73 protein-coding genes and 2 pseudogenes (1 of these 75 running past the window's edge) are annotated in these 52,796 nt (G+C 70.7%); 49 read left to right on the top strand and 26 right to left on the bottom strand.

Annotated features, from left to right (window positions below; translation table 11 throughout):
* The 25 genes from ABZ404_RS37160 to ABZ404_RS37040 all read left to right on the top strand — a co-directional run.
* Positions 1-284, top strand: the 3' portion of a protein-coding gene (locus ABZ404_RS37160) for a hypothetical protein (protein WP_358991537.1). It extends 58 nt beyond the left edge of the window; the window shows 284 of its 342 coding nt (coding positions 59-342); its start codon lies off the left edge, out of view; it ends in the stop codon at positions 282-284.
* A gap of 118 nt (positions 285-402) precedes the next feature.
* Positions 403-831 (top strand): hypothetical protein, encoded by a 429-nt coding sequence (locus ABZ404_RS37155; RefSeq protein WP_358991534.1) that lies wholly within the window; start codon positions 403-405, stop codon positions 829-831.
* A gap of 22 nt (positions 832-853) precedes the next feature.
* The gene (locus ABZ404_RS37150; protein ID WP_358991531.1) at positions 854-1,087 is read left to right on the top strand and encodes a hypothetical protein; all 234 of its coding nucleotides are present in this window, start codon (positions 854-856) and stop codon (positions 1,085-1,087) included.
* Complete coding sequence (locus ABZ404_RS37145; RefSeq protein WP_358991528.1) at positions 1,084-1,281, top strand: hypothetical protein; 198 nt, start codon at positions 1,084-1,086, stop codon at positions 1,279-1,281. The genes ABZ404_RS37150 and ABZ404_RS37145 overlap by 4 nt, the downstream gene beginning before the upstream one ends.
* 52 nt (positions 1,282-1,333) lie before the next feature.
* Complete coding sequence (locus ABZ404_RS37140; protein ID WP_358991525.1) at positions 1,334-1,834, top strand: hypothetical protein; 501 nt, start codon at positions 1,334-1,336, stop codon at positions 1,832-1,834.
* A complete protein-coding gene (locus tag ABZ404_RS37135; RefSeq protein WP_358991522.1) occupies positions 1,831-2,235 on the top strand; it encodes a hypothetical protein in 405 nt (134 codons plus the stop codon). Before ABZ404_RS37140 ends, ABZ404_RS37135 begins: the two co-directional genes overlap by 4 nt.
* Positions 2,236-2,314: 79 nt before the next feature.
* Entirely contained in the window at positions 2,315-2,731 is a 417-nt protein-coding gene (locus ABZ404_RS37130) for a hypothetical protein (protein ID WP_358991519.1), read from the top strand.
* On the top strand, positions 2,721-3,221 hold the full coding sequence (locus tag ABZ404_RS37125) for a hypothetical protein (protein WP_358991516.1): 501 nt from the start codon (positions 2,721-2,723) through the stop codon (positions 3,219-3,221). The genes ABZ404_RS37130 and ABZ404_RS37125 overlap by 11 nt, the downstream gene beginning before the upstream one ends.
* Entirely contained in the window at positions 3,218-3,466 is a 249-nt protein-coding gene (locus ABZ404_RS37120) for a hypothetical protein (RefSeq protein ID WP_358991513.1), read from the top strand. The genes ABZ404_RS37125 and ABZ404_RS37120 overlap by 4 nt, the downstream gene beginning before the upstream one ends.
* The gene (locus ABZ404_RS37115; RefSeq protein ID WP_358837927.1) at positions 3,463-3,921 is read left to right on the top strand and encodes a hypothetical protein; all 459 of its coding nucleotides are present in this window, start codon (positions 3,463-3,465) and stop codon (positions 3,919-3,921) included. Before ABZ404_RS37120 ends, ABZ404_RS37115 begins: the two co-directional genes overlap by 4 nt.
* A complete protein-coding gene (locus tag ABZ404_RS37110; protein ID WP_358837928.1) occupies positions 3,918-4,139 on the top strand; it encodes a hypothetical protein in 222 nt (73 codons plus the stop codon). The genes ABZ404_RS37115 and ABZ404_RS37110 overlap by 4 nt, the downstream gene beginning before the upstream one ends.
* Positions 4,136-4,840: a WhiB family transcriptional regulator gene (locus ABZ404_RS37105; protein ID WP_358991510.1), complete on the top strand. Its 705-nt coding sequence runs from the start codon at positions 4,136-4,138 to the stop codon at positions 4,838-4,840. The genes ABZ404_RS37110 and ABZ404_RS37105 overlap by 4 nt, the downstream gene beginning before the upstream one ends.
* Complete coding sequence (locus ABZ404_RS37100; protein ID WP_358991507.1) at positions 4,840-5,829, top strand: hypothetical protein; 990 nt, start codon at positions 4,840-4,842, stop codon at positions 5,827-5,829. Before ABZ404_RS37105 ends, ABZ404_RS37100 begins: the two co-directional genes overlap by 1 nt.
* A gap of 104 nt (positions 5,830-5,933) precedes the next feature.
* A complete protein-coding gene (locus ABZ404_RS37095) occupies positions 5,934-6,341 on the top strand; it encodes a hypothetical protein (RefSeq protein ID WP_358991504.1) in 408 nt (135 codons plus the stop codon).
* 260 nt (positions 6,342-6,601) lie between these two features.
* The gene (locus ABZ404_RS37090) at positions 6,602-6,919 is read left to right on the top strand and encodes a hypothetical protein (protein ID WP_358991501.1); all 318 of its coding nucleotides are present in this window, start codon (positions 6,602-6,604) and stop codon (positions 6,917-6,919) included.
* Positions 6,919-7,290, top strand: a complete 372-nt coding sequence (locus ABZ404_RS37085) for a hypothetical protein (protein WP_358991498.1) — start codon at positions 6,919-6,921, stop codon at positions 7,288-7,290. Before ABZ404_RS37090 ends, ABZ404_RS37085 begins: the two co-directional genes overlap by 1 nt.
* Positions 7,291-7,350: 60 nt before the next feature.
* Positions 7,351-8,235 carry a hypothetical protein gene (locus tag ABZ404_RS37080; RefSeq protein WP_358991495.1) on the top strand — a complete coding sequence of 295 codons (885 nt, stop codon included), beginning with the start codon at positions 7,351-7,353 and terminating at the stop codon, positions 8,233-8,235.
* A gap of 39 nt (positions 8,236-8,274) precedes the next feature.
* Complete coding sequence (locus tag ABZ404_RS37075) at positions 8,275-8,724, top strand: hypothetical protein (protein WP_358991493.1); 450 nt, start codon at positions 8,275-8,277, stop codon at positions 8,722-8,724.
* Positions 8,721-9,329 carry a hypothetical protein gene (locus tag ABZ404_RS37070; protein ID WP_358991490.1) on the top strand — a complete coding sequence of 203 codons (609 nt, stop codon included), beginning with the start codon at positions 8,721-8,723 and terminating at the stop codon, positions 9,327-9,329. Before ABZ404_RS37075 ends, ABZ404_RS37070 begins: the two co-directional genes overlap by 4 nt.
* Positions 9,330-9,337: 8 nt before the next feature.
* A complete protein-coding gene (locus ABZ404_RS37065) occupies positions 9,338-9,901 on the top strand; it encodes a DUF1643 domain-containing protein (RefSeq protein ID WP_358991487.1) in 564 nt (187 codons plus the stop codon).
* 64 nt (positions 9,902-9,965) lie between these two features.
* Positions 9,966-10,442 carry a LuxR C-terminal-related transcriptional regulator gene (locus ABZ404_RS37060; protein WP_358991484.1) on the top strand — a complete coding sequence of 159 codons (477 nt, stop codon included), beginning with the start codon at positions 9,966-9,968 and terminating at the stop codon, positions 10,440-10,442.
* Positions 10,443-10,784: 342 nt separating this feature from the next.
* A complete protein-coding gene (locus tag ABZ404_RS37055; RefSeq protein WP_358991482.1) occupies positions 10,785-11,678 on the top strand; it encodes a hypothetical protein in 894 nt (297 codons plus the stop codon).
* Positions 11,675-12,145 (top strand): hypothetical protein, encoded by a 471-nt coding sequence (locus tag ABZ404_RS37050; protein WP_358991479.1) that lies wholly within the window; start codon positions 11,675-11,677, stop codon positions 12,143-12,145. The genes ABZ404_RS37055 and ABZ404_RS37050 overlap by 4 nt, the downstream gene beginning before the upstream one ends.
* On the top strand, positions 12,142-12,804 hold the full coding sequence (locus tag ABZ404_RS37045; protein WP_358991476.1) for an NERD domain-containing protein: 663 nt from the start codon (positions 12,142-12,144) through the stop codon (positions 12,802-12,804). Before ABZ404_RS37050 ends, ABZ404_RS37045 begins: the two co-directional genes overlap by 4 nt.
* Positions 12,801-13,082, top strand: a complete 282-nt coding sequence (locus ABZ404_RS37040) for a hypothetical protein (protein ID WP_358991473.1) — start codon at positions 12,801-12,803, stop codon at positions 13,080-13,082. The genes ABZ404_RS37045 and ABZ404_RS37040 overlap by 4 nt, the downstream gene beginning before the upstream one ends.
* 94 nt (positions 13,083-13,176) lie before the next feature.
* Here ABZ404_RS37040 and ABZ404_RS37035 read toward each other — a convergent pair whose 3' ends face one another.
* Positions 13,177-13,617: a hypothetical protein gene (locus tag ABZ404_RS37035; protein WP_358991470.1), complete on the bottom strand. Its 441-nt coding sequence runs from the start codon at positions 13,615-13,617 to the stop codon at positions 13,177-13,179.
* A 237-nt stretch (positions 13,618-13,854) separates the two neighbouring features.
* Here ABZ404_RS37035 and ABZ404_RS37030 point away from each other — a divergent pair, with 237 nt between their 5' ends.
* Positions 13,855-14,235: a DUF6233 domain-containing protein gene (locus tag ABZ404_RS37030; protein ID WP_358991467.1), complete on the top strand. Its 381-nt coding sequence runs from the start codon at positions 13,855-13,857 to the stop codon at positions 14,233-14,235.
* 85 nt (positions 14,236-14,320) lie between these two features.
* Here ABZ404_RS37030 and ABZ404_RS37025 read toward each other — a convergent pair whose 3' ends face one another.
* The 5 genes from ABZ404_RS37025 to ABZ404_RS37005 form a co-directional block, all read right to left on the bottom strand.
* Entirely contained in the window at positions 14,321-14,578 is a 258-nt protein-coding gene (locus ABZ404_RS37025) for a hypothetical protein (protein WP_358991465.1), read from the bottom strand.
* A gap of 494 nt (positions 14,579-15,072) precedes the next feature.
* Positions 15,073-15,648, bottom strand: a complete 576-nt coding sequence (locus tag ABZ404_RS37020) for a hypothetical protein (RefSeq protein WP_358837727.1) — start codon at positions 15,646-15,648, stop codon at positions 15,073-15,075.
* On the bottom strand, positions 15,648-16,445 hold the full coding sequence (locus ABZ404_RS37015; protein WP_358837728.1) for a hypothetical protein: 798 nt from the start codon (positions 16,443-16,445) through the stop codon (positions 15,648-15,650). Before ABZ404_RS37015 ends, ABZ404_RS37020 begins: the two co-directional genes overlap by 1 nt.
* A 125-nt stretch (positions 16,446-16,570) precedes the next feature.
* On the bottom strand, positions 16,571-17,296 hold the full coding sequence (locus ABZ404_RS37010; protein ID WP_358991462.1) for a hypothetical protein: 726 nt from the start codon (positions 17,294-17,296) through the stop codon (positions 16,571-16,573).
* Positions 17,297-17,463: 167 nt separating this feature from the next.
* Positions 17,464-17,655: a hypothetical protein gene (locus ABZ404_RS37005; RefSeq protein WP_358991459.1), complete on the bottom strand. Its 192-nt coding sequence runs from the start codon at positions 17,653-17,655 to the stop codon at positions 17,464-17,466.
* A 247-nt stretch (positions 17,656-17,902) separates the two neighbouring features.
* On the opposite strand from ABZ404_RS37005, the gene ABZ404_RS37000 reads away from it, so the two are divergent.
* On the top strand, positions 17,903-18,913 hold the full coding sequence (locus ABZ404_RS37000) for a hypothetical protein (RefSeq protein WP_358991456.1): 1,011 nt from the start codon (positions 17,903-17,905) through the stop codon (positions 18,911-18,913).
* Between the two features lie 109 nt (positions 18,914-19,022).
* Here ABZ404_RS37000 and ABZ404_RS36995 read toward each other — a convergent pair whose 3' ends face one another.
* The 9 genes and pseudogenes from ABZ404_RS36995 to ABZ404_RS36955 all read right to left on the bottom strand — a co-directional run bounded on the left by ABZ404_RS36995 (position 19,023) and on the right by ABZ404_RS36955 (position 24,031).
* On the bottom strand, positions 19,023-19,847 hold the full coding sequence (locus tag ABZ404_RS36995) for a hypothetical protein (protein ID WP_358991453.1): 825 nt from the start codon (positions 19,845-19,847) through the stop codon (positions 19,023-19,025).
* The gene (locus ABZ404_RS36990) at positions 19,847-20,242 is read right to left on the bottom strand and encodes a hypothetical protein (protein WP_358991450.1); all 396 of its coding nucleotides are present in this window, start codon (positions 20,240-20,242) and stop codon (positions 19,847-19,849) included. The genes ABZ404_RS36995 and ABZ404_RS36990 overlap by 1 nt, the downstream gene beginning before the upstream one ends.
* A 748-nt stretch (positions 20,243-20,990) precedes the next feature.
* A pseudogene (locus ABZ404_RS36985) lies at positions 20,991-21,341 on the bottom strand (hypothetical protein); the annotation flags it as partial.
* Positions 21,338-21,550, bottom strand: a complete 213-nt coding sequence (locus tag ABZ404_RS36980; RefSeq protein ID WP_358991447.1) for a DUF6011 domain-containing protein — start codon at positions 21,548-21,550, stop codon at positions 21,338-21,340. The pseudogene ABZ404_RS36985 and the gene ABZ404_RS36980, both read right to left, overlap by 4 nt.
* Positions 21,547-21,981 (bottom strand): hypothetical protein, encoded by a 435-nt coding sequence (locus ABZ404_RS36975; protein WP_358991444.1) that lies wholly within the window; start codon positions 21,979-21,981, stop codon positions 21,547-21,549. Before ABZ404_RS36975 ends, ABZ404_RS36980 begins: the two co-directional genes overlap by 4 nt.
* 26 nt (positions 21,982-22,007) lie before the next feature.
* Positions 22,008-22,496: a hypothetical protein gene (locus tag ABZ404_RS36970; protein WP_358837923.1), complete on the bottom strand. Its 489-nt coding sequence runs from the start codon at positions 22,494-22,496 to the stop codon at positions 22,008-22,010.
* A gap of 55 nt (positions 22,497-22,551) precedes the next feature.
* A complete protein-coding gene (locus ABZ404_RS36965; protein WP_358991442.1) occupies positions 22,552-23,268 on the bottom strand; it encodes a hypothetical protein in 717 nt (238 codons plus the stop codon).
* Positions 23,269-23,330: 62 nt separating this feature from the next.
* The gene (locus ABZ404_RS36960; RefSeq protein ID WP_358991440.1) at positions 23,331-23,744 is read right to left on the bottom strand and encodes a hypothetical protein; all 414 of its coding nucleotides are present in this window, start codon (positions 23,742-23,744) and stop codon (positions 23,331-23,333) included.
* Positions 23,741-24,031: a hypothetical protein gene (locus ABZ404_RS36955; protein WP_358991438.1), complete on the bottom strand. Its 291-nt coding sequence runs from the start codon at positions 24,029-24,031 to the stop codon at positions 23,741-23,743. The genes ABZ404_RS36960 and ABZ404_RS36955 overlap by 4 nt, the downstream gene beginning before the upstream one ends.
* Before the next feature lie 302 nt (positions 24,032-24,333).
* Between ABZ404_RS36955 and ABZ404_RS36950 the strand changes: the two genes are divergently transcribed.
* Entirely contained in the window at positions 24,334-24,945 is a 612-nt protein-coding gene (locus tag ABZ404_RS36950) for a hypothetical protein (protein WP_358991435.1), read from the top strand.
* Positions 24,946-24,997: 52 nt separating this feature from the next.
* Here the strand turns inward: ABZ404_RS36950 and ABZ404_RS36945 are convergent, their stop codons facing one another.
* The 10 genes and pseudogenes from ABZ404_RS36945 to ABZ404_RS36900 form a co-directional block, all read right to left on the bottom strand.
* Complete coding sequence (locus tag ABZ404_RS36945) at positions 24,998-25,480, bottom strand: hypothetical protein (protein ID WP_358991432.1); 483 nt, start codon at positions 25,478-25,480, stop codon at positions 24,998-25,000.
* Complete coding sequence (locus ABZ404_RS36940; RefSeq protein ID WP_358991429.1) at positions 25,477-25,686, bottom strand: hypothetical protein; 210 nt, start codon at positions 25,684-25,686, stop codon at positions 25,477-25,479. The genes ABZ404_RS36945 and ABZ404_RS36940 overlap by 4 nt, the downstream gene beginning before the upstream one ends.
* A 32-nt stretch (positions 25,687-25,718) precedes the next feature.
* Positions 25,719-26,939 (bottom strand): hypothetical protein, encoded by a 1,221-nt coding sequence (locus ABZ404_RS36935; protein WP_358991426.1) that lies wholly within the window; start codon positions 26,937-26,939, stop codon positions 25,719-25,721.
* Complete coding sequence (locus tag ABZ404_RS36930) at positions 26,936-27,331, bottom strand: hypothetical protein (protein WP_358991423.1); 396 nt, start codon at positions 27,329-27,331, stop codon at positions 26,936-26,938. Before ABZ404_RS36930 ends, ABZ404_RS36935 begins: the two co-directional genes overlap by 4 nt.
* A gap of 484 nt (positions 27,332-27,815) precedes the next feature.
* The gene (locus ABZ404_RS36925; RefSeq protein ID WP_358991420.1) at positions 27,816-28,337 is read right to left on the bottom strand and encodes an ImmA/IrrE family metallo-endopeptidase; all 522 of its coding nucleotides are present in this window, start codon (positions 28,335-28,337) and stop codon (positions 27,816-27,818) included.
* Positions 28,324-28,962: a hypothetical protein gene (locus ABZ404_RS36920; RefSeq protein WP_358837658.1), complete on the bottom strand. Its 639-nt coding sequence runs from the start codon at positions 28,960-28,962 to the stop codon at positions 28,324-28,326. Before ABZ404_RS36920 ends, ABZ404_RS36925 begins: the two co-directional genes overlap by 14 nt.
* Positions 28,963-29,066: 104 nt before the next feature.
* Positions 29,067-29,318 (bottom strand): annotated as a pseudogene (locus ABZ404_RS36915) (hypothetical protein); the annotation flags it as partial.
* On the bottom strand, positions 29,315-30,637 hold the full coding sequence (locus ABZ404_RS36910) for a hypothetical protein (protein ID WP_358991417.1): 1,323 nt from the start codon (positions 30,635-30,637) through the stop codon (positions 29,315-29,317). The gene ABZ404_RS36910 and the pseudogene ABZ404_RS36915, both read right to left, overlap by 4 nt.
* Before the next feature lie 234 nt (positions 30,638-30,871).
* Positions 30,872-31,126 carry a hypothetical protein gene (locus tag ABZ404_RS36905; RefSeq protein ID WP_358837486.1) on the bottom strand — a complete coding sequence of 85 codons (255 nt, stop codon included), beginning with the start codon at positions 31,124-31,126 and terminating at the stop codon, positions 30,872-30,874.
* A gap of 255 nt (positions 31,127-31,381) precedes the next feature.
* Positions 31,382-32,128, bottom strand: a complete 747-nt coding sequence (locus ABZ404_RS36900) for a GntR family transcriptional regulator (protein WP_358991415.1) — start codon at positions 32,126-32,128, stop codon at positions 31,382-31,384.
* Positions 32,129-32,381: 253 nt separating this feature from the next.
* On the opposite strand from ABZ404_RS36900, the gene ABZ404_RS36895 reads away from it, so the two are divergent.
* The 12 genes from ABZ404_RS36895 (at position 32,382) to ABZ404_RS36840 (ending at position 42,174) form a co-directional block, all read left to right on the top strand.
* Positions 32,382-32,690 (top strand): hypothetical protein, encoded by a 309-nt coding sequence (locus ABZ404_RS36895; RefSeq protein ID WP_358837484.1) that lies wholly within the window; start codon positions 32,382-32,384, stop codon positions 32,688-32,690.
* Positions 32,690-33,250: a hypothetical protein gene (locus ABZ404_RS36890; RefSeq protein WP_358837483.1), complete on the top strand. Its 561-nt coding sequence runs from the start codon at positions 32,690-32,692 to the stop codon at positions 33,248-33,250. Before ABZ404_RS36895 ends, ABZ404_RS36890 begins: the two co-directional genes overlap by 1 nt.
* Positions 33,247-33,669, top strand: a complete 423-nt coding sequence (locus ABZ404_RS36885; RefSeq protein ID WP_358991412.1) for a hypothetical protein — start codon at positions 33,247-33,249, stop codon at positions 33,667-33,669. Before ABZ404_RS36890 ends, ABZ404_RS36885 begins: the two co-directional genes overlap by 4 nt.
* 51 nt (positions 33,670-33,720) lie before the next feature.
* Positions 33,721-34,038, top strand: a complete 318-nt coding sequence (locus tag ABZ404_RS36880) for a hypothetical protein (RefSeq protein WP_358991409.1) — start codon at positions 33,721-33,723, stop codon at positions 34,036-34,038.
* Positions 34,039-34,109: 71 nt separating this feature from the next.
* Positions 34,110-34,478, top strand: coding sequence for a hypothetical protein (locus tag ABZ404_RS36875; RefSeq protein ID WP_358991406.1), 369 nt, complete (start codon positions 34,110-34,112; stop codon positions 34,476-34,478).
* Complete coding sequence (locus ABZ404_RS36870; RefSeq protein ID WP_358991403.1) at positions 34,475-34,690, top strand: hypothetical protein; 216 nt, start codon at positions 34,475-34,477, stop codon at positions 34,688-34,690. Before ABZ404_RS36875 ends, ABZ404_RS36870 begins: the two co-directional genes overlap by 4 nt.
* 233 nt (positions 34,691-34,923) lie before the next feature.
* Positions 34,924-36,345 carry a DUF2637 domain-containing protein gene (locus ABZ404_RS36865; RefSeq protein ID WP_358991576.1) on the top strand — a complete coding sequence of 474 codons (1,422 nt, stop codon included), beginning with the start codon at positions 34,924-34,926 and terminating at the stop codon, positions 36,343-36,345.
* A complete protein-coding gene (locus tag ABZ404_RS36860) occupies positions 36,345-36,836 on the top strand; it encodes a hypothetical protein (protein ID WP_358991400.1) in 492 nt (163 codons plus the stop codon). The genes ABZ404_RS36865 and ABZ404_RS36860 overlap by 1 nt, the downstream gene beginning before the upstream one ends.
* Position 36,837: 1 nt before the next feature.
* Complete coding sequence (locus ABZ404_RS36855) at positions 36,838-37,443, top strand: hypothetical protein (RefSeq protein WP_358837885.1); 606 nt, start codon at positions 36,838-36,840, stop codon at positions 37,441-37,443.
* A 140-nt stretch (positions 37,444-37,583) separates the two neighbouring features.
* The gene (locus ABZ404_RS36850; protein WP_358991397.1) at positions 37,584-39,389 is read left to right on the top strand and encodes a hypothetical protein; all 1,806 of its coding nucleotides are present in this window, start codon (positions 37,584-37,586) and stop codon (positions 39,387-39,389) included.
* 13 nt (positions 39,390-39,402) lie between these two features.
* The gene (locus ABZ404_RS36845; RefSeq protein ID WP_358837459.1) at positions 39,403-39,783 is read left to right on the top strand and encodes a hypothetical protein; all 381 of its coding nucleotides are present in this window, start codon (positions 39,403-39,405) and stop codon (positions 39,781-39,783) included.
* Between the two features lie 48 nt (positions 39,784-39,831).
* Entirely contained in the window at positions 39,832-42,174 is a 2,343-nt protein-coding gene (locus ABZ404_RS36840) for a hypothetical protein (protein WP_358837458.1), read from the top strand.
* A gap of 265 nt (positions 42,175-42,439) precedes the next feature.
* Here ABZ404_RS36840 and ABZ404_RS36835 read toward each other — a convergent pair whose 3' ends face one another.
* Positions 42,440-42,904, bottom strand: coding sequence for a hypothetical protein (locus tag ABZ404_RS36835; protein ID WP_358991394.1), 465 nt, complete (start codon positions 42,902-42,904; stop codon positions 42,440-42,442).
* Between the two features lie 95 nt (positions 42,905-42,999).
* On the opposite strand from ABZ404_RS36835, the gene ABZ404_RS36830 reads away from it, so the two are divergent.
* The 9 genes from ABZ404_RS36830 to ABZ404_RS36790 all read left to right on the top strand — a co-directional run bounded on the left by ABZ404_RS36830 (position 43,000) and on the right by ABZ404_RS36790 (position 52,731).
* A complete protein-coding gene (locus ABZ404_RS36830; protein ID WP_358991391.1) occupies positions 43,000-43,566 on the top strand; it encodes a hypothetical protein in 567 nt (188 codons plus the stop codon).
* Positions 43,544-46,264, top strand: coding sequence for an LAGLIDADG family homing endonuclease (locus ABZ404_RS36825; protein WP_358991388.1), 2,721 nt, complete (start codon positions 43,544-43,546; stop codon positions 46,262-46,264). The genes ABZ404_RS36830 and ABZ404_RS36825 overlap by 23 nt, the downstream gene beginning before the upstream one ends.
* Positions 46,265-46,323: 59 nt before the next feature.
* The gene (locus ABZ404_RS36820) at positions 46,324-48,255 is read left to right on the top strand and encodes a hypothetical protein (RefSeq protein WP_358837753.1); all 1,932 of its coding nucleotides are present in this window, start codon (positions 46,324-46,326) and stop codon (positions 48,253-48,255) included.
* A gap of 62 nt (positions 48,256-48,317) precedes the next feature.
* Positions 48,318-49,136 (top strand): hypothetical protein, encoded by an 819-nt coding sequence (locus ABZ404_RS36815; protein WP_358991385.1) that lies wholly within the window; start codon positions 48,318-48,320, stop codon positions 49,134-49,136.
* Positions 49,137-49,247: 111 nt separating this feature from the next.
* On the top strand, positions 49,248-49,982 hold the full coding sequence (locus tag ABZ404_RS36810) for a hypothetical protein (RefSeq protein WP_358837841.1): 735 nt from the start codon (positions 49,248-49,250) through the stop codon (positions 49,980-49,982).
* 13 nt (positions 49,983-49,995) lie between these two features.
* Positions 49,996-51,057, top strand: a complete 1,062-nt coding sequence (locus tag ABZ404_RS36805) for a major capsid protein (RefSeq protein WP_358991382.1) — start codon at positions 49,996-49,998, stop codon at positions 51,055-51,057.
* A gap of 3 nt (positions 51,058-51,060) precedes the next feature.
* Complete coding sequence (locus ABZ404_RS36800) at positions 51,061-51,465, top strand: hypothetical protein (protein WP_358991380.1); 405 nt, start codon at positions 51,061-51,063, stop codon at positions 51,463-51,465.
* A gap of 94 nt (positions 51,466-51,559) precedes the next feature.
* Positions 51,560-51,895, top strand: coding sequence for a hypothetical protein (locus ABZ404_RS36795; protein ID WP_358991377.1), 336 nt, complete (start codon positions 51,560-51,562; stop codon positions 51,893-51,895).
* Positions 51,892-52,731: a hypothetical protein gene (locus tag ABZ404_RS36790; protein ID WP_358991374.1), complete on the top strand. Its 840-nt coding sequence runs from the start codon at positions 51,892-51,894 to the stop codon at positions 52,729-52,731. Before ABZ404_RS36795 ends, ABZ404_RS36790 begins: the two co-directional genes overlap by 4 nt.
* Positions 52,732-52,796: the final 65 nt, after the last annotated feature.

Below are 52,796 nucleotides of genomic sequence, written 5' to 3'. Positions count from 1 at the left end.
TCACCGAGCCCGTACGTGACGCCTTCGACGCCCTCATGCAGCGCGCCGACATGGCCGCCGTGGGCTTCGCCCTCTCCCTGTACAAGGCCCTCCACCGCGAGGCCGCCGCCCTCGTCGGTATCCAGCTCCCCGCCTGCGGCGAACTCGCCGTCTGCACCTGCCAGGACTGCATCTGCGGCCGGATCTTCGACGCCTGCGACGCCCGCTTCTACATGGACGGCACCGTCGAATTCGTCCAGTGCCCGGGCTGCTCCGACGACCACCGCATCTACGGCGACGACTGACACACCCCCTCAAACCCCGGCCCGGCCCCCCGGTCGAGCACCCCCACCCCACACAGGGACGCCTCCCTCGGGGCTGGGCCGGACCCAACACCCCACCCGCACCGCCCCGGAGACCGCCATGTCCCAGACCGGCACCGACCTGCGCACCGCCAAGACCCTCGCCAACTTCTTCGGCGTCCTCGACCACGGCCAGCACTACGCCCACCCCGACGGCCGCCTCCACCCCGCCGCCGTCATCTACCGCGCCACCACCGGCACCACCCCCACCGAGTTCTACGACAACCCCGACACCGCCCGCGCCCTCATCCAGTCCAACGCCACCGTCATGACCGCACTGCGCTGGGTCTCCGCCGTGCTGCCCACCCAGCCGCCCGGCGACGACATCACCGGCGACGACCACCTCGAACACCTCGACACCTGGTGGTCGGAGAACGACTTCTTCCTCCACCGCCGCCCCAACACGTGCGAGTTCATCGGGATCCTCGACCGCGCCGCCCAGGCCGCCGACACCCTCACCGACCTCCCCGCCCCCCGTACCGCCGCCTGACCCGCACGCCAAGGAGAGGCATATGGAACGCGCGACGACCACGGCACCCGAGGAAACCGCCGACCGGGCCTGGGATCACGGATACGCCGACGGCTCCAAGGCCGCAACCGACGGCGTCACCGAAGACGTTGCCCGGGACCGAGCCGAGAGCGCGGAGCACTTCCGACCGCTGTACGCCGCCGGGTTCTGGGAGGGCTACCTCTCTACCGTCGCCTCCCAGGCCGCCCTCCACGAGAACACAAGGGACACCGCATGAAGGACACCCCCGCCGCCCCCACCGTCCTGCGCTGGACCGGGCTGGTCACCACTCCCCACGACCGGACCCAGGACACCGTCGTCCAGTGCGCAGATGCAGCGGGCCGGACCTTCGAACTGCGCCTGACCGAGGACCTCAGCGAAGCCCTCGGCGGCATGCTCATCGACCCCCCGGGCCCCGACGACCTCGTATGACCCGGCAGTACGCACCCCGCCACACGACAACCAGCCGGACGGAGAACCCCTCATGCGCACCCGAACCCGCCGCCACCGCACCACCCACAAGCCCACCCCCGCACCGATACCCGCACCCGCAGCGAAGGGCCTGGACATCCGCGCCCGGGCGCCGTTCATCACCGACACCCAGATCCGCGCCGCCTACGCCGCCGCCATGGCCGGCGTCTCCTACACGCGCATAACCGGCTGGCTCCGCCAGAGCGACGGCAGCGTCCGCTACGCCATGCCGACCGGTGGCGCCCTCACCTACGACCCCGCCGCCAAGCAGCCGCTGACCGCGTGGACACCGTGCGCTGCAGCCGTCCGCCACCCCCACCCCCTCACCATCCCCGGCGACCTCCTGGACGCCCAGCACGAAGCCCTCACCTGCACCGAACACGGCACCCCCACCGTGATCACCCTCCACGAAGCCCTGATCTCCGACCCCGCCGCCGACGACACCGTCCAGATGGACCTCACCGCCCTGCGCCGCGACCACGACGACCAGCCGAAGGGACACCCCCAGCCGTGAGCGACAACACCCCGCCCGCCTGGGTCCTGGCCGCCGCCAAGCGCGCCCGGGACGAAGCGCCCAACGCCCCCGAGGCCACCGTCCGTGCGGTCGAGTACGCGGTGAACTGCGTCCCCGAGGACTACATCGACTCCAACGTCTTCCAGGTGCGCGTCCAGTACCGCGGCGGCGACCGGTACGCCGTCATTTCCGGAGGCGAGATGTGCCTCGGCGCCGACGGCACCTGGGACTACGGCCTCAACGAGTCCGGCCGCGGCGACGCCTGGCTGAACGCCCACCGCTTCGACCTCGACACCGCACTCCGCCTCGCCAAAGAGCAGGCCCCGCTGATCACCGTCAACGGCAACACCGTGACGGACGCAATCGCCATGCAGGCCAAGCGGGCGGCACGCGATGCCTGAGAACACACCCGGCTACGAAGCCGCCCACGCCGCAGCCAGCATGCGCGCCCACACCCGCCCCCTCACCCAGGAGACGCCCATGACACCGACACCCCTGCACGGCGTACGCGTCGACCCCGACGGCACCATCACCGACATCACCATCCCCGACGCCCTCCACATGCGCGAACACCTCATGACCCTCCTCGGCGGCTACATCGAGTACGGCCACTACGGGTCCCGCGAATCCGCCGTCACCGCCGTCGTCCACGAGACCAGCGCCATCGACGGACACCCCCGCAACGACCCCGCCACCCGCTACATCGCAGCCCTCCGCGACGCCATGCCCGGCTACTGGCTCCACGGCCCCGTCGTCTTCCTCGGCTACCAGGTCCGCGCCGACATCGTCACCGACCTGACCCCCGAGCAGCACGCCCAGCTCCACGCCCAGCTCCACGCCCTCGACCCGCACCAGCCAGCCACCAGCGCGAAGGGTGGTGCGTTCGATGGCCACTGACACCAGCCCGGAGGCGCTCACCCTTGCGTACCTGGCGGGAGTGATCGACAGCGACGGATTCATCAGCATCAACCGATCGACTCGTAAGGGCCGGCTCTACTTCGGCGCGGTGATCGGCATCTCGGGTACGCGCCCTCAACCGCACGAGTTGGCCGCGTCTCTATGGGGCGGACAGATCTACTGCTACCAGCCGAAGAATCCCCGCCACCGAGCCCAATACCAGTGGTCCCGGCAGGGTGAAGGCGCTGTTGCTGCCATCCTCGCTATACAGCCCTACCTGCGCATCAAGCAGGAACAGGCACGGATCGCCCTGGAAGCACAGGAGCACATCTCCGAAGGCCGCTGTGAAGATCCGTACCCGTGGTTCGGCCCGGACTACGACCCGAACGTCCTCCTGAACGAGCTGCGGGACGAGATGGTCTTCGTACTCAATCAGGGACGCCGAATCACCAGCCGCACCTGGGACCAGTTCCCGGCGGTGCCGTCATGACGAGCCGCAAGAACCAGCGGACCCACCGCACCAGCCAGCGTCCCGCACCCGGCTACCGACTCGTCATCACCATCCCCGGCGACACCCGGCGCCGCGAGTACGCCACCCACGACTTCCGCCGCGCCCGCTCCGTCGCCCTCCGCAGCGCCGACCGCGGAGCCTACGTCGCCCTCCAACGGCTCAAAGCCACCACCGGCCTCTACACCACGTTCCGCACCTACCAGCCCCCGCGAGCCACCCCATGAACATCCAGGCACCCCAGCCCGCCATCACCCGCCCCAACACCTGGCGGCTCGCCCTGCCGCCCGGAACGCTCCTGATCAACGCGAACGCCAACATGCACTGGAACGACCGCCGCAAGCTCGTCAAGGCGCTCCGCCAGACGGCCTGGGCCATGGCCCGGCAAGCCAAACTCCCCGCGCTCCAGCGCGCCCACGTCATCTACGTGTTCCACCCCGACGCCAAGAGGCCCAACACCCGCCGCGACTCGGGGAACTGGTCCCCGTCCGCCAAGGCCGCCATCGACGGCCTGGTCGACGCCGGGATCCTCCCCGACGACAACCACCACCGGCTCCTCGGACCCGACCCCCGCATCGGCCCGCCCGTCCCGCGCGGCCAGTTCGTCCTGTGGATCACCGACCTCGACCAGATGAGCGACCAGCACATCGCGCTCCTCAACCCGCCAGGGGCCCCGGCGTGAGCACGTGGATCCAGGCCACCGCGTTCCTGCTGTACCTCGCCGGGGTCGGCCTGTACGCCCACGTCTGGCCCGCCAAGGCCCGACGGAGGCCACAGCTACAACTCGCCGTCGACCAGCACCCGATTGCCGTCTGCCTCGTGCTGGCCATAGCGACCGTCGCGTGGCCCGCCTTGGTCCTCCTCCAGATCGTCAGCCACCTCGTACGGAGAGCCCGATGACCGTCATGACCGGCCGTTCCATAGCACCGGCCGTATCCCCCCGCGCGAGGCGCTCGCCGACGGCGGATCTGGCCGAGTGGAGGCCGCGGAGCCTGTGCCGCTGGGTCGAGGACCCGGATCTGTTCTTCGACCCGCGCCCCGAGAGGCAGCGGGCTGCCGCTGCGGTGTGCCGCGGCTGCCCGGTCCGGACGCAATGCCTGTCCGCTGAGGTCCCGCACGACGACGCGTCGTACGTGTCCGGGGTGTTCGGCGGTCTCACGGAGACACAGCGGCTCGCGCTGCGTGGCGAACGCCAGCTCGGGCACGTTCCCCACCTGGGTGTGGCGCAGCGGCTGGCTGGCCCGGGGTGGGGGACGTGGGTGATGGCCCGGGAACGGGCGGGGCTGACGCTGTCCGAGATGTGTGCCGCCGTTGCCGAGTACGGCCTGGTGGTCGATGAGGTGACGGTGCTGGTCGCGGTGTGGTGGCTGGGCGGGGAGCTTTGCCGCGTTCCTGCGCCGTGCGAGGGCGACAAGCGGCGGCTGCGGAGGCGGCTGGCCGAGGACTACGGCCTGCTGTTGCGGGAGCTGACGGCGGCGGGGCTTCGGCAGCAGGACGTTGCGGCGTATCTCGGGGTCCCGCTGGCCGAAGTGACGGCGGCCTTCAAGATCTTGTCGCGTGGGGATGTTGAGGCCCGGTGCGGTGAGCGGGTGGCGGCGTGATGCTGACTGATCAGGAGCGCGGGGACATGGCGGAGGAGCTGCTGCCCGTGGCGTGCCAGGTCGCGGTGTGGGTGTGGGGGGAGGGCGGCCCTGAGGATGTGCGGCGTGTGCTGGCCGGGCTGGAGCCGGTCCGGCGCCAGGCGCTGCTGGTGGTGCTGGCAGGTCTGGCGGATCCGGACGAGCCGCTGCGCCGTGTGCCGGGCTGGCCCGTCCGGGAGGCGGCGTGGCCGTCGGGCGGGGGGCCGGCGCCGGTCGCGGCCGAGCTGGTCGCCCTCGTGCATGGGGAAGGCGCCCCTCGTGACGTGGCCGCTCTTCTGGAGGGTGTGGGGGAGGAGCAGTACGAGGACCTGGCGGTGACGCTCGGGGGTCTGGTCCGTCCGGCCCGGCCGCTGCGGAAGGCTTTGGGGTGGCTCGACTTCGACGAGGGGGGCGAGCTGGTCGTGCCGTCGGCGTGGTCGACGGACACAACGGTCGCGGAGCTCGCGGAGACGGTTCCCGGTGTGGACGGCGAGTACGTGGACGACATCGCGGTGCGCCTGTACCTGCGGGGCAAGCCGGTGCTGCTGACGCGGGAGGAGCGCCTGGAGGCCGTACGGCTCGCGCTCCGCAACGGCTGGACGTACATCGACCTTGATGTTCTTCACCACCGGCCGCGGAACGACACGGCCACGTTCATCAGTCGGCTGCGCAGGCGGTACCGGGCCGATGGCCGGGAGTTCCCGGTGCTGGAGCACCGGGTGGACCTGGTGCAGAAGCTGACGGATGCGGATGCGCGGGTGATCCGGGAGCGGTATGCCGCGGGCGGTACGTCGGAGCTGGAGTTGTCGATGGCGTACGGCGTGGGCACGCAGACCATTTCGAAGGTGCTGCTGGGGAAGACGTTCACGTCTGCTGGTGGGCCGTTGAAGGCTCGTCGTGGGGGCCGTCCTGCGCAGGTGTCGCGTGTGGTGTGGGCGGGTGGTGACGGGCGGTTCGCTGAGGCTGCGTGAGTGGGTGTGGCTCCCCCCGTAATTCATCTTGCATATGTGTGATGAATTTCGGTACGATGGCAGAGCCAGAACGGCACAGCCACACAAGGCACTTGGGGGCAACCATGCAGATCACCACCGCGAAGGCAACCGGGGAGAGCATCCCGTTCGGAACCCTGGTGGAGACGTCGTCCGGACGCCGCGCCCGCACCGTCTCCGACACCCGCACCACCACCAGCCCCGACGGCACCCACACCCTCCGCACCAACCGCATCCAGTTCGCGGCCGACGACCCCCACGCCCCGGACACCCTGTGGACCTGGGACACCGACCAGCTCACCGTCATCGCCGAGACCCACAAGACGCTGCACCTGAACGACGCCAACGGCTACCAGGTCACCAAGGTGAGCGTCCCCCTGGAGCAGGTCGAGGCCACCACACGCCGCCTCCTCGCCGAGGACGCCGTCAAGGACGCCGCGATGTGGACCGAAATGGGCTTCCCCGCCGACCCCCGCGACTACCGCGTCATCTGACGCCTCCGACCGGTCTCCCCGAACCCCCCTTCCGGGGAGACCCCTCGGGGCCGCACCCTCCACTCCCCTCCCCGGGGGTGCGGCCCCACCAGGGCGGCGCGGGGGCAGGCGACCCGCACGGTGCCCCCACCGTGCAGCGACTCGCTTCCCCGCGCCGCCCACCCCCAAGACGGGGCCGTCCGCCCAGCACCACGGTGTCGCAGCCACGGCGGGCGGCCCCTCCCTCACTCCCGCGACCCACGACCGACGGCAGGAGACCCATGACCACCAAGCAGGCCGCCCCCGCACCCAAGAAGAAGGGCGCCACCCGGACCCAGCAGGTATGGAACAAGGGCGCCGTCGGGAAGCCCACCGCCCCGAGGGAGCGGCCCATCGGCCGCCAGTGCCCCAACGACCTGTGCGGGAAGCCCGCCGAGCCGGACAGCAAGCGCCCGAGCGGCATGCAGGCCGTTGTGGTCGACGGGCCCGGAGCCCCGGCCCGCTGGTACTGCCAGGGCCGCTGCGCCACCTACGGGCAGGCCCTCGCCGACATCCGCTCCATCCCCGACCACCTCCCCACCCAGCGAGGAGTCGCCTGATGCCCACCTCCGGACTGCCCACCGCCCGCCACCTGTTCCCGCCCGGCACCTCGGGGCCGACGTGCATCGCCTACAACCGGTCGTGCAAGGTCGCCCGGATCGTCGCCAAGGCCCTGGAGCTCGGCTACGACAACACCCTGACCGACGAGCAGATCGACGCGTGCGCCGACTCCGCCGACGTGCGCCGGCCCGGAGACGACGGCCAGACCTACGCGGCCGTCCGCAAGGGCCTCCTGGAGCCCCTCACCGACGACGACGCGGCGCAGTCCTTCGCGGAGGCCGCCATGGACGCCGCCGCTGGCATCCCGTTCCGCTACACCGACCACCAGGGCCGCACCGTGCTCCTCGTGCCCCTCCCCGTGGGGGAGTGAGCGCACCGCCCGCTCCTCGCCCGGCCCGCGCCCCTGCTTCCACCTCTGAAAGGCCCTCCCGTGACCGTGTACGCGCTGCACCACCCCGACGGCCGCTGGCTGTACTGCCTCCCCGACCCCAAGCAGGAGCAATCCTCCCCTCTCCGTGGAGCCACGCACCTCGCGACCCTCGCGGACGGGCAGCCCATGACACACCTGCGCCGCGACTGGTGGGCCACCGACCACCAGGCCGAGCAGATCACGGCCAGGTACCAGCCCGCCCCCAAGACAACCTGCTGGCGGCTGACGGACATGACCGCGGTCTCCACGCGCTTCCCCGCGACTCTCACGGTGGAGGAGTTCAACAACCGGGAGGGGTCCTACGGGGACCAGTACTACGAGCTGTATGAGCGGGTCTGCGAGGAGCAGCGCCCGATCGAGTACGTCTACGACGGCCCGTACATGGTCCTGGAGGGCCGCGAGCCGCCTGCCCCGGACGAGCCAATGTGGGTCGCGGAGCTCCCCTTCGTGCTCGCTGAGCGCCCTGAGTACCTGCACCTCTTCCCCGGCCACATCCCCGGCCTGCGCGCCCTGCTGATGGCCAGGTTCAAGACCCTGCCGCACGTTCAGCACGTCTTCGACAACTTCCAGAACGAGCCCGGCGTGTACGTCAGCCTCCGCGTGCCCTACGACCCGCCCCGCACCCGCTGGCAGGCCGCCACCGGCGCGCGCGGCCAGAAACTCAAGCGCGGTCACACCGTTCCCGTCCTCGCCTCCCGCTCGCTGAACCTGCCCATCCCCTACCGCGTCACCGGCCCCGACTACGAGACGGCACTGGCCGACTGGAAGCAGTCGATCGAGTTCTGGACCGGCATCGTCCGCGAGGCCTCCGTCAAGGCCTGCGGCGCCTGCGACGGCACCGGCTACGTCGCCGACGGATCCGAGACGTACGACCGCGCGAAGTAGACCAGCTCCACCGTCCCTCCGACCGCCTGGAGAGCCTGCATGTCCACAACCGCAGCCGACCCGATCATCGCCAAGCACCGTGCCGCACAGGCGTGGAAGCTCCACTGCTCCAGCCACCCCCGCATCCGCTCCACGCTCGGCACGTGGACGAACAGCACGGCCGCCGACGGCACGCCCATGCTGTCGTGCCGCGTCACCGGGCCCGACGCCCGTGACGCCCTCCAGTCCTGGATGAGGGACCACACGCTGGTCCTGGGCTCCGACGGCGACCAGCGGCCCACGTTCGACTACAGCGTCCCCGGCCGCGTCACCTGCGTGTGGCGGACCGGCGGCGTCTGGATCGAGATGTGGCACCCCGACACCCCGAAGCCCACCCCCGCGATCGTCGCCGCCCTCGTGGCCTCCCGCACCAGCCCAGGCATCCTCCGCCGCTTCAGCCCGTCCGGCCGCCTCCCGATCACCCGAACCCGCAAGGAGCGCACCAAGTGACCATCCGCAACGTCTACCTCGACTGCGAGTTCCTCCCCTCCGACATGGCCACCACGGGCCTAATCTCGATCGGCCTCACCGACGACCAGGGCGTCGACTTCTACGCCGTGAACCGCGACATGGACATGCTGGCCGTGGAGTCCGTGCCGTGGATGGTGGACAACGTCCTGCCCTACCTGCCCGTGGAGCAGAGCCGGCCCGGCGAGTTCGAGCTGCTCCACTATCACGAGGACGTTCACCCGATCGACCGGATCCGTGACCGCGTCGCTGCCTACTTCGCGGACACCGACGCGGCCGTGACCCACCTGTACGCCTACTACGGCGGGCAGGACATCTGCCGCCTGCACTCCCTGTGGGAGAACAACTGGGGCGATATGCCCGAGGCGATCCCGCGCTGGTTCTTCGACCTGAAGGCCTTCGCCGTGCAGCTCGGCAGCCCCGAGCTGCCCGCGCAGGACGACGGGGAGCACCACGCCCTCGCCGACGCCCGCCACAACCGGCGCGTCCACCAGTTCCTCCGCCAGCGGCTCACGGCCCTTCGCGAGCTCAACGGGGGCCTGCCGCCCGTGATGACGGCCGCGCAGACCCGAGAGGCCGACCGGTGAGCCCGGCGGTGGCCCTTCCGTTGATTCCGCCCGGCCAGTACGACCTGCGGGTCGACAGGGTCCGCGACCCGGACACCGGGCAGTGCGGGACGGCGGTGTTCGACCGGCACCGCGTCTACCGGTACCTGCTCACCCGCGTGTGGACGCCGGACGCGCCGCTCGCGGTGTACGTGATGCTGAACCCATCCACCGCGAGCGCCCTCGAAGACGACCCCACGATCCGCCGGTGCATCGGATTCGCCCGACGTGAGGGCACCGGTGGGCTCGTGGTGGTGAACCTGTTCGCGTTGCGCGCCACGAACCCGCAGGCGCTGCGGGACCACAAGGAGCCTGTGGGCCGCTGCAACGACGCGTTCATACGCCAGGCCGTCCGTACGGCGGGCGGTCCGGTCATCGCCGCGTGGGGCGCCGGCGGGGTCCTCCACGACCGCAGCGAGCACGTCATGCGGATGCTCCGCAAGGGCCCGCGCCCGCTCCAGTGCCTCGGGGTGACCGCGACCGGCCAGCCCCGGCACCCGCTGTACCTGGCGGGCAACACCGCACTCCGCTCGTACGACGGGCCGGGAGCATGACCGCCACCGTTCAGGGCCCGCCACCGACCGGTGGCGGGCCTAGCACGTGCTCAGCGAGGTCCTGATGCGTGCCACCCGATACGGGCTGCCCTTGGTTGCGCGTGAGCTCCAGGTGCTGGACGCGATTGCGCACGGCGCGAGCTATGCACAGGCGGCAGCCGACCTCTTCCTGGCTCGCGCGTCGGTGAAGAACTACGCGTACAGCGCCATCAAGAAGCTGGGCGCGGCCAACGCCACGGACGCCGTACGCATCGCCTACGAGCGGAACCTGCTGATGCCTCCGTCGATGGTCGATCTACCGGAGCCGCTCCTGGCGGTACTGGAGCTGGTGGCGGACGGCCGTACCAACGCGGAGATCGCTGCCCTGCTCTCGCGGTCCGAGCACACGGTGGCCGACCAGATCAAGGAAACCCGGCGCAGGCTCCACGCCCGGGACCGGGCGCACGCCGCAGCCATCGCGGTTCACATCCGCCTGGTCCGCGTCAACCTCCCGCCTGCCCTCCACCACCAACCCGCCAATGCGGGCCGTGAATACGACTGAGCGTAGCCGGATGGGTCCCATTGCCATCACGGGAAACGGACATCTTGGACACCGCCATCGGCCGAATAGACCACGACGCCGACTGACAACTACCCACTGTCACATCCTGGTTGGGAGCCCCATGACTGCCTCTAGGCGTCCTCGCCGCATCTGCCGCCGCTGTAACCGCAGCATCGCCACCACCAGCGCCTTCGTCCTGTGGCCGCACGGGCGGCCTCGATGCCCCGGTTCCCGCACCAGCCAGCACCGGGCCCGGCACCACTGGCCGACGTGGTTTCGCGGCCGTCGCGTGAAGACCCTCTCCGACCTGGAGACCTGGAACCCCACCCCTGAAGGAGAAGCATGACCGAGCAGACCGCCATCACGATCAGCGACAAGGGCCGCCGCACGGCCCCGCCCTCGCCGCCGATGACCACCGCCCAGTTGCTGGAGGCGCTGCACGGGCACTTCATCAAGCCCCAGGACCGCCTCGACCCGGCGGGGGCCGGCGCGGTGTTCCTCACTGAGGTGACTGCCCCGGACGGCTCCGGGCGGCGTGCGGACGCCGTGCACATCGGGCTGTGGCAGTCCCGTGGGGCTGGGCGTATCGACGTCTGCGAGCTGAAGACGTCCCGCGCGGACTTTCGGCGGGAGCTGGAGCAGCCCGCGAAGGCCGAGGCGTGGTGGCCGTACTCCACGACGTTCAGCATTGTGTCCCCGGGTGTCGACATCACCCCGCCCGAGGACCTCCCGCCCGGCTGGGGCCTCCTCGTCCCCAACCCGCGGGCAGGCGCGCGCCGCTTCCGGCAGGTCGTCGTCCCCGAGGAACGCGCCCCGAAGCTGACCGTGGGGCTGCTCGGCACCCTGCTGAAGTGCACCGAGACGGTCCGTACGAACGCGCTGGCGGCGTTGCGGCGACAGATGCGGGCCGAGCACGCCAAGGAGGTGGAGGAGCTGCGCAGCAGGCGCGCGGTGGCCGAGGCCCCGAATCTGGAGAAGCGCCTCAAGCGGCTGGACGCGCTGGAGGAGGCCATGGGCCTGGAGCTCGACCGGTTCTCCTGGGACGGCCACATCGCCCCTGAGGAGGCCGCTGACGCCCTCAAGGAGTTCATGCGGGGCTACCAGGCCCGCCGGCACGCGCGGGACGACGCCCTGCTGCACGCGCAGCGCCTCGAGGTGGTGGGCGCGCAGATCCGTGCGGAGGCCGCCAAGCTCCGCGCCGCCCACCAGTCCACGCCTGAGAAGGGAACGCCGTGACCACACCGACCGGTGAGACGAGGGCCGCACGGTACGCCGCGGTGTACGCCCTCCTGACGGCCGCGCACGAGGTCGGCGACTACTGGGTCCAGCGGGACGCCGAAGCTGTCGCCAAGGGACGTCCCGGGTGGGAGGGCAGGGCCGCGTGCGCACGGCATGTCGCCTCCTACACCGCCACCCAGGGCCTCGCCCTCGCGGCCGGAAACCGCGTCCTTGGCCTGCGTCTGGGGTGGAGGCGCACGGCTGTCGCGTTGGCGGTGTCCGCAGCCACGCACTACGCCATCGACCGCTCAGGCGGACGCTGGCGGGAGGACGGCCCGTCGACCCGCCTGGTGCGCTTCGCCCGCGAGACCGGGCACTCCGGGTGGCTGGAGCGGGACCCGGGCGCCGGCCCTCTCATGGACCAGGCGTGGCACCGTGGATGGATCGCCGTCGCCGCCCTGGTCGCCGCGGGAGGAAGCCGGTGAGTGCCGCCGGATCATCCGGGTACGGCCGTGCCGCCCGGCTCCGCGCGCGCCGACCGTGGTGGCAGCGCCTCCTGGCGCTGATCGGCATCCAGACGGTGTCCGCGCGGCAGGCGGAGGCGTTGGCGACGCGGGCGGAGATAGGCGCGGCGGCCGAGCAGGCCACCGCCGTGTTACTGGCGCCGCTCACGGGGCGCGGCTGGTGGATCGGGCACGACCGGGCGTTGCCCCGCTCCCGCGCGAACCTCGACCACATTCTCGTATCGCCTTGCGGGACGGCCGTGGTGGTCCTGGACACGAAGCGCTGGCACCGCGGGTGGCCGACGCGCCTGGTCAACGGGCGGGTGCACTGCGGGAACCGGGACCGCCAGGACGACGTCGACAAGGTCGCCGCCTACACCGCCCGCGTCGGCCGGGCACTCGGCCTTCCGGGAGTGGCGGTGTGGCCGCTGCTGGTGGTGCACGGCTCCCCCCTCGCCGGGGGCTCCCTCGAGGCCCGCGCGAAGGGCTGGCCCGGCCCCGTCTACCTGGTGTCTGCCGAACGCCTGGTGGCCACGCTGGCCTCCGCCCCCAAGACGCTCGCCGACCCGGCACGCGCCGCCGCTCTCGCCGCGATCGTGAACGACCTGTTCCCGCCGTACATCGAGGGGAGTCGGCCGTGAAGGGCCAGATGGAACTGCCCGGGATGCCCCCGGCCCCCGAGGTAGAGCAGGAGCCGGAGCTGGAGGCGCGGACGTACTGGGAGCACCGGGGCCCGGGGGTGTGGGAGGAGGTGACCGTCCGGGTCCGCTACGTCCGCCAGGTGTTCCAGAGGCCCGACCCGTTCCTCTTGGACGTCCACACGGCCCGCCACGCCCCCAGGAACGTCCTGGTCGAGCGGAAGGACGGCACCCGCGACGTCCGGCCCGTACGGCTCCTGCGGGTACGACGCCCCTCGTAGAGGCTTCCCGACGTGACTGTGCCCCGGCCGCATTGCGCAGCCGGGGCACAGTCACGTCAGGGGCAGATGCTCAACTCGCCGCGAGGTGGGCGGGTCAGGCGGCGATCAGGTCGGCGCTGGGGATGGCCTGCATCAGCGGCAGGTCCCGGCCGCCGCTCTCCTCGTCCCAGTCGGTGGAGACCGTGACCGGCCCGACTCCGGGGACCTGGATGGTCAGGGTGATCTCGGTGGCCTGCCAGGCCGACCCGTCGGAGGCGGAGCGCTCGACGGTGCGGGTGGTGACGGTCCCGCCAACGCGCTCGTACACGGTGTTCAGCTCGTACTGGGACCAGACGGTGCGGTGGGTGTCGGTCTCGCCGAGGTGGGTCTGCGGTGCCGTGGGGGTGGTGAAGCCGAGGGCCGTCCCGATCGCGGCGAGGCGCTCGGCCTTGGCGCGGGCGCGGTTGGCCTGCTCGATGTTGTGCAGGTCGCGGGCGCAGCCGGAGCAGGTGGCCGTGAAGGGGCTGGCTTCGGGGTGGCGCGTGCAGGTCTGCATCGTTACTCCTCCGTGTTGCGCTTCTCGGTGCGGACCAGTCTCCCTCATTCGTATTGCATAAGCAATATGAATGAGTCGATGTCTCGATTCCCGCCGCGCCGCGGAGACCGCGACATCGGGCCTGCGGGGGTCCCTGGCCTAAGCGCGCCGACGAACGCGCCAACGTCGCGCCTTCCGCTTGGCGGTCGATGCTCCATGCCAGGTCAGACGGTCGCGAGGACGCGTAGACTCGAACGCGTGATCGAAACATCTGCGGCTCTGCACGAGCTCATCCTCCAGCTCGGACAGCTGCAGTTCCTGGAGCGCTACCAGGAGCGGGAGCTCGCGAAGACGAGGGCCTGGATCACGAAGAAACAGGCCGAGATCGAAGAGCAGAAGGCGCGGGACGCCCGGGCTGCTCAGCCGCCGCCGGACTGGCTGATCCAGCACGGCATCGGCGCCGGCCCGCTCACCGTCCACACGAACCTGAGCGAGGACTCCGACCGGTGCTGGGCACGGGCGGGGGCTGAGCGGTGCCGGCCATCGAGCCGGGAGCAGGCCTTTCAGGCCCTGAATGACGGGGCACGGGCCTGCGAGATCTGCCGACCGGACACCATCCTCGGAGTCCTCGATGCATGACCGCGCCAGGGCGGGAGCTCATGCGTGTGGCCTGCGGAAACGCGATCGGCTGACGGTGAGCTGACGGGGGAGGTGTTGCGCCCCATCACTGCTGCCAGGCCGCAACCCTCTTCGCCAGAGCGCGGCGGTACTCCTCTAGGCGCTCACGGTTGAACCCGGTGCCCTCACAGGCCGGACAGGGCTCGCCGTACTTTCGTCCGTCGCCCCGGCACGGCTCGCAGTACACATCCATCACGCCTTCGGGAGCGTCTCCCGCTCCTTGGCAGGACTGGCAGGTCTTGCAGTCGATGTGGCCCTGGCCATCGCAGTCCAGGCAGTCGAGGGGCCCTTTCGGTTGTTCCATGACCCCAGGGTGCCGTCGCGGGGCAGGAGTGCGGCGGTGCCTCGCCGGGCTAGAAGGCGGGGGGCTCAGTGGCGTGGTACGGCCCGGCATTCCGGGCAGCGGCACTTCCCGTACCGCCAGGCCGCCGCGGTTCCGTGAGCCAGTTGGCGTCGTTTACGGCAGCGGGCGCAGCGGGAGTGGTTGTCGCTCTTCATGGGGGTACCGCAGTTGTGGCAGCGGGTGTGCTGCTTCAGTGTGGGCATGGGGCACCGTCCTGTCGTCGCAATACGGTCACCCCCGCCCGCGCGGGGAGCAGCCTGGTGGTCCGGGCTGGGGTGTGCACTGGGCGCCCCGCGTCTGCGGGGACGAGGCAGCAAGGCCGATGGAGGCCTGGTGCATGGGTGGTTCACCCCCGTGGGTACGGGGAGGCTCGCCTGTGGCGATGGTAGGGGTTCGGGGCGGGTGCCTTCCAGAGGACCGCTGAGGTTGCCCGCCCCCGTGCTGGGAGTTGAGGCTTACGCCCCGTTGAGGAGAGTGTCGATCTCCGTGATCCGGGCGGTCAGGCGCTCTCGCTCGGCTTTCAGGGCTTCCCGGTCGGGCTTGTCCTCGCCGACGATCTTCAGGTTGTGATCGATGGCGACGGAGCGGGGCATGTCCCGGACTTCGACGATCGTCACTTCGTCGTCCACGGGCCCGAGATGGATGTACCTGTGGCTGCCCGCGGACTGCTTGAAGCCTCCGCTGATGAGGACGACACCTTCCCCGAGGCGGGGTTCCTCGTCGCGGCCGAACCGGGTCGCGATCGTACGGCCGTACTGCCAGAGCGTTGCCGGCTGGCCCACGCTGGCCTGTACGTCAAGAACGGGGATCTGCACGGAGACCGTGCCGGCCGGGTCCGGGGTGCCGTCGGTGCCGTAGGTGTCGCGGGCGAGCTGGCGCACCCGCTCCTCGTCACGGGCGTCGAAGACCCACGCCTTCTCGGCTGCATTCCACTTCCCGCCCAGGGCGCGGGCCTCGGAAGGCCATCCGGGGTGGTAGGGGGAGCGGACGGTGGTCTTGCCGTTCTCGGTGGTGACGGATACGGCCTCCATCAGAACCACTCCTTCAGGTCGTCCGCGTGGGTGTGCTTCGGGTAGGTTCCGCCGTCCTCGTTGGGGACTTCTCCCTCGCAGCAGCCGCCGTCCGACAGCCAGGCGTCCGCCGTCGGGCGCGACACCCCGGCGTACGACGCAAGGTCGGTCTTGAAGCCGCGGCGGGGCCGCTCGCCCTGCTCGCGGGCGGCGTTGCGCATCAGCCGTCCGAGGCTGACCTTCGTCGTGGCGATCTCGGCCTCCAGCTCGGCCAGGCGGACGCCCTGCACCATGACCCGCTGCTCGGAGGTGAGCTTCGGGGGCCGGTGGTCGTCGATGAACGCGGCGAGCTCCCGGGCGGTGACGTCCCAGTCCCGCACGATCGGGTCGAAGCAGACGTCGGACGGGTTCCTCTTGATGTGGCCGATGTAGGCGTCGCCCAGGTAGTGCCTGCGCAGTTGGTCGCGGTGCAGTTCCTCGGTGCTCTTGCCGAACATGCGGGCCTGGTGCTCGGCCTGCTCGCCGGTGGGAACCGGGTACTTGGCCAGGAGGGCCGGCCAGATCTCCTCCTCAGACCGCAGCGGGGGCCAGCCGAGTTCCCCGGCTTCGGCGATGACGTGCCAGGTGGACCGGGCCGGGTAGTCCTCGCGGAGTTCGGCGGGGGCCAGGACGCGGCAGGCCCACGACATCGTGAGGTTCTGGGTGATCAGGAGGGTCGCGCCCCAGGTGGGCGCGGTAGAGGTGTGGCCGAGGCGCTGGTAGGCGCGGCGCAGTTCGGCTTGGGTCACATAGTTCGCACTGTAGGCGATCTCCGTCATGTAAAGCACCTTACAGAACCGTAAGGTGCTTTACAAGTCCCTGGGTGGGGCGAACCGAAAAGGGCCTGCTCCTCTCCGGGAACAGGCCCTGCCGAGCCGCCACTTTGCGGTGCTCACGGCCCCGTTCAGCGTCCGTAGTTCGCGGCGAGCTGGCGCAGCCCGTTGAGGTCGGCGTCGGTGTACTTGCCGCCGCCGGAGGCGGTGGTGTAGCCGCCGTTGGGGGAGCACATGACGGGCCGGATGCCGCCGTCCGTGACGCACTCGTACGGCTCGGCGGTGCCGTCGCCGTCCAGGTCGGTGTTGGGGTGGTCCAGGCCGACCAGGTGCCCGAGCTCGTGGGTTACGGCGTTGCGGCGCATCGCTTCGTTCACGGTGGCGTTGGTGGAGAACCAGGCGGGGACGGTCCAGTACTCGGTGTCGATGAGGACGTGGCCGCCCCAGGCGGAGCCGTCGGCCGTGTTGTAGCAGGGCAGCGCCTGGGAGTAGCCCGGGCTCCCGAGGGGCCGGTAGGTGTAGTGCACGACGATGCGGTGCCGCGGGGGGCAGTTCGTGGTGGGGGTGGTGTCGATCGTGGTGGTGACGGTGACGGGGACGCCGGTGACGGCCTGGACCTGCGCGGCCGGCCCCGTGAGGTAGGGGGTGAGCTTGGTTCGGGCCGTGGTGTCGGCGAAGACGATCGTGTACTCGTCGGGGGCGAGGCTGTGGATGCCCGCAGAGGTTTCGATCTGCCAGCCGGGGCCGTTGTAGAGGGCGGGGGCCTGGAACCAGGCGGACAGGAACAGGACGGCGGAGGAGACGCCCGTCGCGAGGGCGGCGAGGCGTATGCGGCGGCGTGCGCGCTGTTTGGGCATACACCCCATGCTGGGCACATTTCAGCCGAGCATTGCCCCCGCTCAACTCACCCGGCCTGGGCCGGGCATTGCCCCGGGGGTTTCCTGCGGAGGGCCTGGCGGTGACGGGGTGCTGGGGGCACACGGTCACCGCCAGGCGGTCCACTGGGGGGTGGCGCGGGGAGGGGTCAGCCCCAGACGGAGTCGTCGGGGACGGCGGCCGGCGGGTCCACCGGGGCCGGGGCCGGGTCGGCGGGGGCGGTGATGCCCCACACGGAGTCGGCCTGGGTGTGCGTGTGCTGAGTCGCGGTCAGGGCGGGGAGTGCCAGGGCGAGGACGGCCAGGGCGGCGGGCACGGTGCGGCGTACGGTGAGCGTCACAGGACCGCTCCTTTCACGGGTTTTGCGGGGCCTCCCGGCGAGGCCACCGGCTTCTGCTGCGAATCCTCACCCGTGGTCCGCTGGCAGGCCAGAGTCACGGGAGGGGAAGAAGCTGGCGGGGGTGCCGGGAGGCGCCCCACTGGTCACCCTGGACCACTTGACGTGCAGTACTCAACTACCTGAGCATCGCTGAGAGTCGCATTGCGTGTACTCGCAGGTCATGACGGGGGGATTTTCGAGGATGGGTGTGAGCAAACCCGGCCAGGGCCGTCTGTCGCAGGAGGCGCTGGACCTGTACGTGCGGATCTCCCAGCAGGAACCTGTAGGGCCCGGGGAGGGCCCTGCGTTGACCGAGCTGATCGACTGGCGTCTCGTCGCGGTCGATCCACAGAAACCGAACGTGCCCGTGGTGCTGGACCCGAACGAGGCATTGAGGCGGCGCAGGGAAGCCGGGCTGCGGCGCCTGGCGGCCGAGGCCGACGCCTTGGCCGCAGCCGCCGAGGCCACCGACGAGCTCGCCATCCATTTCAACCGGTCCAAGTGGTGGTCGGGGCCCGGCTCGGAGTTTCTGGCCGAGCCGGAGCTGGTCAACGCGCGCATCGCCAACGCCCTGAACGGCGCGGCCAGCGAACTCCTGACGGCGCAGCCCGGCGGGCCGCGCACCGCTGAGCAGGTAGCGATTGCCACCGAACGCGACGGTGCGGCCCTGGAGCGCGGGGTGAAGATCCGCTGCCTCTACCGGGACACCGTCCGCGACGACGAGGTGACCGGCGGGTTCGTCGCAGGGATGAGCAGCAGGGGCGCCCAGTTCCGTACCCGCATCGGCCCGTTCCAGCGGTGCGTCATCATCGACCGGCGCGAGGCGTTCATCGACGACTATCTGATCCCGGGCGCGCCTCCGCACGCGGCCCGGCACGTCAAAGACCGCGGGGTGATCGCGTTCATCTGTGAGGCGTTCGAGCACACGTGGCGGGTGTCCGACGTATGGGAAGGCACCCCGCGCCGGCCAGGTGACGTCTCGGGCGCGCGGACCACGGCGTTGCAGCGGGAGATCCTCCTCGACACCGAGAACGGCGTCCCGCAGAAGATCACCGCGCGGCGTCTGGGGATCAGCCTCCGCAGACTCACCACCGAGGTCAAGCACCTGCGGGAGGACGTGTTTCAGGTGCCGACGCTCGCGGCGATGACGGCCCGCTGGGTGCGCTCCGCGGACCGGCTCCTCATCCAGGACCGAGACCGCTACGACGGCGCGGCCTGAACACACCAGCGGGCCCGTACGGCATCCTCTGCCGTACGGGCCCGCTCTGTGCTCCGGGGCGCCGCGTCCTGGATCACTGTGGCCAGGCCGAGGGCTGCTCCACCACCTCTCAGGTCTCCTGTTCGTCGTCGATGCCGAGGCCGCCGATGACCAGGCGCAGGCGGGCGCGGGGCGGGACGGGGTCCTTGCCTGGGACGGGCCAGTCGTCGGCGCGCAGTCCGTACACGGGCGGCTCCCACAGGCGGGGCGCGTACTTGCGGTAGCGGACCTCCCAGTCGGCGTCGAAGTAGGAGGGCAGGAGGCCGCCGACGTTCGGGATGGGTTCGGGGGCGCGTTCGTTCTGCTCACGGACCTGCTCTTGGACGCGCAGCAGGTGGTCGTGGTGGCGGGGGCAGAAGTAGCGGTACTGGTGCCAGCCGGTGTCGAGTGCCTTCTCCACGACCCGCTCGTTTCCGAGGTCGCCGCAGATGTTCTCCACGTTGCGGAAGTCCTCTGCCTCCCGCTTCTGCTGGGCGATGCGCTGCTCGCCGGTGTACTGGCGGCGGGGGTCGTGCCGTTCGCGGTACGGGCGGAGTCGGGGCGCCTGGCAGCGGCGCGCCCGCTCGGTGTGCCCGCCGATCTGGCGGTCCGGCGGAACGTACTGAGGGATGTCCCGGCCGACCAGGTCCTCGATGCGCGACCGGTAGCTCCGTGAGGGCCCGAGGGCTTTCCGCACGAGCGCCCACTGGGCTTTCCCGTCGCCTGCCGGGGCAGTGGCGACGGCGTACGCGACCGCAAGGAGGAGTTCGCGGGCCGGGCCGTCCGCCCGGTCATCGTTGTAGATCCGGGTGGCGTACTTGTAGAACTCCCCGCCCCGGCCGCCTCCGCCCTTGCGTTTCCGCTTCGGGCCGGGCGGCACCTGGTGGACCTGGGCCAGATGCAGCGCCGCTCCCACTACAGGCTCCCTTCGGTCGGGTCGTCGCCGCATCCGCATCGGACGCCGCGCAGCTGTTCGGGCGCGGGCGCCGGGACCAGGCGCAGGTTCGGGCAGTCCTCGGGGAAGCGCGGGTGCCGCTCGATGACGGCGATTGCCGGGTACAGGTCGGGGAACGCGAAGCACGCGTCGATCACTTGGGCCAGGATGGCGTCCTCCTTCGGTACGGTCTCGCCTGCCGGGTGCAGGGTGCCGCGGACGTAGCCCATGACCGCCACCTCCTTCATCAGGGCCCGCTCGCGGGGGTTGAGGGAGTCGAGGAATGCCTGCACCCGTACGACGCGAGCGGCTTCGCGCTTCGCCAGGTAGCAGAGCAGGGGGTCCGCCGCGGGCTCGGGGACGAGGGCGTCAGCCACGGGGCGCCTCCGGGGCCGCGGACTTGACGATGATCTGGGCGAGGGCCACGGCGTCCCAGAGGGCGGCGCCCTCGTCGCTGATCACGGCGGCGTGGGTGAGGAGGAGGCGGGCGAGGTAGATGCCGGCCTGGGGCGGCAGGAGAGAGACGTAAGGGACGGTTATGCCTCCCATGCCGTTGTCGTAGCCGTCGCCCCAGGCGGTGGCCGGGTCGTAGCCCTTCCAGTAGCCATCGGTGTCCAGGGCGTGCTGGGCTGCCTGCGCCCGGTCTTGCAGGAGCATCGCCGCGGTTTCGAGGAGCGTGGCAGCCTGCTCCGGTGACGGAAAGGGATCGTCCGCGCGGGCGGGCGTGGGTTCCTGCCGCGCCGTTTTACGGTCGGCTGCCTGCCGGTTCAGCGTTTCGGCACGGGCGCGCATGTCCTCCACGGCCCTCGCTTCCGACGTCTCGGCTCGCCAGGCGTCCATGCGCTTCATCGTGTCGTCGGCGTTCTCGTACCAGATGGCCCGCTGGCCGGGGCTCCGGGTGGACCACGGGTGTTGCTGCGCGAACGGCTCCAGAGCGTCGTACAGGGCCATGGCGCACTGCTCGCGGCGCTCGGCCTCGGCCTGCTCCCGAGCCACCCCGACCAGTGCCGTGAGCGCTTCCCTGGCCCCCTCGCTCATCTCGCCGGTGCCCTGGACCCGGATCGTCTCGCCGCCGATGTCGACCAGCCGGCAGGTGGCCTCGGGAGCCTGGTCCTGCTGGCGTGCCGGATCGACCTCCGGGTGGGTGTACCGGACGGTCTTGTGAAGGCTGCGGGCGTACTCGATTTCACTGGTGGTGGACTCACCGATGTAGTCCCCGACGACCAGCACCTCATCGGCGAGCCGGATCTTCGCCCGGTGCAGCTTGTCCAGGTCGACCTTGACGGCTGCCGCGTCCATGTAGCCGTCGCCGGGGCGTTTCATGTCGACGTCGGGGCGGACGACGATCCGCCCGGCGAGCGTCTCCGCCCAGGCCACGTCGGCGAATTCCTGCCAGAAGCGGGTGGAGCCGCACAGGCAGACGACGGTCGGACGGGTCAGGCGTTCCACGTCGGCGGGGTTGTCTGCGTACATCATCGGGTCTCCCAGAGGGCGGGTTGCTGATCGGGGATGGGGATTTCGGTCTGGCCGGGGATGTGGTGGCTGGGGGCAGGAGCGGGGAAGTGGTCGGGGCGGGGGTCTGGCTGGCCGCCTGCGGCGCGGTAGCACGTCGGGCCACGGCCGCGGGCGATGGAGGCCGGGTCGCGGAGGCGCCGGCCGCAGTCGGCGCAGCGGGGCGTCGTCACGACGCCTCCACGCCTGGGGGCGGGGTGGGGGGAGTCCAGGGGCGGATCCGGTCGGCGTACTCCTCGAGTTCGAATATCGCGTCCTTCCAGCCCGCTCCGTACCAGACAGGGCCGGTGAGGGCGGTGCACTGGATGGGGATGGAGCGCAGGTGCATGACGGCCCGGTCGATGTGCTGTGCCCAGTCCACGGCCGGGAGGTTGGTGGAGGGGGCGAGGGCCGCCGCGAGGCGGGTCCGGTCAGCTCCATCAGGCAGCGCCTCGATGGCAGCGCGGATGCTCGTGAGGACGGCTTCGGCCGCGGTGGCCCGCTGGGTGGCCTGGTCCAGGGCCTTGTCGGCGCGGGCACGGTCGGCTTCCGCCCGCCCGAACATGCGCTTCCAGAAGTCGCCGCGCTGCTGTGCCCGTGTGAGCAGGTCCTTGAGGTCGGGCACCAGATCTCCTTGGGGTGGCGGTGGGGTCAGGCAGCGGCGGATACGACGGTGAGCAGTTCGGCCTCGGGCTTCCACAGGCCGAGCGCGCCGCCGCAGGCCACGGCCGTCTTCAGCGGCTGGATGTCGGCGAGCTCCCAGTGCCACTGGTCGGTGAACCCCCACGGGGCGCAGCAGCCGTCTGTGGCCTGGTGGCAGTCCGCGAGGCGTGCGGTGGCGATGACCGCGCCCAGGGCGAGGGAGGGGTGCGGCTTGTGGAAGGCACTGGGGACGCGGGCCCGTGCCTCCCAGTAGTTCTGTGGGCCGCCAAGCTGGTCGAAGCGGATCGCGGCGTCGCGGCTGTAGCGAACGATCGATACAGACGGGTCGGCGCGAAGGCCTGCGTGGATGAGCAGGGGGCCGCGGTAGTGGGTGCGGCGGCTGCGGTTCTCGATGGTCTTGAAGCCTTCAGCGATGGCGAATGCCCAGGGCTGTCGGATCGTCAGGCCGCGAGGCGCGTGGTTGTTGGCACTGGTCACGGCAGGTCTCTCGGGTCGTAGATCGGGCGCGGTGGTGTCGGGGCGGGCGGGGTGCTCACTCCAGCTCCCCGGCGGTCGTGCGCCCCGGGCAGGTGGTGGGCGCCTCGCTGCTGATCCGGTCGGTGAGCGGCAGCTCGAACGGTGTCCGGCCGCAGCACGGCGTGAGACCTGACCCGTCGGGCGGGCAGCCGTGCACAACCTCGGTCGGCTGCGCCTCGGCGGCCAGGCGGAACAGGGCCTCGCTGACGTAGACGGCGCCAGCTTCGCGGTCCTGGGCCATCTCTCCGCCGCCGCCCCGCATCTCTTCGGCGCACTCGCCCGCCACGTTTGCAGCCTCGCGCAGGATCGCGGCCCGGTCGTCGGGTGCGGGCAGCTCGGACAGCACCGCATCCGCTCGGCTGTAGGCGTTGGCCCGCACGGTCTCCGGCCGCCGCATCGACGCGTACTGTGGGCTGCTGTTGCGCTCGCTCCACCGCATGAGCGCCTCAGCGATGCGGTCGCGCAGTTCGGCCGGGACCGGCGCCGTGGACGCCACGAGCGGGGCGGCGGGCTCCGGGTCGAGCCACACGATCTGGGTGGCGCCGCCGTGCCCGTGGATCGCTACGGCGTCCTCGAACCGATCCCAGTGCACCGCGCTGGGCCGGGGGCCGCGCCAGCGGACGTCAGCGCTCCCGTCAGGCCACAGCACGCCGTCGGCGACCTGGCCGGTACCGGACGCCCCGGTGACGTCCTCGTGGCGCTGGAAATAGAAGCGGCGGGGCTGGTCGGGCATCGGGGTCTCCTTGATCGGGGGGGGGCCGGCCGCGCTCCCTGCGGGCGGCCGGTACTGCGGCCTCACGCGGTCTGGAAGGTCCACCAGCCGTCGTAGCCGTCAGGAATGACCGGGTAGTTGGCGAGCATCGGTTCGAGCAGGGTGAGGTGCAGGGCCTGCTCGAAGGGCTTCTGGGCGCCCCAGTAGCGTTCGCCGTCCCAGCGTCCGTGGCAGTCGCCGCCGTAGCGCCCATCGAGGTTGGCGCGGAGGACGTTCAGCGGGTCGGAGAGATCCAGGGGCTCGGTCAGGTAGTGGCTCCACAGGCCGAGCGTGCCAAGGCATGCCCGGGTGGTGCCGTCCTTGCGCCGGAACCAGACGGCGTTGGCGTGGCCGCTGTAGGCGTAGCGGTCGCCGACCGCCTGCTGCTCGCCCTCGATGGTGGAGAGGTCGATGGCGAAGGACTTGCGGGAGATCAGGAAGCGGTCTTCGCGGATCATGTGGTCTCCACGTCGTCGTCGGCGTTCGGGGTGGTCAGGTTCCGGACCAAGGGGGGTGCGGGGCGTTCTTTCGGGGCGTCGTGGCGGTGCCGCCAGGCGTTCCAGGTCTTGCGGGGCCGTACGACCGTGTGGACGGCGAACGTCAGGTAGGTCTGCCAGCGGGATTGGGTCCATGTCCCGCCGAAGGCGATGCGTCGCCACACCCAGGTGTCGAGGTGGTCCCAGGGGCGGGTCCGGCCGAGTAGGTAGCCGGCGGCCAGGGCGGCCAGGGTGAGGGCGACGGGCATGGTGCGGCTCCTCGGGGTGGGGGCTCTACCAGGGTGGCGAGGATCGGGGCTGGCATTGCCCCCGGTGGTTCGTGGGTGCTCACTCTACCGATATTCATCACACTTATGCAAGATGAATTACGGGTGTGGGGAAGCCCCACCCGCGCCCCCGTGACCCCCGAGGCGGTCCGGGAGTTGAGCGGGATGTGCACGCGGGCCCGGTTGCCCTACGCCCGGCCCGGGCCCGCTGGCGCACCGGGAGACTGTGTCTCAACCCCGCAACAGGCGGAACCTGCGGCGGCGCGCGGCACCAGAGTGCCGCCATGAGTCTTGATCTGAACGCGCTGCTCGCCAACGCCACGGCCCTGATCGGCATCCTGCTCGGCTGGTGGCTGAACCGGGCGTCCACGGCCCGGGCGAACGCCGACAACGACCGCACCCAACTCCACGTCCAGGCAGACGCGCTCGTCACGGCAGTGGCCAGCCTGAAGGCGGCGGTGGCCGCGCACCAGCACGTCCGGGAGAGCTGGCGCCAGCAGCTCAGCCTGCACACGCTGGCGCAACTCGTGACGTGGGGCGGGGCGGCGCGCGTGGAAGGTCCGCGGTGGCGGCGCCTCGCGGCGGGCGGCAGTGCACTGGCCGAGTGGGCGTCTCAGCAGCGGGCGGAGGACCAGCGGGCCTTGCTGGCGCTGCCGGCGTTGATGGGGCCGGTGGGAGCTGCCGCGGCCCCTTTGATGCAGCACGCCGATGAACGGGTCGCGGCTGCCGCCGAGGCTGTCCTGGAGGCCGTCAACCACCTGGACGACGACGCCCGGATGACGTCGGCACTGCGGTCCTTCGGGCAGGCCGTACGGGACGCCGCACAGGCCCCGCCGTCCCGCTGGGCCCGGCTCACCGGGCGGCTGAGGCGCCGCCCGCAGGTCAGCGGCGGATAGGGGGCCTGGATGCTCTGGTGCTTCCCCGCCGCGCCACTGCACACCAGCTGTGTCAGCCGCGGCTCTGTTCGGCCGGTGCCCGCCGTTCGTCGTTGTTCAACCGCAGCAGGTCCTTCACGGCCTCCAGGTTCGCCTCCGCGTACCCGGCCGGGCGCCGGCCCTTCCTCTCGTCGTGCGTGTCAATGGAGTGCATCTTCAGCGCGTGGTCCTGGACGAGCTGGCGGGCCTGCGAGGTGGTGATGTGGAGCGCGCGGGCGACCTCCCACCACGTCGCACCGTTCCGCATCGCGGCGTGCGCCATCCCGGCCTGCTCGCGCAGGACCTGGTCGACGATCGCGGCCCCGAGGGCCAGCCGGTTGAGGGTGGCCTGCGGGCCGGGAGCCCCGGGGTCCTGGACGCGGTCCAGGGCCGCCTCGAACCAGTGGCTGAGGGTGTTGAGGGAGATGATGCGGTCGGGGATCTCGTCGTGCTGCTGGATCCAGTCCAGCTCGTTGTAGCGGCTCAGCGCACTGCCGGCCGGGAAGCTCGTCGTCACGCGGGGGTTCCGTTCGTGTCGGGGTCGGTACAGCCGGTGTCGAGCTGGAGGTAGGTGCGGCCGCCGTCGTACGGCCGGGCGTCGGTGCAGCGGAACAGGCTCTCCAGGGCGTCCAGGATGGTCTTGGTGGTGGCGGTGTCGGCGACGATCCGGATGTCGGCGATGCCGGGCAGGTGGCGGCGCTCGGGGTGGGGGCGGCGGGGCATCAGCGTGGTCCTCTCCGTGGGCGGCCGACGCTTCACTGGTTCTCTGGCTGGTGGTCCCAGAGGCGGACGGTCTCCCCGACCTTGAGGGGCTTGTCGGCGGGGCCCTTGATGTGGGCGGGCACGATGCGGTCCTCGTGCTCGCATGCGCTGTCGGCGTGGCCGCGGGGGTTCAGGCAGGTGTTGCGGCGGTAGGGGCGTACGGGCCAGCGGCAGGACCAGTGCGGGGCGCGGCGCCCGGTGGAGGCTTCGGCGTCCTGCTCGGCTGCGCTGCGGCTGGGCCGGTGAGCGGTGTGGACGTTGACGATCCGTACGTCGGAGGAGCCGGTGATGCCGTCGCGGCGGTCGCGTTTGCGGCCGGCGCGGTCGCGGGGCACGTCTTCGGCTTCGGTGAGCTGGGTCTTTCCCGTCTGGCTCATCAACTGCCAGGCGGTGTAGACGACCTGGCCCCACTCCTTGACGGTGTCCGCCTCCGGGTCACCGAAGGGCACGCCGAACGCCAGCGCCATCTCGTTGTCCCAGGTAAGCGGCATGTTGCGGGCGGCAGACTGGGCCACGATCGCTCCGGCGGTCATCGAGGAGCCGTCAGGGAGAGTGCCGATGACGGTGTCCGCAGGCAGGGCGTCGAAGGAACTGCCCGGCGCCGCGTAGAAGGTCAGCCACACGCCGTTGAAGTGGGCCGGAATGGTGGTGAACTGGCCGTAGGCGTGCTGGTTGACCCACTGCACCTTCGGGCCGCCGGTGACCGACACGTCGTCCGGCCTCCACAGTCCCCAGCTCACGGCGACAATCGGGGTCGTCACGCTGATCTGTGGCACATCGTGCGCGAAGGGGACGTTGGCGAGGGTCTCAGCGATGTTCTGGGAGTAGCCCCCGATCGGCTCGGCGAACACCATGAACCCGTACGGGGAAGGCAGACGTGCTTCCTTGACGGGCTCGGTCGGCGGCGTCGCTGCCGCCGCGAGCGCCAGCGACGTCATGTCCGCGGTCGCGTAGTACAACTGGGCCTCACGCAGACGGCGTTCCTCGGAGCGGGCCAGCAGGACCGAGGCCACCGCGCCGGGCGAGGCATCCATGCCCCGCACGGTCGGGAACACCGCGGCCTGCCCGGCATTCACGGCCTCGGTCAGCATCTGCATGCCGTCTTTGCTGCCGGTGTAGTCGCGGATCTGTGCGCGCCACTCGGGCAGGTCGCGCGGCTCTGGCGCCTTCCAGGGCGCAGCCGCGAAGACGGTCGGGGTGGTCACTTCAGTCACCTGCTGGACTCCATCTCGTCCTCGGTCTCGTCCGCAGCATTCCAGTGCCCGCCCATGTGATCGAGAGGAGCGGCGGCGCGCAGTGCGGAGCGGGCGCCCTGGATGAGGCCCTGGGCGTTTTCGAGGGCGCCGACGACTTGGTGGGTCTGGTCGGTGGGGTCGGTACCGTCGTCCATCCGGATCATGTTGTGCCGCTGGAAGCTCCGCAGGGCGACCGCGGCCTGGCCGAGGGCCTGGGGGAGTCGGTCGAGCAGGATGGTCAGCGCCTCGACGACTCCGGCGACGTCGCTGGGCTGCTCGAACGCCTTCGGGTCCAGTGTCCGGTGGTTCAGTGCCCGGAGCTGTTCGGCGGCCTCCCGGGCCAGCTCCTGGGGGCTGCGGGCCAAGTCCATCGGGTGCGCTCCTTCACGGCGTTACGGCGTGTGCGGTCGGTCGGGGGCCGTCTCTGTGGCGGCAGGACCCAGCAGGTTCGTCACGGTGGCGACGTCCGGGTCTTCGTCGGCGGTGGGAAGGGGCCGGTGCCCCTCGGACCAGTGGTTCGACCAACCGCACACCCCGCACGAGTAGCGCCCATCGAGTCCGGAGATGTGGGTACCGCACTTGCGGCAGGCCGTCTCGGTGATCTCGGGTGTCGTGGCTGGTTCCGGAGAGGGGAGAGGGTCGGTCTCCTCTGGCCAGTCAGGTACGCGCTGCATGGTCATCCTCCGGAGCGTACCCAGTGGTGCCGGGTTCGTTGTGATGCCCGGGGCAGTTCGTGCAGTGCCAGGAGCCGTCCGGGCCTTCCACCATGCCGGCGCCGCAGCGATTGCAGTTCATGATCTCCTCCTCGGGGTCGCGGGTAGTGCGGGCGCGTGGTCTTGGCGCGGGTCTGCACGGTCAGGGATGGACGATCATCCCGAGGGCGATGAGCCAGTAGCCCATGGTGGCGTGGCTGAGGCCGAACTGGTCGGCGAGCGCCCGCAGGAGCTCTTCGGCCGTGCCGTACGGGGTGCTGCGGGCGGCGGCGAGGACCGCGGTGGGCGGGGCCAGGAGCATCGCCGCGAACCGGTTGGCGTCGGCTTCCTCCCGGTCCAGCGGCAGGGAGCCCAGGCCGATGCGGTCGGCTTCGTAGGTGATCCGCTGGTCGGTGTCGAGGATCAGGTCACGTCGGGGGTGGAGCTGGTGGTGGCCGATCAGGTGGGCGAGCGCGAACCGCTGCCGGGTGGCGGGGTGAGCGGGGTTCAGGCCGATGGCGACCTGCCCGTCACGGCGGAGCAGCATCCCCGACAGGTCCTCCGGGCCCTCCTGCCGCACCACGATGATCCCGAGGCCTTCGGCGACCCGCTCCACGTCCACGGGGAACTGGTTCAGCTCGTACTCGTCCGCCAGGCCACGCGCCGCGATGTCAGCTTTCGACATTGCGGCCTGCCGGGATTCTGATGACGCGGGGTTCGTCGATCCTTCGGCGGCGTTCCAGCTCCTGCTCCCAAGCCTGGTCGGTGGCCCGCCGGGCGATTTCCCGGTCGACGGCTTCCCGCTCCAGGGCGATCGCCGCCGTCTTCCTGCGCTCGTCGACGGCCGCGCCGATCGCGGTCATCCGGGTCTCGGCGGCGAGCACCTCGGGCGGCAGATGGATCGCGGTGTAGTGCTTGCGGATGCGCCCGAGCTGCCCGGCGACAGTCCACCAGGAGTCGTCTTTGACGGCGCGCTGTACCTGGCGGCGCATGTCCTCCAGGGCACCGAGGTTGCAGGCCTGCTCGTACCGGTCGGCTTCGAGAGCCACGAACCACGCGGCCCGCGCCCGGGACTGGGCGGGCCTCTCGGGGAACACCGCCCGGAGGCGGCTGATCTCTGCAGTGAGTAGTGGCCGCAGCGCCGACGCCGCCGTACGGGCCAGCGTGGCCATCTCCTCGTCCTCAGCCAGCGATGACCATGTGGTGTCGGGCTGGATCCGGTCGAGACGCTCGTACATCGTGCACGCGGTGTGGACTGCGTACTCGGCACGCGCCTGCCACTCCTGCCGCGAAGGCCAGTTTCTCGTCACCGCGCTCCTCCGATCGTTGCTGAGTGTCCCAGCCCCCACTGACATCACCGCGGGCCTGATCCCCGAGGCCGGGCCCACCCGGCTTCCCGCTTGCGCTGTTCTTCCGCGCGCCGTCGCCGGGTCTGGCAGAACAGACACAGGTCGGGAGCGTCTTCGTCGACGGCTCCGAAGGGGTGCTCGGGGCACTTCGTAAGCGGCTTCGGCCCGGTGACCTTGTTCACGTACTCCAGGGCGCGCTGGAGGTCCGCCCGGATCTCGTGGAGCTTGCTGTCCGGGGTATCTCGGCTCAGGACCTCCCCGTGTTCACCCAGCAGGCGCAGCGCGCGCCCCAGTTCGGGAATCTGGTTCGGGTTCATGTAAGGACTCCTTCCATCCGGCGGGAGTGTCGGCACTCGCGGCACAGTCCATCGGCGACGGCCGGACCAACGACCAGGATCGGATCGCGACACTCGGCACAGGTGCTTCTGGGCGCCGCCCCCGCGGGGGCCGAACGCGGCGCCGGCACAGGCACGCCCGCCTCGGGCAGACCGGTCTCTGGCGCCTCACGGCTGGCCCGAGCATCCTCGCGGCGCATCTCGCACGACGTGCACACCTCCCCAGTGTGGATGTCGACTCGGTCCTCGCACGACGGATTCCCGCACTCGGGCTGCCACTTCAGCATCGCGCTCAGCGGACCGTACGGCCGCCCGGGCAGGTCCCCGCCGTAGAACAGCTCCGCCCAGTGCCCGTTCCAGCGGGCCATCACCCGGCGCTCCACGAGTTGCTGCGGGGTCCGCTCGTGCGGCTCTTCGGCAGCAAGCGCCGCCAGGATGTCCTCGCTGATGTTGCGAGGGAGGTTCCCCCCGAGGGCCTGGTTCAGATCCGGCGGCAGCAGCGCCCTCACGGCCCGTACGGCCTGACGCTCTTCCCGGGTGAGAGGCCGGCGTGCTTGTCCGGATGCGGCGGAGCCGCGCGCGCGTTCGCCCCTACTACCTGTAGATGCCCTCCGGGCGTCATGGGCGCTACGCGCCGAAGGCGCATCGGGGTCTGGAGAAGGGCTCTGGAGAGGGTTCTGGATATTGGGCAGCATGGGTGCTGCCACCCCAGCAGCATGGGTGCTGCCAGGGGTAGCAGCATGGGTGCTGCTACCCCCCTCTTCGTCCCGGACCTGCGGCGACTCCTGCTGCGCCTCCTTGCGGGCCCCCTTCAGCGCCCTGGTGTTGATGCCTTTGGGCACGCCGCCACGGCGGACTTCCCCGCTCGCGCGCTTCTCCGCCCGACGCTTCTCGATCAGTTCCTTGGCAACATCGGCAGCCCGGACACCGGCGGGCAGCGGGTCCACCCACTCCCCGTTGCCCTGCCACATCAGCGGCGCGTCGTGCAGGTGATAGACGTTCGCATCGTTGTGCGCCGGATTGTCGGGGTCGGTGCGGTGCTCCACGGTCAGCAGGCCGGCGACCTCCATCTCGACCAGCGTCCGGTCGAGCGTGGACAGGGACACCCCGAGCTGCCGGGCGAGCTCCTGCCGGTACGGCTTGCCCATCGCGGTGTTCCGGGCCTGCGTGTCGGCGTACGACACGAGGATCGCGTAGAGCGTTCGAGCGTTCGTGCTGTACCGCGGGTCGCACATCCAGCAGGTCGCGACCATGCCGAAGGGCAGGTTCCCGCCCCGGCGGACTTCAGGATCAAGACTCATCGTCCACCACCGCCGTGTTCGCAATCACGCCGCGTGGACTTGTCACGAGTGCCGTGACAGCCGCTACCCTCGCCATGAGGACCTCTGATTCCAGAGTTGAGCTGATGTTCTCGGTGCAGCGGAGTGGCATCCGCTGTTGTGCTTGAACGGTCGGTCTGCGGGAGCTGCGATCCCCGGGCCGACCGTTCGTGCGTTGTAAGCCAGTTCCGTACGTGCCTGTACGAGGCAGGACGCTCACGCCCGCTTCTTCCCGTTGCGCCCTTCAGGCGCCTTGTCCGGACCACGTCCGACGACAGGGTGCTTCCGGAAGAACGCCAGGAAGGGCTCGGTCTCCATCACGTCCGCGTTCGCCAGGTCCCAGTACGGGTAGGGCCGGTCCGGGCCGAAGGGCCAGTCCTGGTGGACGGAGAGACGTCGGACGCCCTCACGGGTCATGTTCTTTGCCAGACCGAGCCTGACGAGGAGCTGGGCCCCCGTTGCGAACGTCACGACAGGCGGGATGCGCTCCTTGGTGCGGGGGTCGGGGGCCCTCATCTATGGCCCCGGTTCCAGGCGGACGCCTCCCGCACGCGCGCGGGAGCATCGCCAACAAGTACAGTCATGGCGACTGCCTTCCTTGAGGAAAGGGTGGGTTAGTCGAGTGCTGCCGGTTTCGCAGACCGGTGGTGCATAGGACGGCCGGGCGGGGTGGTAGCCCCCTCGGCCGTTCGTGCGTCCAGGCTGGCTTGCTGGGACGCACCAGGGTCAGGCGTCACCATCTCCTTCCTGCGGGCGCAGGGAAGTGGTCCAACGGAGGATGGTCGAGCCTTCGGCCACCTTCACGGCGACCTCGACGACGCGGCCATCTTCCAGCGTCACCGTACGGACGATCTGAGTAACGACGACCACGTCAGCGGTCAGTCCCAGAGCTTCCTTCTCTGCTTCCGTGGCGAGCCGACTGGTGACCTCCTCCAGGACCTGCTCCTGAGCCACGCCCAGACGCGATGCGGCCAGTTCCCGGGAGGCGCCGGTGGATACCGGTTCCTGGAGTTCGGGAGTCACGGCAATCACATAGGCCGGGTAGTAGCTGCTACTCAGGTGCACCGGAACGTCGCCACGGCTGACGACCCGACGCCGTACCTGGACCGGCGTTCCGGGCTCAACTTCGAGCCGCGGCGCGACCAGGGCGTCGGCGCCGACGGTTCCCACTTCGAGGATCCGTGACGTCTCGCCGCCTTCAAGAGCGCTGCCTGTAGCGGCGTGCAGCGCTACACGGGTGCCGATGCCGGTGCTGGCCGGCGTGGTGACGACCGTCTTCCTGCCCGGCCTGGTGAGGACCAGGCCCTCCATCTTGAGAACCCGGTATGCGCGATTCACGGTCGTGTGCGCTACGCCGAACTGTGCGGCGGCGTTCTTGTAGCTCGGCATCTCGTCTCCGGGACGGAGCGTGCCGTCCTGGATCTGCCGACGAAACAGCGCGGCGATCTCCGCATATCCAGGGGTCTCGCGCATGGACTGCCTCCTTTCTCTGTCGAGTGCTGCCCACCTCGTTGTGCGCAGTGCTGCATGACCGAGCGTAGTCCACCGCTAGATGTCGCGCTAGTACTAGCGCTGAGGGTCGATGGGGGTCTACATTGTGGTTGTCGGGAACGGCGGCGGTCCTTAAACGCCAAAGGGCCCGGGTGTGTCACCACCCAGGCCCTTTGGGGCCGCCAAAGCAGCCCGGCGAACCGTGTACCACCTGCGCATACAGGAGGAGATCCGCGTGAATCAGCGTAGCCGCATCACCGGACACACCGCACCCGCCCCGCTCGCCACCGACCCCGACATGTCCGAGGCCCTCCGCCAGGTCATCGCCCAGCAGATCGGCCCCCGCCGCCCCGGCCTGATCTACGGCAACGTCGACGGGGAGTTCCGTGTCGACGCCGTCATCACCGACCGGTCCGAGGCCCGCCGGATCCTGAAGCGGCGCGGGGCCCAGTTCGCGGTCATCGTCACCGACCACACCGGCACCCAGCAGGCGCTCGGTTCCGTGTGGACCGGTTCGGACCGTGTCCTGAAGGCGGTGTCGTGATGGACAACTCCGACCGCCTGACCCTCGCGCTGTTCGGTGCGCTCGTTCGCCTGGTCCCGCAGGACGACGACCAGGAAACGGCCGTGCGGTGCACGTTCCGCAACGCCGCTGGGGACTTTGTCGGCGAGGTGAAGATCCCCGAGAACGTCGCCCGGGCCGTGCAGGAAGCCCTCACCTCGCTGGGGGACTTTGCGGCCGACGCGGCCGACGGTGACGGTGACGGTCCGGCGGACAGCCCGTACGCGCACATCGTCGACGAGTACTCCTTCCCGGACCCCGACCTTGAGGCCGCTGTCGAGGCGGTGTTCGCGGAGCCCGAGCAGACCGAACTCGGGAACTGGGACCGTGAGGTGATGGAGGCCGCAGTCTCCGGCCAGCCCGGCGCCCTGCGCGATCTCCTCCCGAAGGTCCTGGACGCCTCGGACGGTCCGGACGCCCCGCACGCTCCGGAGGACGACGACGACCTGCCGCTGCCCGACGTGGCCGCCGTGGACAACGCCGACTGGGTCGGCAAGGGACACATCACGCTCGACCGCACCGACTCGGCGGGGGAGCAGTGAACGGCCCCGCCTCACAGGCCGCGAGCACGGTACGGACGTCGCCCCGCAGTGCCATGCCGCCGATCGGCCCCGACCTCGCGGGCGCCCTGGACGACCTGGAGTACATCCACCCCGGGATCGACCTGATCCGCGACGGGATCCGTCTCCTCGCCACCGAACGCCTCACCGCCGACCGGACCCAGACGCTCCTCGCCGCCCTCGCGGGCTCCGACGGCGCCGACGTCCTCACCCTGCTCACGCTCCTGATCCAGCGCCTCACCGACGCCGACACCAACCCGGCCCTGCGCCGTATCGACCCCGCCCTCCTCGCCACGATCAGGGCCCTCGGGGACCAGGCCGCCTACACGACCCACGAGTTCGCCCCGCGCGACCTGGTCGCCGAAGCGTCCGGCCTGATCTACGAGGCCACCACCGACTGACCCACCCGACCGGAGTACCAGCAGCGCCACGCCCTCTGAGAGGAACTCCCGATGGCCGCTACGACCCGCAAGCACCGCGTCACCGAGTACACGATCCTCAACGATCAGCGCGATCACCTCGACCTCAGCCTCACCCAGGCCAAGGACCGGATCCGTTCAGCGCGTCGCCACGCCGACACCTTCCACACCTACAAGTTCACGACCCGCGACAACACCCCCATGCACGTCGCCTACGCCCACTACCAGCCGAACAGCCCCCGGCACGGCTTCAGCAAGTACGGCGCCGACGTCACCCGCATCTACCAGCTCACCGAGGCCGCCGTATTCGCCGCCTTCGGCCTGTCCGAGCGGGACAACACCAAGCCCTGACCACCCCTCCCGGGGGTCCGGCCGACCCGCGACGGCCGGACCCCCACCTCTTCCACCGACGGAGAGACTCCATGAACAAGCTCCCCGAGGCCATCAGCGCCCACATCGCCGACGCCATCCAAATCGCCCTCGTCCTGGGCGCCCTCGTGTTCCTCACCCTGCGCATGAACGCCCTCGGGCACGGCGCGATCATCTTCGGGCTCGCCCTGTTCTTCGTCGGCCTGGCCGCCGTCATGCCCCTGAGCCACCTGCTCGGCACCCTGCACCAGTCCCTCCACACACGCGTCTACCGGTGTCCGGACTGCCCGACCACGATCCGGGTCACCCACGGCACCCCCGAGGACCCGGCCCGCTACGGCGCGATGGCCCTCGACCACCCCCTCCACCGCCTGCCCGACCCGGCCGCGCCCACAGCCCCCGACACCACCCCTGACCGATGAGCGCCCCCGACACCGCCCTGCCCCAGGGCACCAACGGCACCTGGACAACCGCCGACTACGAGTCCTACGAGGTCCTGCACCTCACCACCCCCGAGCACATCCAGGCCGCCCACGACGCGGAACCCCTCCTACGGCTCTACCTCGCCGCACTCTTCCCGCCAGACGGCGCCCCGCAGCACCCCGCCTACCGCTACTCCCCGAAGGCGGTGTGACGTCATGGTCTTCGTCCTCATCACGCTGAGCCTGCTCTGGCTCGCCGCAATGATCGCGTTCACCCTCCATGCCCTCTTCGCTCCGGTTCGCTGAACGGAAGGACACCGATCCCGTGACCACCGCCCCGGCCGGCCCCCAGCCGCTTCAACTCCCCGCCACGGGGGAGGGGACGCCCCTGCCCACCGCCGGGGCCACCACCCCCACGCCCAGTCCGGCACCCGACCGGAAACCGATACAGCTCACCCGCCTCCACCACATCCTCATCGCCCTCGTGGTCGCCGGGACCGCGGTCATCGCCGCGCTCGGCTTCGCCGGGTCCTACCACGCCGTCACCGAACTCGCCGCGCAGAAGGGCTTCGGATCCTTCGCCCGCTACTTCACCATCGGCGTCGACTGCGGCATCGGCGTCCTCCTCGCCCTCGACCTCCTCCTCACCTGGCTCCGCATCCCCTACCCCCTGCTCCGCCAGACCGCCTGGCTCCTCACTGCCGCCACCATCGCCTTCAACGCCGCCGCTGCCTGGCCCGACCCCATCGGGGTCGGCATGCACGCCGTCATCCCCATCCTGTTCGTCGTCTCCGTCGAAGCCGCCCGCCACGCCATCGGCCGCATCGCCGACATCACCGCCGACAAGAACATCGACGGCGTCCGCCTCTCCCGGTGGATCGTCTCCCCCCTCGGCTCCTTCCGGATCTGGCGCCGCATGCGCCTGTGGGAGATCCGCTCCTACCAGCAGGTCCTGAAGCTGGAGCAGGAGCGCCGCATCTACCGCGCCCAGCTCCGCAAGAAGTACGGCCGCGGCTGGCGCCGCAAGGCCGGCGCCGACGAGCTCCTCGTGCTCAGCCTGTCCCGGGACGGGCTGTCCGTGGCCGAGGCGATTGCGCTTCCGCAGAAGGAGGCCGATCAGCAGGAGGAAGCCGCGGCAGCCCGGCGGGCCGCGGTGCGGGCCCGAACCGAAGCAGCAGCCGCTGCCGAAGCGGAAGCGAAGCACCAGACCGAGCTGCGTGCAGCCCAAGCCGAAGCGAAACGCCGAACCGAACTCGCCTGGGCGGAAGCAGCCGAAACCGAAGCCCGGCTCACAGTGGAAGCGAAGCAGCGTGCCGAAGCCGAAGCGGCTCGGGTGCTGCACGCCGAAACGGAAGCGAAGCTCGCCCGTATCGCCCGGGCAGAAGCAGACGCCGAAGCCGAGGCCGAAGCGAAGCGCCTCCAGCACGCTGCCGAAGCGGCCAGGATGGAAGCCGAAACCCTCGCTGCCCAGCAGGCCGCCCGCGAGGCGCAGGCTCGGCAGGACCGCCAGGACCGTGCCCGCGAGCAGGCCCAGCAGCTCGCCAGGGCCACCCGAAACCGAAGCGGTGACGCGCCCACTTCGGGATCGGCCGCTTCGGCACCGGCTTCCGGAACCGCATCGGGCTCGGGCCGCCGCGCCGTTTCCGTTTCCGGTTCGTCTCCCGCGCCGCTCGGCGACAAGCGGTCGAAGCGCCTCGACCAGATCACAGAAGTCCTCGCCCGCATTGCCGAAGCTGAGGACCCGAAGTCGGTGTCCCTGGCCTGGGTCCAGGAGCACTTCGGGCTGTCCCAGACCACCGCGTGGGACCGGCTGCGTACCGCCCAGGAGATGTGGGACGGACAGAACCAGCGGGGAGCGAGCGCCTGATGGACACCACCGCCCGCCGGACTCCGCCGTCCGCGCCCGCCCGGCCCCGGCCGCTCACCCCCCGCTCGCCCGCACGCCCCGCAGCCCCGGCCGCCCCCGTCGTGCCGTCGTGGGGGGAGCGGCTCCTGCCCGCCGCCGTACGGCACGCCCTCGCCGACCTCGACTGGTGGCAGCACCCCGCCCCCCAGCCCCCCTCCCTGCACCTCCTCCAGGTCGTCACCGTCCTGCGCCGCTACGGCTGGTGCCGCTCCCTCGACGTCACCGTCACCGGCCGCATGTGCCAGCGCGGCGCCATGAACCTCCTCCAGAAGACCGGCCACGTCACCCCCCGCGCCCGCGCCCGCGCCGAGCACTACCTGGCCCTCGCGCTCGCCGAACACGGCGTGACCATGCACTACACCGCCTGGAACGACCTGCCCGACCAGACCCTGGCCAGCGTGGAAGAGCGCCTGATCAGGGCCGCGCACCTGGCACGACAGAACGGAGAGTGAAATGTCCGCCCACGACGACGAGTTCGACCGGATGGTCCAGCGACTTCAGATGACGGGACCCGAGGAATCCGCCGCCCCGGGCCCCTACGGCTACGCCGCCCCCCATAAGGCGGGACTCACCAAACGCGGAAGGGTCGCCCTCGCTATCAGCGCGACCGCTCTGGCCACCGGTGGTCTCCTGACCTGGCAGCACTACGACGCGCAGGCCTCGGCGAACCAGGCGAAAGCCGCTGCATTGCAGCTTCAGCGCGATCAGATCGCCCTGGAAATGCAGAAGGAACTCAACAAGTCGACGCTCACCACGCAGAAAACGCAGAGCGCCGCCGGGAAAGAACGCCAGCAGCAGATCGACGCGTGCGTGGAAAACAATAAGGGGCTGGTCGGGAAGCAGCTCGGGGCGACCCTGGGGAGCGTCATCGCCGACTGTCAGAACCAGTACGGCGGCGCCGGCACGGACACCATGCAGTCCGCTGCGTCCAGCAGGAACACCACGGCCGCCGACGGCGGGGGCTCCAGCGTCAGCCCGGCGGTGTTCCTCGGAGTCACCGCCCTCGGCCTGGGCGTCGCCTTCGCCGTCCGCAAGGGCACCCGCAGCGACGCTACGTAACCGAACCGAGTCACCACCACTCACTCACCACCAGCCGAAACCGCAGGACCACCCCACCCATGGGGCCCGGTTCCGGGTCTCGTCCCTGGTGGTCGGTGAGTGGTGGTAGCCCACGATCGCTACCGACAGTGAGGAACGTGATGGCGAGCGACACGGCTCCCGCCGCCGTACCTGAACCCTCCGGGGCCCCCGATGGGGCGCCCGCCATGGGCGGCCGGATCACGGGCGCCCTTGCATCGCTGCTCCAGCCCATCGACCCCGCCCGCTCCACCTTCGACCTCACCCCGGACGCCAACGCGCCCGCCGACACCGGCCAGGGCGAGCCCGTTGCCATTACGGCGCCCGGCACCAGTGCCGATTACCACACCTACGACGACCATTCCTCATCCGGGGGCTCCTCCAGCCGCCCGCGTGTCGAAATGCAGAGCATTTGGAAGGCATGGCTCCTGGCCGGTGCGGAGCGCTGGAAGAAAGGCGCGGATACCAGGAACAAGCGCCTCGATGTGCAAAAGGCACGTGCCCAGGCCTTTCAGACGAAGGAAGCCCGCACCGTCAACCGGTCGGAAAAGATCGTCGGTGGTGCCACCAGCTCCGGAACCAATTCCGTCACGAATGCCGGTAAGGCCCTGAACAGCAAGAGCGACAACGGCCGTTCGACGAAAGACACCAGGAAGTCCAACGGCGCGGGCCACGAACGACACAGCGGATCCCAGGGAGCCACGGGCCGCGGCCGTGGCCATGGCGCGTCCGGAGGCGCCAGCGGCCACGGCGGCGGGCGCGGTCACGGGAACGGACGCGGGCATGGAGGCGGAGGCGGTAACGGCCGCCACGGCGGCGGCGGGCACGGCGGCGGCAACGGTCACGACGGGCAGGGCAAGGCGCAGAAGCCGCCCAAGAGCCCCACCGGCAGCGACAAGCCGTCCCCGGGCAGCCCCGGCGGCGGCAGCGGCAGCAAAGACGCGAAGGGCGGAGCGGCAGGCACTGGCGGGGCCGGGAAAGCGGGCGGGCCGGGCAAGGCCGGAAAGGACGGCTCCGCGGGCAAGGACGGACAGCACCGCCCCGGAGACGGCTCTCGGGGCGGTCGCGGCCGCGACCGGGTGGACCTGACCAAGGACCGCGCCACCAGCCCCGAGAGCCCGGACAGCAAAGGCGGCAAGGGCGGCAAGGACCGTTCCGGCGGCGCCCCCGGCAGCGGGCAGCAGCACACGCCGCTGACCGGAGCGGACGGCAAGCCCTACGACACCCGCGAGTCCCGCGAGGCCGGCCACCGCGACGGTGTCCGCGCCGCCCGCATCGTCGGCCACCTGGCCGCCTACAAGGACGGCGTCAAAGACGGCTGGGGAGACCAGAAAGCCGTCAACGCCCAGGACAAGGCCCGCCTGGACCAGGCGCACGCCGACTACACCAAGACGAAGCGCCCCGACGCAGCGCCCGAGGAGGACCAGGACATGGCAGGCGGCTACACCGCAACACCCATCGAGGTCGTGAGCATCGACGCCAAGAACATCCAGCTCGGTGACGGCGCGGACCGCCCCGTCGTCTCACGCGGCGAAGTCCGCAACTTCGTCACGTTCGTCGCCCGCCTCGAAGCGAAGACGGACGTGATGGCCAGGGTCGCCGACGCCACCAAGGGCCTGGCCGCCGAAGCCGAGGAGCAGGCCCAGGAAGTCAACCGGCTGCTGGAACAGGCCAAGTCCGACACGACCCAAGCCGGGGAGAACGTGATCGGCAAGCTCGCCAGGCTGGCCGACGACGCCAAGGCGCAGGGCGACAAGGCCGCAGACGTCCACAGGCGGGCACTGCGCGCCGCAGAGGCATGCAAGACGCTCCTGACCAATGTGAGGACCCGCTACGAGCCGGTCTTCAGGGCCGTCGTCGACTCGCCCGAGACACGGCCGGCAGAGCTCAGCTTCTACCGCGACCGCGGATACGACACCGCCGCCTGAAACGGAGATCACCATGGCAGAGCTGACCAACAAGGGCCTTCAGGCCGCCGTCAACAGCCTCGCGAGGAAGGTGTCCCGCAACGCGGAGAGCATCGCGGGAGAGGCCCGGAAGATCGACGAGGACGCGCAGGACACCCTGCGCGTCGCTGAGCAGATCGCCGCGAAGAAAGTCGACCGGGACACCGTCGCGGAGACCCGCGACTTCGCGAAGATCACCGCCGGGCTGTCGGAGGGCATCCTCGCGTACGCCTCGGCCGGACACGACACCGCCAAGGCCGCCCAGGCCGCAGCCGAGCAGACGCGCGCCTCCCACGACGGCATCGACGAAGCCCTTTCCCGCTCACCTGTCGACGGCATCTACGACGTCGACGCCGACTGGTTCGCTCAGGCCTGACACCCGCATCCGTCCCCGGTCCATTCCGCACGTCAGGAGAACACCCCCGTGTCCACGAACGCCGCGAGCAAGGACCGCTCCGCGACCACCGAGCGCCTCGTCGCCTCGGCCGAGACCCTCGCGCCCATCGCCACCGGGATCACCGCCCCCCTCCTGGACGGAGGGGCCGCGTTCACCACCACGATGGCGTACGGCGTCGGCGCGGCGTTCGTGGCCGCGAACTACATGAACCGGCTGTCCCCCGCGCTCCTCGACCAGATGCCCGCCTCGGACATCATCACCGCGCACCGCACCACCCTGGGCATCTCCACCCTCACCGCCGGCATGGCCCTCGCCATGGGCGTCCTCCAGGGGCCCTCCGGCGCCGACGCCCTCATGGCCGGAGTCCTCACCCTGCCCTCCGTCCCCGGGATCCTTTCCCTGGGCTGGTGGGCGGCTGTCGGCCTGGTGCCGCTCAAGCTCCGCAGTGTCCGCTCCTCCCGCCGCAAACAGCGGTCCCAGCACCCCGGGCAGGCCACGGGCGACAACGGCCAGCCCGCCACGCTTGCCGAGCAGATCCTCCGCGCGTGGGGGACGGTCATCTCCCACCACGACACCGGCTCCCACAAGCACCAGGTCCTCACCGACGTCCACGTCTACATCAGCGCCGCGGACCCGACCGTGCTGGTGCGCTGGACGGGGAGGATCCTCGCGCCCGCCGGCACCAGCGTCCCCGTCAACCACTCGCTGAAGCTCGCTGTGTCTTCGCTGTACAAGACCAACCCGGCCTGGATCACCATCCGGCCCGGGGAGCACGCCGGTGAGGCCCACATCACCGTGAACTACCAGCGTCCCGCCGAACTCGACCCCACCACGCTCGCGGGCGCCTGGGCCAAGTACGCGGCCCGCCCGGGCGGCCTGATGCCCCACACGCACCTGGAACAGGTCCAGCCCGACCCCAACACCGGCGGAGAGGCCGCGTACGTCGTCGCCGACGACGACCTCGACCTCCTCAAGACCCCGAGCCAGATGGAACTCGCCGGGGCCCTGCGCACTTCCCCCCTGCTCGTGTCGTACGAGCCAGTCCCCAACGACCCCCGCCGGGCCAAGGTCCGCATCATGAAGGAGTCGCCCCTGGAGAAGGGCTTCCCCTTCCCCGGCCTCGACGCCATGACCGCGTCCAAGGGCGGCCGCATCCCCCTCGGCCGCACCATGCCCGGCCACCCGGCCATGCTGCCGATCATCGACCCGACCCTCGGGGCCCTGCACTTCGTCGTCATCGGCGCCACCGGCTCCGGCAAGGGCGGCGCCGTACAGGTCATCTGCCTGGGCTACCACGCCAACGGGGCCGCCATCCTCTACGCCGACCCCAAGGCCGCCTCCAACCCCGCCATCCCCAAGATGGCCGCCTACAGCGGCCTCGGCGACTACGGCGCCCTCGGGACCCTGCGCGTCTCCTACGCCCTCGCCCAGCACCGCAAGGCAGAAGCCGCCCGCTACGAGCTGAAGAACTTCCAGCCCTCCGCCATGCGGCCCCTGGCGCCGACCATCCTCGACGAGGCGAACAAGCTCCTCGCTCCAGGCGTGGCGAACCGCAAGGAAGCCGTCCACATCGTCGGCGAGCTCACCTCCCAGGGCCGGTTCATCGGCATGCCCGTCGGCATCGTCAACCACGTCCTCAACCTGGAGCAGATCGGCGGCGAGCAGGCCATCCGCTCCAACCTCATCTACGGCGGCTCGTGGCTGATCCTGCGCTGCGACCGCGACCAGATGAACCTCGCCGACCTGCCCGACGGATTCAAGGGCATCGACCCCGCCGACATCCCCGCCGTGTGGTCGACCGGAGAGGACTCCCTCATCTACGACCCCGAGATGCCCGACAACGACCCGCTGCGGACCTTCGGCCTCGGCTTCCTCGCCGCCCCCGGCGGGCGGCCCGGCATGCAACGCATCTGGACCCTCGAAGACGCCACCGACCACATCCAGCGCGACAAGGTCGCCATCCCCGAGGACTTCCCCGACTGGAGCCCCGGCTACCTCGAAGAGATCGCCAACACCCCCATCCCCGGATTCGAAACCAAGAGCGACAGCACCGAAGGCGACGGCGACAGCAACGGCCCCCGCTACACCAGCGGCGTCGACCTGCCCAAGAAGGAGCCCAGCGCCGACGAGTCGGTCATCAAGGTCCTCACCGAACACGCCGACCCGCTGCACCTGGACGCCCTCAACGGCGCCGACCTCGACCCCGACGAGTACGAAGTCCAGTACGTCAGCAAAGCCGCCCTGCTGAACCTGACGGGCCTGAACGAAAACACGCTGACCAACACCCTCGGCCGCCTGGTACGAGCCAAGAAGATCCACCGCAAGGGCAAGGGCGAATACGGACTGGGACCCGGGCCTGACAGCGACTGACAGCGACCGGACCGACAAGACGCCTCACCCATCCGCAGGAACACGCGCCGTGGGGAGCTCGCACCCTGACCGTCGGGCACCGGGGGAGAGCGCCTCAGACAAACCCGCGATCGTGCGCCACGCTTGTCCTACACGGTCAGGCCGGGGAGACCCCGGACGTCCCCGCGCCCACCTCCCCGGCCCGGCCGTAACCCCCCACCGGAGCGGCTCCGAGCCCCTCCGAGCCGAGGCCCCCAGGTCCCCCTGACCCGGGGGCCTCCGTGCGTCACAACCCCGGATGCTCACCGAACCAGCCCACCATCTGCTGCAACGGCTGACTCACCGCGAAGGTGTTGCCTTTCGCGCCGAGGTTGTCGCGCCCGTAGTGATCCGCCCGCTCATCCGCCAGATTCACCAACCGGATCGGCTCCGCATACACGGCCGGATCCTTCGCCTGCATCGCCGTACGCAGCACCTCAGCAGCCGCCAGCTTCTGCGTCACCAACGCCTGGCACTCGTCCGCCGTCGTACAGCCAGGCGCATCCGCCGCCATGTACGCATCCAGCGCCTCACTCACCGACGGCCCCGCAGAAGCCGACACCGACACCGACACCGACACCGACGGGGACGCCGCCTTCCCGCTCCCCCCGTCGTTGCCGTCCCCGCCGCAGCCCGCGACACCAACCACCGCCAGCAGCACCGCCACGGCCATCCCCACCCCACCCATGCGCTTCATGACCGGCAGGATCACACCCGCCACCGGCCCGGGGGAAGCCAAACGCCCGAACCGGGGGATCATCGAGATAGGCGCGGGGCCTGACACGACATGGGGGGAGCCCCACCGCCATGCCCCACTCCAAGGCAGAGACCGCCGCAGTCGCCGCCCGCCGCACCAAGTTGGTGCAGCTGCGCCGCCGTGGCGTGCGCTACGACGACCCAGCCATCCTCGAACTCGGCTACTCCTCCAGCCAGCACGCCTCCAAGGACATGGAACGTGCCCTCGAACAAGCCCTGGACGAGCAACGCCTGGAGGCGTCCCTGTTCCGGCAGCAGGAGAACGAGCGCCTCGATGCCCTCCTGGATGCCGTCTGGGACCGAGCCACCTCTCCGAGCCCCGTGTTCGACAAGGAGGGCATCCAGATCTCCGAGGAGGTCGACCTGAAGGCGGTGGACACGGTCCTGAAGCTCATGGACCGACGGGCCAAGCTGAATGGGCTGGACGCACCCGTCAAGGCCGAGCTGTCCGGTCCCGGCGGCGCACCGGTCCGTCTGGACCATGTGGGGCTGGCCGAGCTCAACGAGCTGATCTCCCGAGCCGGTGACCCCAGCGACGGCGAAGCCGAAGACGACCAGCAAGACGACGATCTCCGCTACGTCGACGAGGACGACAATGACGACGCCGACGAGGCCTGACCTCGACCACGCAGTCGTCTCCGAGGCGGAAGAGACGCTACGGCTCATCGCCACCTACCGCCGCATGCCCCGGGTGGAACGCCGCCGCATCGCCCGGCGCGCCAGCCCCGAAATGCGTGCCGCCCTCGCTGAGGTCGAGTACGCCATAGCGCTCGAGCGCTCCCCGGGGTCCATGGCCGTCACCCTCACCGACGGCCTGGAGATGCAGGCCCCCCACCTCGCCCTGATCGACCGCCTCTTCCAGCGCATGGCGCGCGGCGAGTCCATCAAAGCGCTCATCACCATGCCCCCGCGGCACGGCAAGAGCCAGCGAGCCGCCCGGTGGGCGCCCCTGTGGTACCTCGCCCGCCACCCCGACCACCGCATCATGATCGCCTCCTACGGTGCGGACCTCGCCGAGGAACACTCCCGCTGGATCCGCGACGCCATCAACACCTACGGCCCCCAAATCGGCCTCGCCCTCCACGCGGGCAGCAAGGCCGCCGCACGGTTCGACCTCGCCGACCCCGCCACCGGCGCGCGCCTACGCGGCGGGCTGGTCGCCGCAGGCGTCGGAGGAGGGCTCACCGGCAAAGGCGCCCACCTCGCGATCGTCGACGACCCCATCAAGGACGCAGCCGACGCCGAATCCCCCACCCTCCGGCGGCGCCTGTGGTCCTGGTGGACAGCCGTCCTCAACACCCGCCTCGAACCCGAGGGATCGATCCTCGTTATCCAATGCATAGTGGCATCTATGCGTGTACTCACAGGGGAGGGGCGATGGGTGCCCATCGTCGACATGAAGCCCGGCGACACCGTTGTGTCGCTGAACGCCGACCACACGGCGCTGACGACCGCGAAGATAATCGGACAGCGGCTCAGCGGCCATGACGAGACCCTGACGGTCAAAACGGATCGCCTGGCACTTCAGGTGAACCCCAGGCACCCCTTCGCTGTGCTCCGTCGCGGCAGCGAGATCCGACCAGACACCAGCGACCTCCACTGGGTCCGCGCCCGCGATCTCAAAGTGGGTGACATTGTCATCACCGCGAAGTCCATGCCCGACGACTATGTGTCGGCTGACGTGCTGCCCGACGGCACCGAAGTCGACGAACAACGCGCATGGCTCCTGGGGTACATGACCGGGGACGGCTGGGTGACCCGACATAAGCGCGTGAATCAGCAGGGGCAGCCGTATTCGTACGCGGTGTGCATCGCGCGGACACGCAGCAAGAAGGAGCACAAGGCGGACACCGACACCCGCGCTCGCGAGGCACTGGAAGCCTGGTCCACGAGCCGGGTCTACGAGACGAGCGGGGGCTACTGGCGAACCGACTGGGCGGCAGGCGGCCGGCTTCTCCACCAGATGGGTTACGGCAAAGGAGCTCGCAGCAAGCAGATCCCCGACTGCGTCTGGGGATGGTCACCAGCCCTCCGACGCGCCTACCTGAAGGGCTACGCCGAAGCGGACGGATCGCTCCAGTGCACCGGGAAGGTCCGAGAAAGCGGGCCGGTCTGGCGCATCGGGTCCGTCAGTCAGACGCTCCTCGAAGAGGTACGCTACCTTGCTCTGACGTGCGGAATCCGCCCAACTACCGTGTACGTCGACAGGCCCCGTACGTACCAGCCACCCCATAGCCCCACGCCGGTCGAAACCATCCTCTGCTCGATAGGCCTCTCCTTCGGCCCCGACTTGGCAGAAGGCCGTGGTCTGCTACGCGGCGGCAACCATCCCAACGCGCAGCAGATCCGGTACGAGCGGATCCGGGCTGTCGATCCAGGGCCCACAGTCCCGGTGTACGACCTGGCCGTAGCAGGAACCGAGAACTTCGTCGCTGAGGGCTTCGTCGTCCACAACACCCGCTGGCACGAACAGGACCTCGCCGGGAAGATCCTCGAAGGGCAAGACGCCGACGACTGGATCCGCCTGGACCTGCCCGCCATCTGCGACTCCGAAGACGACCCGCTCGGCCGCCCCCTCGGCTCTGCCCTCTGGCCCCAGCGCTACAACCGCCGGACCCTGACCAAGCGGCGCACCGCGGTCGGCGAGCGCGTCTGGTGGAGCCTGTACCAGCAGAAGCCCCGCCCCCTCGAAGGCGGCGTGTGGCAGTGGCCGTGGATCACCGACAACCGGATCAGCCCGGTCGCGTTCAAGGGCGTCGACCTGTCCCGCATCGTCGTGGCCGTCGACCACGCCGGCGGCGCCGGTGACGGCCACGACGACGTCGGCATCGTCGGCGCGGGCCGCACCAGTGCGGGGGAGTACTACGTCCTCGCGGACAAGTCGGAGAACCTGGGCGCCGACACCTGGGGCCTGAAGGCCTGCCGCCTCGTGATCGAACTCCAAGCCGACGCCGTGATCATCGAGGACAACTTCGGCGGCGACATGGCCGAGCAGATCATCATCCAGGCCTGGCAGCAGCTCGAACGCGACGGCGAGACGAAGGGCATGCTCAGGCCCGCGATCATCCCCGTCCACGCCCAGCAGGGCAAACGCCTGCGCGCCGAGCCCATTGCCCAGCTCTACGCCCAGGGCCTGGTCCACCACGTCGGGGAGTTCCCGCGCCTGGAGGGCCAGTTGGTCACGTGGATGCCCGGCATGGACTCCCCGGACCGCATGGACGCCCTCGTGCACGCCCTGACCGAACTCGCCGACCCCGCCGCCGTCCCCGTCGGCACCAGCCAGTACGGCGACAGGCGGCTCGCTGGACGGCGATGAGTTTGACCCCCGCCGGATGCCAGGGAACACCCGGCCCCCCTTGCCCGTACGCTGATCACATGGCGCGGGGCCTGGGTGTGGGAGGGATCCCGTTGGGCCTCAAGCAGATCGCCATCGATACCTGGTCGTGGCTCAACTACAAGCCGATCTTCTCCGATCCGAACCTCGGCATCCCCAACCGCCGCGCCTTCCCAGAAGCCCGCGCCTCGTGGGTGCCGGCGTCGGAGGAGCGGCGCCTGGCCGCGTACAAGGTGCTCGCCGCCTACGACAACAACCAGGCCGGGGAACTCGCAGAGATCCGCGACGGCGCCTCCGCGCGTGAGCGGCGTGAGTTCGGTGATCCGTCGATGTTCATCGACACGCTCGTCTCCCACGTGCTGGGCCGGGAGCAGCACATCAGCGTGCCCGGCGCCGAGCAGGACGCGCAGGAAGGCGGCGGGCGGGCGGTCGCGGAGCGGGTCCAGGAGCTCCTGCGGGAGTGGGCCAAGCACGAACTGCTGTCGATGCGGCTGCTCCAGGCCGAGCGCAAGGCTGTCAGCCTGGGCGACGCGGTCATCGTGTCGTACTGGGACGCAGGCAAGCGGCGCCCGCGGCTGAGCGTGTTCGACCCCGGCTTCTACTTCCCCGTGCTGGGGGAGGACGCCGACGGCGTCGACTTCCCCGACCGGGTGCACCTGGCGTGGAACCTCGAAGAGGACCCGCGGCGCGGCCTGAAGGAACGCGTACGGCGCATCACCTACGAGCTGGGCCCCATCCAGCCGCTGACCGCCTCCGGCGTCGACCGGCACGGCCGGGAAGTCCGCGCCCCCGTCCTCGCCTCCCCCGAGGGGGACGTGGAGGGCGTGCCTGCCCCGGTGCTGAGCCGCGGCGACCAGAGCGACGCGCAGGGCCGCATCAGCCGCCTGTACCCGTGGAACGACGAGCCGTCCTACGTCACCTGCTACCTCACCGACGCGACGTGGGAGCTCGGGGACCTGAAGGCGGGCGTTGACGTCGATTCCCTGCCCATGGACAGGGCGCGCTTCGCTACGTCCCCGGCCGGGGAGGTCCTCGACCACCTCGATTTGATGATCGACTTTGTGCCGGTGCTGCACCTGCCGAACACCGTGCCGCAGGCCGGGGAGCACTGGGGCCAGTCCTCCCTGGCCAAGCCGTTGCAGGTGTTCGACGAGCTCGCGGGCACCGACACCGATTCCTCGCGGGCGTCGGCGACGACCGGCCAGCCCATCATCAGCATCTCCGGACGCCCCGCCGGCAAGGACCGCGGCACCATGCAGATGGCGCCCGGCATGATGATCGAGCTGGGGGAGAACGGGCGCATGGACGTCCTGAACACTGCCGCCCAGCTCGCCGAGCTCCGCAACCACCGCGCCGACCTCGCCGACCAGGCCGCCAACGTCGCCCGCCTGCCTGCGGTGTCGCTGGGCACCATGGACCCTTCCAAAGTGCCCTCGGGGTATGCGCTGGAGCTGTCGCTGGGGCCGCTGGATTCGATGGTCGGCGCGATGCGCCTGGCCCGCGCCCACAAGGACGACCTGCTGCTGAAGTTCGTGCAGCGCCTGTTCATCGCGGGGCAGCATCCCGACTGGGCGGGCCTGAGCGTGCAGCCCGCCGAACTGATGCGGGGCCCCTACACGCCCACCGACAAGAATGCTGTCCTCACCCAGGTCACCACCGCCTACACGGCGCACGTCGTGTCGCTGGAGACGGCGGTACGGATGCTGATGGACGCGGGCTGGCCCATTGAGGACGCGCAGCAGGAGATCGACCAGATCCAGTCCCGCGAGTTCGAAGCGGCCCGCGCCCTCGCGGACGCCACCGGCGACAGCGGCGCGGTCGGTGACTTCCTCGGCCTGGACCTCAACCCCGACCCCGCGCCGCCGGTCGTCCAGCTCCCGCCCGTGCCCGGCCAGAACACCGACCCCCAGCCCCCGAACCCCGGCCCCAACACCGGCCCCGGAGGCGGGCAGGGGAGCGGGGGCAACGGATGACCGGATCCGTGCTTACCTTGATCTCAGGCGCGGGGCCTGGACTTACGGGAGGACTGTCCCTCATGCGCCGCCCCGCGCTGTACCGCCCCGCCCCCGCCGACACCACGGCCTGGACGCACCCGTACACGGGACTCGCCGCCGTGGCCGTCTTCTACAACGACGGCGGAGGCGCCCCCCAGCCTCCCGCCCCGGCCGCGCCGCCCGCTCATGCTCCCGGCCCGGTTCCCGGCCCCCCGGCACCGGCTCCCGCTCCCGGGGCTCCTGAGCCCCTCATCGACCACGAGACCGGCGTCGCGATGACGCAGGCCCGCTTCTCGAAGATCATGACGAGGGAGAACGGGAAGGGCCGCACCGCCGCCCTGCGGGAACTCGCCGAGGCAGCGGGCCTGACCTTCGACCCCGAGACGACCTCCGCCGAGACCTTCGCCAAGATGATCAAGGATGCGGAGACGGCCCGCCAGGCGCAGCTCTCCGAGGAGCAGCGCCGCACCGAGGAACTCGCCGCCCGCGAGCAGCAGATCGCCGACCGCGAGCGCCAGGCGCAGGAACGCGAGGCCGCCGCCGCCCGCCGGGACCGCGAGTCCCGCATCCGTGCCGCCCTCGTCGGCCTGGGCGCCACCGGCGACGACCTCGACGACGCGACCGCGCTCCTGCGGGTCGCCGACGACGCCGACGACGCCGCGATCACCCAGGCGGCTGAGGCCCTCAAGAAGCGGCGCGCAGAACTGTTCGGCGGCACCAGCCCGTCGACACTTCCCCCCGCCCCGTCGGGCGGCCCGGCCGGCGGGCCCCCGCCGCGCAACCAGCCCGGCTCCAAGGACGCCGTCGCGGAGGCCGCGCGCAAGCGGGCCGAGGCGATGGGACTGCGCACCAGCGCCTGACCAGACCAGCCAGACCAGTACGACCCGCAGGGACCACGCCCTCACCCCCCGTGGACGGCACCACGCAGGTGCCTCTCGCAATCCGCATCAGCGAAAAAGGGGAGAGTCGGCGTGGATATCCAGCCGTACACCACCACCGAGACACTGGGCATTGGCCGCCAGTGGCTCATGAGCATGCTCGGTATCGAGGCCAATCAGACGGTCACCCTCGACCTCACGGCGTTCGACGAGACCCTCCACTGGACGGAGGCCAGCAAGTACCAGCCGGAGCGGAAGCTGAAGTCGGGCATCCCGCTCGGGAAGAACACGGCCACGGGCCTGTACGAGCCGTACGCGGCCGTCACCAACGAGGTCCAGACCGCCACGATCACCGGCGCGCCGACGGGTGGCACGTTCACCCTGACGTTCTCCGGGCAGACCACCGCGGCCATCGCCTACAACGCCACGGCCGCGGCCGTGCAGGCGGCCCTGGAGGCGCTGTCCAACGTCACCCCGGGCGACATCGTCGTCACCGGCAACGCGGGCGGCCCCTACACCCTCACCTTCGGCGGCCAGTACCTCGGCGACAACGTCGCCAGCGTCACCGCCACCGCCTCCCTCACCGGCGGCACCACCCCCGGCGTCACCATGGCCACCAGCACGGCGGGCGGCACCGCCACCGCATCCGACGGCACCCAGAAGTTCGCCGGGTTCCTGTTCACCGAGGTGTCCTTCTACCCGGGCTCGACGAAGTGCGCGGCGCCGCTGATGGTCCACGGCCAGATCGACGTCTCCAAGCTGCCCGTCGCATTCGACCCGGCCGACGTCCCGGCCGGCTCCAACACCCAGTTCGTCTACAAGGTCTGAGGAGGACCAGGTCATGGCTAACGACATGCTCGAAGTCCTCCTGAGGGACATCAACGCCACCGAGATCAATGCGTTCGTGCGGGCGATCCAGACCCCGGCGGACTACCTGCTCACCCAGTCGGTCATCGCCGAGCGCACCGTCAACTCCGTGAAGTGGCAGTCCCGGAGCTCGAGGCGCCGGGTCGCCGCGGCAACCTACCGCGCGTGGGACGCCCAGACCCGCGTCGCCAAGCGCGAGTTCACGCAGATGGTGACCGAGGGCAAGCTCCTGCCCCTGGGACAGAAGTACATCATCGGCGAGCTGGAGACGATCCTGGAGAACGTCTCCCACGGCATGGACGCCACCCAGCTCATCGACTCCATCTACGAAGACGCCGCCGCGCACGTGCTGTCCATCAAGCACCGCATGGAGCTCGCCGCCGGCGACCTCCTCACCGACGGCAAGTTCACCCTCGCCGGGGAGAACAACCTCGTCCTGGAGGCGGACTACAAGGTGCCGTCGGCGAACAAGCCGACCGCGCCGACCGCGTGGACCGACCCGGCCGCCGACATGCTCGCCGACGAGATGCGCTGGCTGGAGGTGCTCCGCTCCTCGGGAGCGCCCTCCCCGGACATGGCGCTCACCTCGTACAAGACGATGGCGCTCGCCATGGGCAACGCCTCCTACCGGGCGGCGTACTACGGCAGCGTCAGCCCGTCCGCGACGCCCACCGCCGTCCTCAACCAGGACCAGGTCAACGTCGTGCGGGGCCGCTACGGCCTCCCGCCGATCACCACGTACGACGTGAAGATCCCCCTGGACGACGGCACCGACGTGCGGGCGCTCCCGGAGAACATGTTCTTCCTGATCCCGCCGAACCGCAGCCAGTGGGCGGAGACCCAGTACGGCCTCACCGCCGAATCACTGGTCCTCTCCAGCGGCAGCAACCCCTCCATCGACCGCGAGGAAGCGCCGGGCATCATCGTCACGTCCGGCTACCAGGACGACCCGGTGCAGGTGTGGACCAAGGGGGCGGCAGCTGCACTGCCGGTCATGTACACCCCCGACATCCACATCGCCGCGACGGTGTGGTGAGCCATGGCCTCCCCGCAGCTCGCAGCAACGGTCTACGTCCAGGACCCCGAAACCCACCAGACGGTGACGCTGGCGGAAGGCACCTGCCCGCCGCCGCATCTGGCCGCACTGGTGACGAACCAGGCCGCGTGGGTCGACGGGAAGCTCCCCCGCCTGAAGACCCAGACCCCGCCGAAGGATCCGTCGACGGATCCGCAGGGGGGCAGCGACCCAAATCCGCAGGACGGGGGCGGCCCGGGAGCGGACGACGACCCGGCCGCCGCCTCTGGCGGGGATGGCGACCCGGACGATCCCGCTGACCCCGCCTCCTCCGACGGGGCGGCGGAGCCGAAGCCGGCCGCGAAGAAGGCGGCCACCGGACCGGCCCGGGGCCGGAAGGCCGCTGGGGAGGGCAACGGCGGCCAGTAAGCGGTGTGCGGGCCCGGCCCCGGTGGGGGCGCCGGGCCGGGCCCGCACCCGCCCACCCCCCCTTCCACCCTTCCACCCGCGATCGGAGGAGCCCATGGACGCCGCCGTGCGCGCCTGGCTGCTCGCCCAGCTCGGCACCAGCACCGACCTCGCCGACCTCGACACCCGCTACCTGCGTCTGGGCTCCGCGCGTGCCGTCGCCATCGAGATCCTCTACGAACGCAAGGCCGAGCTGATCAGCCAGCCCGCCACCCTGAACGTGTCCTCGGTTATCGCGGTCGGCTACACCGAGAACATCCGCGCCCTGGAACGGCAGATCGCCGCCCTGGAGAACGGCATGCCGCCCGCGCCCGACGACGACGCACCGGGCTGCGACGACGACGCTTCCGGCCTCGGGGTGCTCTTCCTGAAGGAACGGCCCCGCCGATGACCACCCCCGTCCGTACCCCCCAAGCGGGCCTGGAGCACCGCACAGAGATCCTGGCCCTGATCGTCGCCGCCGCCGGACGTCTGACCGCGGCATGGCATCGCCTCACCGCCGCCCAGGACGTCCTGCTGCGACGTCTGGAGCGGCTGCGGGCCTCCCGGGACAACGTCGGCTCCCTCGCAGCGCTGCGCCTGGCCCTCAATGACTTCAACCGGGCCGTGGGCGACTTCGACCGCGAGGCCCGGGTGTTCGCCGAACGGTGGGCCGCGACCGACCTCCCGGCCGCCTACCGCGACGGCGCGCTGCGCGCCCTGCGCTCCATCAACCGGCCCCCCGCCATGTTCACCTGGACCAGCCCCCACCAGATGGCCATCACCGGCCTGTCCGCCCAGTACTACGCCGACCTCGTCGGCCGCATGAACGAGGCCGTGCGCCGCGCGCAGGCCTTCGCCCGCGCGGCCCGCGACCAGGCCCGCACCCCCCAGGGAGTGCGGGCCGCCGACCTCCTGGCCGCCCACCCGCTCGACACCGTCGTCTACGCCAACCAGGCCCGCCACCCTGTACAGGGATGGGCGCGCGCCGCGACCGCCGCCCAGATCGTCTCCACCGCGAACCGCGGCGCCATCAACGTGGCCCGCTACGAGCTGGGCGCTCAGTGGATGGAAGTCGTGGACGGCCCCGAGTGCGGCTGGGTCAGCCACCCCGACGGCGACCTGGCGCACGGCAGCATCCGCGCGGTCGAGGAGTGCGAGATCTACCCGATCGCGCACCCCGGCTGCATCAGGCAGTTCATCCCCCGGCCCGACCTCACCGGCCGACTCGTGGACGGCGGGCTGTAGTGCGCGTGATCCTGCGGTCCGGTGACCGCTCCGTCGACATCCGCCTCAAGGGAAGCCCTGGCGCC

The organism is Streptomyces sp. NPDC005878, from assembly GCF_040629815.1.
Taxonomy (GTDB): Bacteria; Actinomycetota; Actinomycetes; order Streptomycetales; family Streptomycetaceae; genus Streptomyces.
Note: the sequence above shows the minus strand (reverse complement) of the source record. Positions and strands in the feature narration are given on the sequence as shown.

Bases quoted from the DNA above. Each gene is read 5' to 3' on its own strand.
- ABZ404_RS37155 (WP_358991534.1), top strand. From the start codon at position 403: ATGTCCCAGACCGGCACCGACCTGCGCACCGCCAAGACCCTCGCCAAC.
- ABZ404_RS37150 (WP_358991531.1), top strand. From the start codon at position 854: ATGGAACGCGCGACGACCACGGCACCCGAGGAAACCGCCGACCGGGCC.
- ABZ404_RS37145 (WP_358991528.1), top strand. From the start codon at position 1,084: ATGAAGGACACCCCCGCCGCCCCCACCGTCCTGCGCTGGACCGGGCTG.
- ABZ404_RS37140 (WP_358991525.1), top strand. From the start codon at position 1,334: ATGCGCACCCGAACCCGCCGCCACCGCACCACCCACAAGCCCACCCCC.
- ABZ404_RS37130 (WP_358991519.1), top strand. From the start codon at position 2,315: ATGACACCGACACCCCTGCACGGCGTACGCGTCGACCCCGACGGCACC.
- ABZ404_RS37125 (WP_358991516.1), top strand. From the start codon at position 2,721: ATGGCCACTGACACCAGCCCGGAGGCGCTCACCCTTGCGTACCTGGCG.
- ABZ404_RS37120 (WP_358991513.1), top strand. From the start codon at position 3,218: ATGACGAGCCGCAAGAACCAGCGGACCCACCGCACCAGCCAGCGTCCC.
- ABZ404_RS37115 (WP_358837927.1), top strand. From the start codon at position 3,463: ATGAACATCCAGGCACCCCAGCCCGCCATCACCCGCCCCAACACCTGG.
- ABZ404_RS37105 (WP_358991510.1), top strand. From the start codon at position 4,136: ATGACCGTCATGACCGGCCGTTCCATAGCACCGGCCGTATCCCCCCGC.
- ABZ404_RS37100 (WP_358991507.1), top strand. From the start codon at position 4,840: ATGCTGACTGATCAGGAGCGCGGGGACATGGCGGAGGAGCTGCTGCCC.
- ABZ404_RS37095 (WP_358991504.1), top strand. From the start codon at position 5,934: ATGCAGATCACCACCGCGAAGGCAACCGGGGAGAGCATCCCGTTCGGA.
- ABZ404_RS37090 (WP_358991501.1), top strand. From the start codon at position 6,602: ATGACCACCAAGCAGGCCGCCCCCGCACCCAAGAAGAAGGGCGCCACC.
- ABZ404_RS37085 (WP_358991498.1), top strand. From the start codon at position 6,919: ATGCCCACCTCCGGACTGCCCACCGCCCGCCACCTGTTCCCGCCCGGC.
- ABZ404_RS37075 (WP_358991493.1), top strand. From the start codon at position 8,275: ATGTCCACAACCGCAGCCGACCCGATCATCGCCAAGCACCGTGCCGCA.
- ABZ404_RS37060 (WP_358991484.1), top strand. From the start codon at position 9,966: ATGCGTGCCACCCGATACGGGCTGCCCTTGGTTGCGCGTGAGCTCCAG.
- ABZ404_RS37055 (WP_358991482.1), top strand. From the start codon at position 10,785: ATGACCGAGCAGACCGCCATCACGATCAGCGACAAGGGCCGCCGCACG.
- ABZ404_RS37035 (WP_358991470.1), bottom strand. From the start codon at position 13,617: ATGCAGACCTGCACGCGCCACCCCGAAGCCAGCCCCTTCACGGCCACC.
- ABZ404_RS37025 (WP_358991465.1), bottom strand. From the start codon at position 14,578: ATGGAACAACCGAAAGGGCCCCTCGACTGCCTGGACTGCGATGGCCAG.
- ABZ404_RS37020 (WP_358837727.1), bottom strand. From the start codon at position 15,648: ATGGAGGCCGTATCCGTCACCACCGAGAACGGCAAGACCACCGTCCGC.
- ABZ404_RS37015 (WP_358837728.1), bottom strand. From the start codon at position 16,445: ATGACGGAGATCGCCTACAGTGCGAACTATGTGACCCAAGCCGAACTG.
- ABZ404_RS37010 (WP_358991462.1), bottom strand. From the start codon at position 17,296: ATGCCCAAACAGCGCGCACGCCGCCGCATACGCCTCGCCGCCCTCGCG.
- ABZ404_RS36965 (WP_358991442.1), bottom strand. From the start codon at position 23,268: ATGCCCGACCAGCCCCGCCGCTTCTATTTCCAGCGCCACGAGGACGTC.
- ABZ404_RS36960 (WP_358991440.1), bottom strand. From the start codon at position 23,744: ATGATCCGCGAAGACCGCTTCCTGATCTCCCGCAAGTCCTTCGCCATC.
- ABZ404_RS36955 (WP_358991438.1), bottom strand. From the start codon at position 24,031: ATGCCCGTCGCCCTCACCCTGGCCGCCCTGGCCGCCGGCTACCTACTC.
- ABZ404_RS36950 (WP_358991435.1), top strand. From the start codon at position 24,334: ATGAGTCTTGATCTGAACGCGCTGCTCGCCAACGCCACGGCCCTGATC.
- ABZ404_RS36940 (WP_358991429.1), bottom strand. From the start codon at position 25,686: ATGCCCCGCCGCCCCCACCCCGAGCGCCGCCACCTGCCCGGCATCGCC.
- ABZ404_RS36930 (WP_358991423.1), bottom strand. From the start codon at position 27,331: ATGGACTTGGCCCGCAGCCCCCAGGAGCTGGCCCGGGAGGCCGCCGAA.
- ABZ404_RS36925 (WP_358991420.1), bottom strand. From the start codon at position 28,337: ATGTCGAAAGCTGACATCGCGGCGCGTGGCCTGGCGGACGAGTACGAG.
- ABZ404_RS36910 (WP_358991417.1), bottom strand. From the start codon at position 30,637: ATGAGTCTTGATCCTGAAGTCCGCCGGGGCGGGAACCTGCCCTTCGGC.
- ABZ404_RS36900 (WP_358991415.1), bottom strand. From the start codon at position 32,128: ATGCGCGAGACCCCTGGATATGCGGAGATCGCCGCGCTGTTTCGTCGG.
- ABZ404_RS36890 (WP_358837483.1), top strand. From the start codon at position 32,690: ATGGACAACTCCGACCGCCTGACCCTCGCGCTGTTCGGTGCGCTCGTT.
- ABZ404_RS36880 (WP_358991409.1), top strand. From the start codon at position 33,721: ATGGCCGCTACGACCCGCAAGCACCGCGTCACCGAGTACACGATCCTC.
- ABZ404_RS36875 (WP_358991406.1), top strand. From the start codon at position 34,110: ATGAACAAGCTCCCCGAGGCCATCAGCGCCCACATCGCCGACGCCATC.
- ABZ404_RS36870 (WP_358991403.1), top strand. From the start codon at position 34,475: ATGAGCGCCCCCGACACCGCCCTGCCCCAGGGCACCAACGGCACCTGG.
- ABZ404_RS36860 (WP_358991400.1), top strand. From the start codon at position 36,345: ATGGACACCACCGCCCGCCGGACTCCGCCGTCCGCGCCCGCCCGGCCC.
- ABZ404_RS36855 (WP_358837885.1), top strand. From the start codon at position 36,838: ATGTCCGCCCACGACGACGAGTTCGACCGGATGGTCCAGCGACTTCAG.
- ABZ404_RS36850 (WP_358991397.1), top strand. From the start codon at position 37,584: ATGGCGAGCGACACGGCTCCCGCCGCCGTACCTGAACCCTCCGGGGCC.
- ABZ404_RS36845 (WP_358837459.1), top strand. From the start codon at position 39,403: ATGGCAGAGCTGACCAACAAGGGCCTTCAGGCCGCCGTCAACAGCCTC.
- ABZ404_RS36830 (WP_358991391.1), top strand. From the start codon at position 43,000: ATGCCCCACTCCAAGGCAGAGACCGCCGCAGTCGCCGCCCGCCGCACC.
- ABZ404_RS36825 (WP_358991388.1), top strand. From the start codon at position 43,544: ATGACGACGCCGACGAGGCCTGACCTCGACCACGCAGTCGTCTCCGAG.
- ABZ404_RS36820 (WP_358837753.1), top strand. From the start codon at position 46,324: ATGGCGCGGGGCCTGGGTGTGGGAGGGATCCCGTTGGGCCTCAAGCAG.
- ABZ404_RS36815 (WP_358991385.1), top strand. From the start codon at position 48,318: ATGCGCCGCCCCGCGCTGTACCGCCCCGCCCCCGCCGACACCACGGCC.
- ABZ404_RS36805 (WP_358991382.1), top strand. From the start codon at position 49,996: ATGGCTAACGACATGCTCGAAGTCCTCCTGAGGGACATCAACGCCACC.
- ABZ404_RS36800 (WP_358991380.1), top strand. From the start codon at position 51,061: ATGGCCTCCCCGCAGCTCGCAGCAACGGTCTACGTCCAGGACCCCGAA.
- ABZ404_RS36795 (WP_358991377.1), top strand. From the start codon at position 51,560: ATGGACGCCGCCGTGCGCGCCTGGCTGCTCGCCCAGCTCGGCACCAGC.
- ABZ404_RS36790 (WP_358991374.1), top strand. From the start codon at position 51,892: ATGACCACCCCCGTCCGTACCCCCCAAGCGGGCCTGGAGCACCGCACA.